The following is a 57,671-nucleotide window of genomic DNA, read 5'->3' as shown; positions in this document are numbered from 1 at the left end:
CGACGCTCTCGAAAGTACTGAACCGCCGCTCGAAGTCGAGCAGCGCGAAACTCGCACCGACGGCAATCACAAATAGCACCAGCGCGCTCTTTACCGGCATCGCGATGAAGAACACATTGAGCTGCTGCGCCGACCGGCTGATGAGCCCAAGCGCGATGTCCGCAAGAACCATCAGCGCCATGGATGGCATGGCAAAAGTGATGCAGAGTTCGAACATCAAATACCATTCGTCGCTAATGAAACGGAGGAAGCCCGGATCAAACGTAAGCGACGGCTGCGGCGGCAACGTCAAGTAGGACTCGTAGAGCGCCTTGAGCAGGATGTTGAAGCCGCCGGAAATGAGGAAGAGCACGGTCAGCATATGTGAGAACAGCATGCCGAAGACCGAAGACTGTTCGCCAAGAGCCGGATTGAGCGCGGACGCGATCGACGAGCCGCGCATCGTATCGATGACGTAACCCGCCATGTCCATGGCCCAGAACGGAAGCGCCGCGCAAAAGCCGATCATTAACCCGACGGTAAACTCGCGGCCATACAGCAGCGCAATCGTGAGCCCGTTGCCGTCGCCCTGAAGCGCGGGCATACCCAGATACGCTGGTATGACCGGAAGCGCAATCAGCACCATGAGAGCGTTTCGAACGAGGCTCCCTCCCAGCGTTCGACTCGTGAACACCGGGAGCAGAAGCAGCACGCCGAATGGCCTCATCATGCAAAGCGCCAGCGCGGCGAGGAAGTCGGTCCATGGCGCCACTCACTTGCCCATCATGCTGATCTGATTAAAGCTCAGGGTTGCATAGTTGAGCAGAGTCGTACCCATCCAGTGATACGTCAATACCAGTGCGATACATACGGCGATCAGCTTCACGAGAAACTGGATCGTCTGGTCCTGCACCTGTGTCAGCGCCTGGATGAGACTCACACCGACCCCCACAATCGATGCCACCGCCACGACGGGAAGCGACAAAACGAGGACGAGCCAAAGGAGATTCGAAGTCAGCTGGATGAGAACCTGGGTGCTCACGAGTAAGACGCCACAAGTTGGCTGAGCAATTTCTCCCATCCCCCCATCAACACGAAGACGAGAAGTTTCAGCGGAAGAGAGATGGTCATTGGCGACATCATCATCATGCCCATCGCAAGCAACACGTTGGAGACGATAAGGTCGATGGCAATGAATGGCAGGTACAGCAGCAGCGCGATCTTGAATGACTCGATCAGTTCGCTAACTGTGAACGCCGGCATCATGACCACGAGCGAATCGCTCGCGATCCGGTCCTGGTACTGCGCCGGCCACATCTTCTTGCCGATTTCCGAAAAGAAGCGAACCTGATCCGGCTTCGCGTGCTTGATCAGAAAGGCACGATAAGGTCCGAGTATGTTGTCGTTGACTTCCTGATAAAGATTGGGCGAATCGCTCTTGATGGGATGTTCTTTCAGGTTGTCGCCTATTGCTATGCCGACAGGCGCCATGATGAACAAGGTCAGAATCAGGGAGAGCCCGTAGATCGCTATGTTCGGCGGGATCTGCTGGATGCCGAGAGCATTGCGCAACATTGAGAACACCACTGCGAGCTTTAAAAACGATGTCCCCATCACCGCGAAAAGCGGCAACAGCGATAACGCAAATAGCAGCGCTACCAGTTGAAGGGGATGATCGGCGAAGGACATGGCTGGGTCTCGCTATGGGTGACGCATTGTGAGTTGACCCGAGCTACGACTCCATACGGCGAAAACCTGAAAGTCACGATCTTCGCCGCCAGTTCACCTTAACCCGTTTCCCGGACCAGCTCCGCCGACTCCCCGCCATCAGGATCGGAACAACTGGCAGGCTCGACCTGGATCGTCACGTGCGCGATATCAAAGCGTTCGAGTAAGCGCTTCTGCACCGCGGCGATCACGTCCGGGGCGGCCGCGTTGCCTGTCGGGCGGACATGCAATGTGAGCAGGATGCGCTCGGACGTCACCGACCAGGCATGGATATGGTGAGCCTCTTCGACCACGTCCACGTTCTCTTCGAGGTCGGTCTTGATTGCCTCGATGCTCAGGCCTTCCGGTGTGCCCTCAAGCAGAATATGTGCTGACGATCTGACGATGCTCCATGCGCTCTTGAGAATCAGCAAGGCGACCACAATGGAAAGAATAGGGTCGATCGGCGTCCAGCCCGTCAACATGATCACGCCGGCGCCCACGATGGCGACGACAAATCCCAGGATGTCGCCCAGCACGTGCAGCCACGCGCTCTTCATATTCAGATTTTCGCGATTGCCGCCATTGAGAACGAGAAAGGCCACGACGCCCGCCGCCAACCCCGAGACGGCGACAGCCAGCATTGTGCCGCCCATCACTGGCACCGGCGCGGAAAATCTCTTGATCGCCTCGACCACGATCCATGCCGCGATCAGGAACAAGGTGCATCCGTTGACGAACGCGGCAAGAATCTCAAAGCGCTTATAACCATAGGAAAGCGTGGCTGTTGCCTGTCGGCGGCCGAGTCTCAAGGCAGCCCAACTGAGCCCAAGAGCCGCAGCATCTGAAACCATGTGCCCGGCGTCCGCGAGTAACGCCAGCGAGCCGGAAGCGATACCGCCGATCCCTTCGACGAACATGAAGACAAAGATAATGATGAAAGCCCAGCCTATCCTGCGTTCATCGGATACACCATGCGTGTGACTATGCCCGCGACGGGAATCTCCGCCTGCTCGTGAACCATGCTCGTGCGCCATTGAATACCTCGTGACAGGTCTGACCGGAGCGGCGAAAGTAGCAGCACAACCGATTTCGCTCTACCAGATATCTGCCTCGATATTTCGAATTTCGCCGAGAACAAGCACGTTGCGCTCGGATCGGACAGTGGCGGATATCTGCCCGCACGTTCTCCAGCCTATAAAAAACATACTCGGCGGGAACAAGCCCATATCACACTTTTTATGCCGCTTCATTATCGATATATGACACCTACGCACCGTCACCACCAGGTTTTTTATTTGTATTAGCATACGAGCCTGCATGCAGGCATCCTTTATCTGCTAAGGGAGACCGCCGGATGAAGCGTTGCTCCGGTTGCGTGCAGACCCGTCAGCACCCCGCTCATTGTCCGGCCGCCATGTCCGTCAGTCACGGCGAGAGGTAGCCGGCTTGTCCCAGAGAGAACTATGCGACAAAGCTGGAGCGTTTCCCGGTTAGATTTCCGGCAGAGCCCTCGTGCTATCAACATGGCGCGGGACTTTTTCTCGGATTTGTGCGACATGCTTCCACGCGCAGCCCCTGACCGTTTCAACGCGACGGGCGCCACGTTGCAAATCGGATCGGGCCTTCTGATTGAAGGTCAGTCGTCCCCTCTTGTTTATGAACGTGCTCCCGTCCACGTGGCACGCACGTCGATTGACCACTATCAGGTGTATTTGCCGCTTCACGGCGGGTATCAGATCGAAACACGACGTCGAACGGTGACACTCAAACCTGGCGATATCGGAATTATCGACATGATTCAGCCGTCCAGGACCCACGCCGGCATACCGGACAGCAACGGAACACATTTCCTTAGCCTCGTCGTGCCGAGGGCAACGCTCGCGCCGTTACTCGCTTCGCCCGATTCCATTCACGGCATGATGATCCGGGGAGATACGCGGCATGGTGCGATGCTGCGGGAAACGCTGCTCGCGGCCAGACACGAATCGCACACATCCGGACCGTTCGATGGCGCCACGGCAATGCAGTCCGCAGCGGCCCTGGTTGCGGCCGGAGCGGGATGGAGCGCAGATGCGGCACAGTCGGCCGCACAATCGTTGCGACAGGCCACGCTGGGCACCATCATGCGCTACATCGAGCAGCATCTTGACGAACCCGACCTGGACGCTGACAAGATCTGCCGTCACTTCCCGGTCTCGCGAGCCACCTTGTACCGGTTTTTTGAGCCGCACGGCGGCTTGATCCGCCATATCCAGCACCGGCGCCTCCATCGCGCCTTTTCAATGCTGATCTCGCCGGAATACCGGCATTTGAAACTGATCGACATTGCGGTGGACTGCAACTTTGCCAGCGATGCCACCTTCGTGCGAGCGTTCCGCAGCAACTACGGCGTCACGCCTGGTGAAGTGCGGGCTGCCTCGGTACCCATGCAGCGGCAGGAACCCGACCACGACATCCTGCAGCAAATCCAGTCGCTTTAGGAACTCCCCTCCCCACCGGATTCTAACGCGAGACGTGTGCGAGCTCCCCGCACACGTCATCTTAGCGCCGCATCTTCCCGCCGATACCACACCCGTCCGGACGTCCATGCTCGCCCGCGTGCCGCATCGACCCGCACTGCCCCTTGTCATTCCCCATCGCGGATTCCCGTTGCTGCAAGACGACGGGACTTCCGACGCGAGGAATAACCAAAAATAAGTAGATGCGTCAGCTTTCTTAAAGCCGGTGAATAGCGCCAGCCCTATGATCGTTTTGCATTCAACGAATTAGCGTACGCGAAAGTCGCCCCAGACGGTAAGGAGCTCAAAATGACGTATGCCGCTGAAATCTCCGAATTGAAATCCCACGTTGTCGTCACGTCAAGCGATAACGCGTCCAAGGTCGGTACGTTCCAAGAGTGCGGAATCCCACATTTGGTCCAGCACTCCAACGGGGGCATTTTCGATCTCCGTACCCTGTTCAATGCCGAATTCTCAGGCGCGTGCGCAGAATTCCGGAAGACGCAGACCTCTTCATCTGCTGACGTCGACTGTCGAAAGAACGCAGACGGGCTGCATCCAGATGCTGCAAATAAGCTGCACCTGGATACCGTTGCCAAACAAACTCCGAATCCTTTCAACATCACCCTGGCGGTCAAAAGTAGCTCGCGCATGAGCGCCGTGCTGCTATCCATCTTCGCGCCATGGACGGGCGTTGCCGGCTCAAATGCCGTTGTTCAGTGTGCCACGTTGGGCGCCGAAGCCGCAGGCAGTGCGCTCCCCTTCGTTGCGGATATCGGCCTTGCGATTGGATATTCATCATCGATATGTGCTGTCGCCGAGACTGCAACGGTGATCCACGACGTCCGCAAGATAGTCTTGGATCAGGTCAAAGCCAACCGCGACAAACAGCAGAACCAAGCCGGATACGAAAATTTCAAGCACGGGAATAAGAGCGTTCCTCCCTCTAAAGCCGACTCGCCGCCTGCTTCAGATCCAACGCGTGAGGCTTCATCACTTCCTATCGAACCGCAGCCGCTCTCGCCGCCGATGACCGCGGAACAGAAACAACAGCTCATCGAGGATGCCTCTGCTCACCTGCGTTATGAGAACGCCAATGGCCGCTCTAACGCGTTGCGTTGGGAATGGTTGAAGATCGGCATCGCCTTTATACGAGACTGTGCGCTTCAACTTGCAGCGGTGGCCAACCGCGCTGCCATTACGGCAAAGATACTGGACAGCGCGGTAAGTGTCTCGGCTAACGTCGCGGGCGTGTTCGCTTCGGCATTCAGCATTGCAACCAGTTTGTTTCATGCAGCAGCGGGCATAGTCGATCTCATTCACGCCCACCTCACAAGAGAACGTGCGGTGCATGCCGGCGATGAAATGAAAGCATGCATGGATGACGACAAGCAAGTGCTCGACCTCGAAAAACTGGGCGATCGCGCCGATCTTGACGGGGAGGGAATGATTAACGAAGCCAAAGCCAAGAAACAAAAGGACGCGATCCACGAGGTGCAAAATCCTAAAGAGCTCAAAGACGTCAACGGCGTGCATAGCCTCATTTCCAACCACTTCCTGAAAAATCAGTCGCAGGCAGTGAGCGAGACAAAAACAGTTCGCTGGCGCGCCGGAGTACGCGTGCTCTACGGTGTTCTTGGGGCATCTGTCGCGATAGCGGGATTGGCACTCAGCGCCACCGGCGTAGGGGGCGTAATAGTCGTGGGTGCGATATCGGCCGCCGGCGCGGTGCTCGGCATGCTGTGGCTCGGATTTGCTGTCTACAAGACATACGCTAACTGGAAAGCCGGACGTGAAAAGCACGAGCGTGAAGAAAACGAGAAACCTGCGGCCATTGCCAGCTCGGACCAACCTCTTGCGTTTGCAGAAAGCGAATTTCTCAATAACAGCTCTCTACAGGCGAATGGACACATCGCTGCAACCCTGCTCGCGAGACATCTCGCTGGAGGAAAAGAAGCCGCTGCGCAAGATGCACTGGAACGGCAGGAGCAGATTCGACATGCATTGGCGAACGCAAACGCGAAGCCGGCTCAATCATCGACCGAAACAACGGCCGTGTTCGAGGCGACCAATCAAATTGGCCACAGCGGCGTACCCATTTCGGCAGAGGGATTGAAGCTTCGCAGGAAGACCGCGACCCGCGTCCTTTTAAAAACGGGAATGAGTCGAGAACAGGTAAGTCGACTGAAAACTCTGACGAGAGATGAGTCAAAAGCGCCCGAGGTCCTTGAAGAAATTAAAGGTTACCTGTTGGGGAACGCAGCCAGGGAGAGGTCGGCCCGCCCGCCGAAAGAGCGCAAGGGTCTTCGCCAACGGCTCACTGACGCAACCCGTCAGGTGCCAATCCTGCGTGCCCGTCCGGCGTAACCCACGATCCGCCGGGCAACCAGCGAGAGCAGCTCGCGAGGCGACTGCCGGTCGCGAGCCGGTGGCCGGATAGACATGGGCAGCGTGGCCCGGCCGCGGCAACAAAACCCGAAAATTGAGACAGCGGGCAAATTCTGGCCCCGGAAGCCACGCTAGAGTCCTTCCATGTCCTTTCGGCCTGACGTCACGCGACTGGCGCCGCAGCCGTCAGCCGCATCGGGTCGCTTGAAGTCGGAGACCTCATGCCGAGGCGACATCTTTTTGAGCACGCAGCCCTGATCCGGCAACGGAAGCTGCGTCGTGACCATAGAGACAAATGTCTCCGTGAAATGCAAGGGTTGGAGAAGAGTGCCGATGGACTCGCAAGCTGTCGACGCGTTTGGAAGCGATGTCTCGCCGACATACTGGCATAAGCGCGAAATGCTGCTATTACAGCAGGTCATGTGCCTTATTGGACGGAGTCCGTCGCACGAGGCGGTGCTGCATGAAATGCTGCGCCTGATGTCGGAACTGCTTGGCCTCGCCCGCGGACGGATCGTCCTGCGCGACGATCACGGAAACACCTGTTGCATTCGCTACGCACACGGATTGACGCCGGCAGAGGTTGAACGCGGCCGTTACGCGCTTGGTGAGGGAATCACCGGCAAGGTCATTGCAACCGGGCAACTGCTGGTCGAGCAGGATATCGATAATCAATCCAGCTTCCTCGCACGCGCAGTCGAGCGCTCAAGGTTGCCGGAGGGTCCCGTCACGTTCATCGCGCTCCCGATCAAGAGCGGTCAACATACTATCGGCGCACTTGCCTGCCATCGTATCCGGGGACACAATCGCGCGTTGGCCGACGACCTGATGCTGCTGCGCATTCTCGCGACGTTGACCGGCCAGTTGCTGGATTTACATGCAGGACTTCGGCAGAAAACGTGGGCACTCGAGCGGGAAAATGCGATGCTCGAGCGGGCCATAGAAACCGACATCGCCCGCTATGGCATCGTCGGTACATCACCCGCCGTGCTACATGCGATGTCGCAGCTCGAGCGTGTCTCCGACACGTCCGCGAGCGTGCTGCTGCTCGGCGAATCCGGAACCGGCAAGGAGCTGTTCGCCCGCGCGCTGCACCTCGCCAGCCCACGGCGCGACAAGCCGTTTATCAAGCTCAACTGCGCGGCGATTCCCGAATCTCTTTTTGAGGCCGAGTTGTTCGGCCACGAGCGCGGCGCGTTCACTAGCGCGACAGGCAGGCGCGCCGGGTGGTTTGAGCAGGCCGACACCGGCACTCTCTTTCTCGACGAGATCGGTGAACTGCCGCGCAACATGCAGACCAAGCTGTTGCGCGCGCTGCAGGAAGGAACGATCTCGCGACTGGGCGGAAAACAGGAAATCCAGGTCGACGTTCGGCTTGTTGCCGCGACGAACCGAGACCTGAAACTCGATGTGAAAAACGGCCTGTTTCGTCAGGATCTGTACTACCGGATCAACGTCATTCCGATTCGTCTTCCCTCTCTGGCGGAACGCCGTGAAGACATTCCCGTGCTCGCTCTCCACTTTCTGAACCAGACGAATCAGGCTCACCAGCGCAATGTGAATCTCGGCGCGGATGCAATCCGTCGTCTGCAGCAACAGCCGTGGCCAGGCAATATCCGCGAACTTGAGAATGTGATCAAGCGGATCGTGCTACTGGCCGACGAACCCATTGTGGATTCGGATGATATCGGCCGCTTTCTGCCCGCTGAGGAAAGCCCGACCGCCAGCGAAGCGGAGGGGCACTCCGACCCCTCCGCTCTCGCGGCCCTCGCTGCTGCTTGCGCGACCGGCGCCGTCCGTCCTTACAGTGACGCCCGCTCTCACTCTCCAGGCGAGTTGCGGCAGGCCGTCGCGCAGAGCGGCGGCAACAAATCACGGGCGGCCCAATTGCTCGGGCTTACGACTCGCCAGTTTGCTTACCGCTGGGAAAAGTACGAACTCGACTCGACCGATGAAGCGCCCGCCGCAGCGCTCCCTCCTTCGTCATGAGCTTGCAACAGCAACACAATGTAGACAATGTCGACAAACCGGACTATCTGAAATGACAAAACGCTGCCAGTCGCCGCCGTTCGCGACCATCGCAAGTTTGTCCGTGCGTTGCACCTCATGGCCGGGCGAACATTGAACAATATTCGCGCAGGGTCCTGGTATAGCTCTTGCGTTATTTCAACACTGGCAACAGAAGTGGCATGGCGCTCTTCAACACACGACGGATCTCAAGAGCTGGGCGTGTGACCCAGTCCCCCTCCGATGTGGGCCACCTGAATTGAACACCCACGCGGCACGGTGGCTCGCAGTATTTATCGTGGAACAGGATTGCGGATTTAACCCGGCATAGACCACCGGGTTGGCCAGCGTTTCCCACAACAATGGGGCATAAATGCAAGGATATCTAACTATAGGGCGGCACACGCCCATACGGATCTTCGTATCCACTCTCCCGGGGAAGTCCAACTCGCGATCGCATCAACGTCTTCCCAAGCGTCCGCTCAGGATCGGGACGCACACGGCCATGCCGCACGTGCTGATCCACCCTGCTTCCTGACGATTTTTCAAGATCCAGGGCTCTGCAGTTTCTGAGCACATTGTTGCCTTCCGGAATCGCCCGCAAACACGCGCGATAGCCGAAGCATGCCATTCGCTTTCCAGACGGCGGCAGCATCAAGAATTCGCTTATCGCGACTTTCGCACGCACGTGCGTCAGTCAACACCGAGTTGGTACTGTATTGCACAGGAGAGTTAATCATGTCCGCCCCCCAGTCCGCGTATAGCTTTGAGATCGCCACAGGGACTGAAACGAAGAAAGCTGCTCTAAGCACCGACTGGGCGTTGCAGGCACTACATCCGGTGGACCGCGCGTCCAACGACGCTGCCCGGAAACGCGTCAGCCGACTTTTGATTGTCGATAACCATGCCGTTTTCCGCGAGGGGCTGCGCCTTCTTCTCAAGGAAGACCCAAGCATCGATATCGTTGGGGAGGCGGATTGCGGCCACTCAGCACTCGCGATGTGCCGCAGCACACAGCCTGACATCGTGCTGACCGATCTCGACCTGCCCTCTCTCGACGGGATCGAGGCGGTCAGGATGATACGGCGCCGTTGGCCCGAGATACATATTCTCGTCCTGACGGGCACGCTGTCCGAAAGCCGGGCCGCCGAAGCATTCAATGCCGGAGCACACGGCTATGTCCTGAAGCGCAGCCGGCTGATAAGCGTGCTCGACGCACTCCATGCCGTGCGCGCCGGCCTTCCTTATATCGACTCGACGTTAAATACTTCCCAGATCAACGCATTGCGTCACGACTCACCGAAAGATGAGTCATCCAGACTACCTGCGGCGCTGACGTCCCGCGAACGGCAGATCCTGAAACTGATTGCGGAAGGCGGCCGCAACCGCGACATCGCCGAGCGTTTGACAATCAGCCAGAAAACAGTGGAAACGCACCGGCTGAACATGATGCAAAAACTCGATGCACACAACGTTGCCGAGCTGGTGCAATGGGCGTGCCGCCTTGGGTTGACGGCTTTCTGACGCCTTGAACAGGCAAATGCCGGCGGATCGGGGGCCGTGGCCCGCGCACACCGCAAACGGATAGGCGACCCGTAAAAACTGAGTTCGCATTAGTCCCGTCTCGCCGTCGACTTTCAGCGTGCCTGAGTCATCATGAAAGATGAGTTGCTTCGGCTCGCGTGCGAATCTGACGGGGTGTCGACTGCTGCAGCGCGAAGTGGGGACCGGCTTCATATAGAGCGGTCCTCACACGTCGTTTAGCGTGGTGCATTGCTCAATGGGTGCCTGCGGCCCTGCTCATTCGCCACCGTTCGAACTTGACCGTGTAGCCGTCCGGCCGCACTTGTTGTCCACGCTGTCACGGTGCACAGATGCGACTCCCATAGGAATCGCAGAACGTTCCTGCAAGTCTGCAGCTTTGACAGACCACGCAATGTTGAAAACCAGCGGAAACGGTACAGTCCGGATGTTTTGGGAAAGGTAAGTAATATTTTCGAAAGACATTGAAACAACATTGAAAGGATACTTGATTGAGGCAATCGTGCCGCATGCCATTTCAACTCCAGCCAATACCATGACCACCCTTGTTACCAATTTTCCATCGATAGATGCATACCGGGAAGCGCTTTCAAGGGGAGAGGCGCGAGATCTTGCGAACTGCGGGACCTTCAAAGTCAATCATTGGCCAATGAAAATTGAGTGGTTGAAAACAGTCGACAATCTCCAGCCTCACGACACTCAGCTGTCGCCACATGAAGTGCTTAAAGTTAGCCGCGCTGACGGGTTCATATCAGCCGTCATGTGGATTTTCGCCGATGGACTTAACTGTGCCGCTGATGTACTCAATTTTCGCAGCGCCGGCTTTCGCAGTGCCGAGATAACTATGGATAGCGTCCAAGCCGCGTCCAACAATTGGATGGAGCGAAGGCAGGCATTAGATCTTCCGCCGCTTACGGCGCTGAAAGAGCTGCGCACTGCGCTTGCGGATCCACCGTCATCCGCGCAACCCTCAAATGAGCGCCCCCCTATCGGGCGACGTTTCGGGGGCCGCCCTAACGTGCAAGCCGATGCCAAACGTCTTATCTACGAGTCGAAATTCGAAGCGCTAAAACGCTCCTGTGAACTGCACCAGACGGACACACATCTGCGAAAGAAAGCATCCACGGCAGTAAAGCTGCGAATGGAAGCACTGCTCGCCATTGTCAACGACCTGGCTTTGACGCCATTTGACCCTTCAGCTTCGGTACTGACAGCGGTGGATCTCGCCAAAGTTCTGAGTAGCGAGACACAGGAGGCGCATACGCGGCAAAATCGGCTCCTCGAGTATCTGGACAATGCGCGCCCGTCGCACAAACAGACCTTTGACGTGCTTCGTGGTGTGATTGAGACTCAAATTTCCATAGTTAAAAGGAGCCTTCTTCAGTTTGACAACGCTGGACGTTCTAGCGATGAATTGCAGCATGCGCGCGAGCATATCGAGAAGGCCTTTGAACGCCTCAAAGCATGCATGAATATGCAACAACAAGACACAGATGTGCGCCACGGTAAGTCGGACGACTTTAGCTCGACTGTCGCAAATCTCGCTGAGGCTTATCGCAAAGCGTCTCAGCAACCTATGGTACACAAGCAACTAAAATGGGCTGTCGATGAGACGCGATGGGTAATACCCAAGCTGCAACCCGACACTGTTTCGCATAGCAATTCGTTCGCAAACAGAATCTGGTCAGCCCAGTCTGGAATTCGCGCTTACGAAAAATTGACGATGCCGTCATATCAAAAGACGGTCATCGCAGCACACCATGCCATAGAGATTTGCATTGCTGTGATCGAACATCCAGGCGAGTTTTTCGATGTCAATGAGGTAACGAACGCGCGGACATTGCTCGGCACAATTCTAGCCTTCCTGCGTAACTCCGCTTTAATGAGCAGTTCAGACATGAAGCAGTTAGACGACCGAAAAGAGGCCGCAATTAACGGTGTCAGTGCGCGTGTAGTCGCAGCACGGGACTGAGCACAGGGCGAATAGCCCGCAATCGTGGAGAGCGATCTCCCGCGACCGCCTGACGCGTTCACCGACCTCCTGCGCTCGCTGAACGCGTCGATTATTCCGTCACTCAAACCCACGCTCCCAATCGCGCCCTGCGCTTTCCGTTCGCCACCTGATGACCGTGACCATTTCAGGCGCCGCAGACAAGACGTTGCGCGTCCTGGTGCGTTTGCCGCTATTCGCACTCACGTTGTCATACCGCTTGCACAACGTCGCCAATTCCACCTCGCTCGCCGGCAGGATGTTACTCGCGGCTAGCACATTCCCCGCTAGCCGCCGCATCTCATGTCTCAGCAGTATGTTTTTTAGCGACCTGGTTTTCCTGAACAAAGTCTCGCTTTTCCGAAAGACAGTCAATTCATATTGGGGAACACTGAAACCCTCGGCACAACATCCTTGCAGGGGCATCCACTCATGATCAAGATTAATTCGGTAGCAGAACTCAAGACGTCTCTTGAAAATGACGGGATGGCGCGACTAGCGAACGGCAAGCCGTTCAGCTTCAGGGGAGTGTCAATCACGATAGCCGCGATGCCGGATAGTCGAACCGGTAAGCCAGGGCCCGACTCCGGCATAGGTATCTACACAGAATCGTCCGCGTGGCAACGGTTTCTCCAACGCTTTTTCCCCCGTTATACCAACGAGGCAAAACTGACTGACTTTAAATCGACGGTTCATGAATGGGCGAAAGGATTGCTCGAGAACACCGGTGATCTGGCCGCGGTTCCAGATGAAACTCGAAACGAAAAAATCAGCGAGTTAAAAAATTCGGTCGCACTTTATTTCGCTACCGCCTCTCTCGGGCAGAGCACTGCGCTGCTACATACAGGGGCGCGGCAGGAAGCGTTCCGCGCGCTATCCACGCTGGCTGGCGACTATCTTACAGCCAGCGCGGACGATCAAGACAAATCGATGGCCGTTTTCCAGGACTTGTTGAGCTATTGCAAGAAAACACAGCCTACGCAGATGGAGAGTATCGAAGCGCTGCGTGTTGCGGGTCACGCCTATCTATCGGCTAGTCTCGACGCGAAAGAAGAGCTGTCCGCGATGGCCGATATCCAAGGGTGGGATGAAGCCAGGTTGGGGGAAATCGAAAGCATATTCAATCGGATAGCGCAGTCGGCTACGCGAATTCGAGCCTGCGTATCCCTGCTCAACGAGGACATCGAGGATACCGTATTCAACTCGCCGCAGACTGAGCATAGCCTGGCTGAGTTTTGGATCGGAGAACTGAAAAGTGAATTCGCTAAAGTAAATACAATTGCTCAGCCCCTTCTGATGGATATGTGCGTCGCTGCGATAATGTCTGCAACCAAGTTCAACCCCGGTGAGGAATCCTCCTCCCTCCGCGTGACAATCGCCTCCCAGCTCTTCGAGCGATGTGCCGCGACACAGGATAATTCCAGGGCGCTAGCGGCGATCAAGCTGGAAAAACACAGGGCCGTCACCGCATATCGCACGGCCGCCATCCCATTCAATAACAGGACAGCCACTCACGCCTGGACCGGACGGCTCGACGTAGACACAACCCCTGAATCTTATAACGGCCTTTGAGCAAACGGAAGCGATCAGGTACGTCCTCATGCCGGCGTCATTCCGGATACACGCTAGCCAGCGAACGACAGACCTCACCTCGACTCCTGATTTCCAACGTTAATCCAGACCTGCTTTCGAGGGACAACATGGCAATTAAACTTCAACTGTTCTCGGCAAAGGATCACCAACGTCTCATCACCTGGATGGCGGATGCGGACACCCTCACGCTGTGGAGCGGGTCTCTGTTCACACACCCGCTCGACGAAAAGCAGCTCGCGCAACATCACCGCGACGACGGTCACAATCTGCCGCCTTTCCGGCGCATATACAAAGCCGTAGACAACGCCAGCGGTGAGGTGGTTGGCCACGTGGAAATCTCGGACATCTGGCCAAGCTTGTCTGGCAGGATCTCGGGTGTCCTTGTCGGAGAAAAAAGCCGGAGAGGACAGGGCGCGGGCGAAGAAATCGTGACAAAGGCCGTCGAACTGGCCGCTCGTCAGTTCCACGTTGACCGGGTCGACCTTGCCGTGTTGCGCCAGAATGCGCCGGCTATCCGCTGCTACCGGAAATGCGGCTTCGTCCGAGTGGGAAGCTGGCCGAACGCTGTGAATCTGCCGGACGGTCACGCGGACATCGAGTGGATGACGCTATTCGATGTACAAAGCAAAGTCTCAAATTTCCGCTCCACCGCTCCATCACTTCGCCGCGAGCCCACGCTCCACCTATGAGTCAGTTCAGTGTTGCACATGGCTAGCATGGATGTTCCGTTTCCGCGAAGATGCAGTCCGTCCTTACTGTCAATGCACGGAGAGGCGGGCTCGGCAAAACGGAACGAACGGCAGGTTCGCAAAGGACAGCTCCTTTTGGAGGTCTGCCCGTTGTGGTCCCGCCCCGGTTCGACGGTGGTCCGGTCGTCCATGGACGACCGGCCGCTTTATTCCTGCCCCCCCTCCTTCTGTACAATTCGCAGATCAAGCGGCGAACTGCGTATCCCCTCGCGCAGACGCAACGCTTGCCTGTGCATATCGAACAGCACACCGCGTGTGGCCGTCAGTTCCAGAGACATGCCGACGGTCAAATATTCAGCCAGTTGCCGGTTCAATCCCACGAAATCATCGTCTGCGGGTTGCGTCGCCTGATTGTCCATGCGCAGCTGCAAGAACCTTTGTTTCAAGTCGAGCAACTTCTGCGGTGCGAAGTCTTCGCCTTCAGTCGGTTGAGCGTCCAATAGCAGCTTCTTAAGAAAAACTCGCCGTTCCTTGTCAGTCTGTATTTCCGAGCGTAAGTTTTCAAACACCTTATTGGGCTGCGCATCGAGTCCCTCCGCTTCTGAATCACCAAAATCGCTACCAACGAGTTCGTCGCATATTCGTTTTTTTATCTTCAGAAACTGGTGCTCCGCTTGAAGAATTTCTGTTAATCGCAGACGTTGCATTTCATGTATTTCCGGAGCGTCAATGGATAACCATGCTTCCACGGCTGCGCTCGTCAGGCAATTCGCAGAGCGCCCATAGCGATCACGCGCACTCGCCCCAGCGTCCTCCCTCTTGAACCACGCCTGAATGTAAGCCGCGGCCGCTGACAGCCTTGCAAACCAGTCCTTGATTCGTTGCTTCGAGTTGATAACCCGCCCCTTGTACATGACATCGTCCGTTGCGCGCGCTTCCCACGCATAGAACTTTCCTGTGCCCCGGGCTATCTCTTCCAGAAGGGTCTGCCTCGTTACATCCTGTTGACCGGCGAACCGGTAGTACGCGGATCCAAGTGTCAACTCGTCACCGCCCGCTGCAGATCCGGATTCCGTCGCGACAGAACTGCGTTCACGCATGGCATGCTGTAGTGCATCCAGTTCACGGCTGACCAAAGGGACTTCCTGTCGTGTGTAGCTTTGATGCCGCTTGCTCCTGCCGTGTGCCACCAGAAACTGCGTGGAGGAAGCGACCATCACAACTGAACCGACAATGAGGATGCCCAGCACGATGGGAAGAACATACGGATTGCTAGCCAATATGCCCAGCCCAACGGCTGCGGTCACAAACAGCGTCGCTTTGACGGTGACACTGATTGCGTAGATAGAGCTACCGGTCAAAAAACCGAGATTCCATCGTTCGAATTTTTTGGCAAATTTTTCGCGCCGAACGAGTTTGTGAGTGACGAAGTCAAGGTGGGCCTTGCTCACGTCATTGCCACTCACCTCATCCCGGATCAAGCGGCCGCGGTCGGCTTGAATGTCTTTTCTGACTGCCCTCGCCTGACCATAAAAAAAAGCGCCCAGGCAAACTGCGGAAATGGCTGCCGCCGGCCCCAGAACCACGGTCCCGGTTATGCCGGCCACCGCCGTCACGCCCTGCAACGCCGTACTGCCAATCACCACTGCGGCGAGATTCACACCCTTCGCCATTCCGACCAAGGTCGATTGCAACGCGATGTCTTCCAGGGCTTTAAGGAAAATGACGCCGCCCGATATCAGTGAACTGGCACCGATGCCGAGGTCATACCTATTGTGCCGTATCGCTGCCTTGACCGAAGTCAGACGCTGCTTCTCCGCGCAGCGCCTGGCGGTAATCAGCGCAAGCGCCGATGCCGGCGTTCCCGCCTCTGAAATGTTTGTTTCGTAGATTATTTTAAGGTCTTCGAGAGTCTGTTGTATTGCTGTGCGCTTTTGCTTCAGGACGCGGCGCAGACTGTTGCTCTCTACAATTTCGTCGAAACCAGCTTTGATAGCCAGTGCCGCCAACGGCAGCACTAACGTCGAGACACCCATCGAAACTGCAACATCCGCAGCGCCAGAGGGAGTCACCTGCGTGCGCGACCAGGCAACCGGGCTGGCGCTCAATTCCTTGCCCTCACGTGCAAGCGTATCCCACATGTCCGCGGGACCGTCATGGATCGCGGAGTACAGGGCCTTCACCGCCGCATTGGCGCCGTGCACACCCTCATCCAGATCAATGAAACCTGCACTTCCTCCGTGGACGTCTGATTCCTCCTTAGTCAATGGCGTGCTGAACGACTTCGCTTCTGCGTTCTTCGTACCCGAGCGGAGGGAAGATATGGCTAGCATTGGCACCTGTTTATCAAATAAGAATCGTTAACTATTTGCGAGAAACAACTTCGTTGACTCGCTGCTTGCTAAGCTTTTTTTGAAAGCTGGATAGAGATTTCCAGACCCAAGGTAGATGGTCGTCGAGTTTTACACCCCGGCGGCGGATCTACGGGATCGGGGTCCTGGAAAGGTTGTCGATCGGAAAGGAATGTTGACGTTAGCGGCCGGGCTCGAGGTCATATCTACGAATGCATTTGAGCCAATCCTGACCGGGAAGCCCGCATCGAAATTGATGCGGCATTGAACGCATGCCGGGGAGTGAATCCATCCAGATGAGTCCAGCGAACTTGATACATTGCCGCTGCACGGCAGGTACGGCACTTGTCACGTACGGTCTCGCTTCGAACACGCAGCCTCGACAAGCGACGCGAGAATCATTGCGCTCGCGTTGATCGGTAAAGGTTTGCTGGCACGCGGACGATAAACGGCATCACCCGGGCTGATCGTGTTGCCGCTCAGCGCACATACCGCGGACTCCCGGGCAACGCTCACTCGCCAGACCTGGTCACCGTAGCGGCATGATGTTGGATCGCACCATGCGACCGTCGCCGTGCCCGGTGCGGGACGATCGATGACGGTGACGACGACGCCGTTGCGAGCGCCCGTCACCGGTTCGCTGGCCATCGGCTGACGGGATTTGTCAGCCGTATATGTCGCATCCTGTGAGTTCTCCGACGCTACTCCTGAGAGCTCGGTCAGCGGGTCCAGGGCCTGCGACCAGGGATCGTTAGCGATGGGCTTCGCCAGCATGTTTTCGGCTCCGTTCGTTGGAAAGCGTCATTAAGAAAACGATCAACCGCAGGGCAACTCGCATAATTTTCCCGGGTGCAGCCCTCTCTCGATGCGGTCGAATCAGGGGCACACATCGGACACCACACCTATAGGAACAGGAACACGCCTTGATCCATGAAGAGTACTTCAGAGATCCGGCCTCGACCTTAGAAAATCGCCACCAGTTTTCGATTCGTGCAAAGCCTGCTTTGTGAGCATCTACGTCGCGTGCGCAGCTTATATGCGACTGAACCGGTTTTCAGAACAGGAGGCCCATTTTTGAAAGACGGTGGTCCGCTTCCTGAAGACACTGCATTCACACGATGGCCTGTGCCCCATCCTGCAATCCAGTCCATGCGACGAACGAAGGCGCCGTGATTTACGTCCGGTCTGCGGACGGCGCGCCGGTTCAAGGTTGTCCGTGAGCGGGATGTGCCAGCGGCGCCGGGCCGATGGAACTCATGGAAAAACGGAGGTAGATGAGATATGTACGCATCGCAACCAGCGGGTTCGAGCCGGAGCGCCTTCGTACAAGCGTCTGACCCGTGTACGAACGTTTCGCGCAAGCGTCCGCTAGCGGATGAAGAAGACTCACTGACTATCGCATTGCGCGAGATTCACGGCCTTGTCAAAGGCGATGTGTCGGATGCGGATGTCGCCCACTGTTTCAAGGCATCTTTTGGTCTGGAAAACGAATGCACCAACGAACGTCTCAAGACTGCCGGTCTGGTTCTGAGTGAATACGACCACCCCATTTCCTCCATTAACAGCTACGTCACGGACAATTCGACGGCACTGGCGGTGGAGATCTATGCCTTGAAAGTCGGAAAAGTCAACGCATTCAGGGCAGACGGCCGCCTCGATCAGGATGGCTTTATCCAGTTCACGGCCGATCATCTGGGTATGAAAGTTGATGACGCACGCAACATTGTCTGGGCACGGAGCTGGACACGATCCGGGACACCGATCTGGACGCGATTGTGCTGGAAGAAGGCTTACGTCCCACTCACGAAGCATCGGGATCAGATGCGGATGAAGAAGACTCACTGACCATCGCATTGCGCGAGATCCACGGCCTTGTCAAAGGCGATGTGTCGGATGCGGATGTCGCCCACTGTTTCAAGGCATCTTTCGGTCTGGAAAACGAATGCACCAACGAACGTCTCAAGACTGCCGGTCTGGTTCTGAGTGAATACGACCACCCCATTTCCTCCATTAACAGCTACGTCACGGACAATTCGACAGCACTGGCGGTGGAGATCTATGCCTTGAAAGTCGGAAAAGTCAACGCATTCAGGGCAGACGGCCGCCTCGATCAGGATGGCTTTATCCAGTTCACGGCCGACCATCTGGGCATGAAAGTTGATGACGCACGCGACATTGTCTGGGGTACGGAGCTGGACACGATCCGGGACACCGATCTGGACACGATTGTGGTGGAAGAAGGAGGTGCGCAGAATCCCGCGCCCAAACGACCGCGTTTGGGCTAATCGGCTTGCCGCCCAGCGCGCATATGTTGCGATGCCTGCGCGGCGCTCATTCCGCCAGACCTTGCTCTCGTAACGACGTCGCGCTCGCATTGGCTAAATACCGCTGTCGAAAAGAAATCTGGAGAGTCGATGTTTGGAACAGAAAACCTTCTGCGAAGCAATACTTCCCCGCGCCCGGATACGACGCAGGCGAACCATGACCGGTCCGCTTTCGAACCTTTCGCGCAACAGGGCGAAACCGTTCGCAATTCTGAAGTCGCCGCACACGAAGGTAGTAAGGGTTACTGCTGGAATGTCTTCCTTCACGGACCGAAGCAAGAACGGCCCGGCATTGCGTTACCTGGTATTGCGTTGTTAGCCTGCGCGCTGTCGGCCTGCGGCGGCAGCGTCGCCCCGACGACGGAGTCCGCCGATTCTAAGGCCAGCACGAAGAAAGTCCTGTCGGCCAGCGCCTACAGCCAGCTCGGTGTTCAGAATGCAAACCGCCTCACGCTATTGCTGACCGGGCACCAAGGCGCCGCCGACGCCTATTGCGGCACCGGCACGTCGGACCAAAGCTGTTATCCCGCGCTGAATCCCGACAACGGAGCACAGTGGGTGACGCTCGGCAGTGACCGGTCGTGGATGCAGCTGGACTACGACGTGTGCGATGGCGTCAACTATGGCGGTCCAACACCAAAGTGTGTGGCTTACATCGGCCACGTTGGCGTCAAATTCACGCCGGCCAGCACCACGTTAAATGGCGTCGAAGGAGGGAGCGCGACGTTGAGCCCATACCAGGCAGGCAAGCCTCTCAGCCTGACTTTTTCCGCCAGTACGCCGGCATCCAGCTATCCCGCTTCTCCGATCCAATACAGCACGCTTCCCTATCGCGGCGTCAACCTGGCCGGCGCCGAATATGACTACGCGTTTCAATTGCCGTCGATCGCCGACGGCGCTTATTATGCCGAGCGCGGGATGAACACGATACGCCTGCCGTTCAAATGGGAATATCTGCAGTCGTCCTCCAGCAATCCCGGCGACCGGGCGAACGACCCGAGCATTCCCGTCGATTTCCGGAGTCCGAAAGGCAAGGCTTATGCAGATCTGGTCAATCGCTATCTGGGCAAGGGCATGACGGTGATTGTCGATATGCATAACTATATGCGCTACGGCGCCGACAACACGATCATCGGCAGCAATGTACCGGGCGCCCCGACAGCCACCCAGTACGCCGCCGCATGGAGCGCGATCGCCGCGCAGTTCAGGAACCAGCCTCAGGTTGTTTTCGACCTGATGAACGAACCGCACGAGATGTCGACGCGGACCATTGTGGACAACTACAACGCGGCGATCCAGACGATTCGCGACGCGGGTGCGAAAAACCTGATACTGCTTGAAGGAAACGGCTGGTCGGGGGCGTATAGCTGGACGAACCCTTCCACGGACACCGATGTTCCGCCGATGGCCAACGCGCAGGCCTTTACGCCCGATGCGATTCATGATCCCGGGAACAATTTCGCCATCAATGTTCATCAGTATTTCGACGCGGACAACTCCGGTACGCAGCCGGATTGCGTCGCGAACTATCGCCCCGATATTTCCGGCCTGAACGGCTACCTGAACCAGTTTCGGCTGAAGGCTATCGTCACCGAGTTGGGAGGCCCCAATACGGGGACTTGCGCCGCCGACATCAACGCGTTCTTGAGCGCGTTGCCGCAGGAGCAATACCTCGGCTGGACAGGTTGGGCGGGTGGAGCCAACAGCAAGGGGCTGAGCACCTATTTCGGTCCGCTGGGACAAGGGGAAACGGTCACCATATCGCTCGGCTTTCAACCGAACCTGAACCTGCCGGCGAGTAGATAGCTGATCGGCTCACATGGCATTGTCAGATTGAATGATCCGTGGCGTTAGAGAACGCGACGAAGAAATCGAGATCGCTGTATCACGGCGTTGTTGAAAAAAGAAAAACTGGCAACGGGCCCCGGTTTGCGCGACGTTCCAGACTTTCACGGACACCGGCATACCGAGATGTGTCATTCTGCTCAGTGCAGACACACTGAACCATGCCCCGGTCTTTTGCTGTGGCAGCGCTCGGGCCTTCATCGTATTGCCAAAAATGCGCTTGTAGCGTTGTACGGTCAGCTCTGCATAGTTGTGCAGGTTGTAGCCTGTGATCTTCTGCCAGGCGCGGCGCCCCTGTTGCACAATGACCTGGATATGGTGGTCTCGCTGCGTATCGCAAGCGGCGGAACAAACGGCCGTCTTGTGGGGTGGAACGACCACCTGAGCGTTGGATTGATGGTTCAGAACAGCTTGGAAACCGGTTCGCCACTGTATGCGCCGTCGCCCATGAATGTCTCGAAGGGCACGGCCATTTGGGTGAGCAGACCGGCACCGCGGTCGGATCACCGACGTCTGGCGTGATGCGTTCGCAAGCCACAATTTGATGATGTTCGTCGACCGCAAGATGGCGCTCGCGCCAGGTCCGGCGAGCCGCAACGCCGTGTTTCTCCTGATGCCATTCGTCTTTGCCGTAGACCTACAGTCCGGTGGCGTCAACGATCACGAGACTAACCGGTTCCATCGCCTGGCTCAGGACATGCTTAATGCGATTGCCCCTGGAGGAATGGACCCGGCCCTTTGCGTTCGCTCAATGCCCTTCTTAGTTTGGGGCTGTGTCTTTTTCGCTCGGGATGATATGTGGAGTGACCGCGATGATCTTCTTGATATATGAGGTGTACATCCGGGTTTTTTCCTGCTGGCTCGCTTCTAGCTCCTCGGAATTATCCAAGGTCGCGGCACATAGATCGAAAAACTGGGAGGCTCTCTCCACGCGCGCCGAGCAAGATTCCTTGAACCTATCGAGGTACGTGGACGTCTTGTGAAGTTTAGCAAAGACGACGATTGCTTCATCGACCTCCTTGGCTGCATTCTGCATTTCGAGGAGGCACACTCCCATCATGTCGAACTTAGCTTTCTCATTTTGGCCGGCGAATTGGCGTTGCAATTCATCGGCGCGCTCTCGAGCCGAAGGATTCTCTGTTTCCAGCTCGTTTGATCCTGTATCCTCGCCGTCCTCCTTGAGCATGGTTGCGCAGGCATCGATTCGCGCAGCTACCTGCTCCAACCGATTGAATATGCTCTCCATCTCGCCCATACAGCCTTCGAACGACCTATTTTTATCGTGCTTATTTTCTTCGAGCATCTTTGACGGCCTATCTACTGCGTTGGAAATTGCCAGAAGATGGGCCGTAGCCGCAACACTCAACGCATCGATACTTTCCATCGGTGAAGGGTCTTTATTATCGCAATAACTGATCAACATCTGCGCAGCGAAGCTCAATTTGCCTAGTTGGTCACGGGTGCTGGTGGGAACGCCGCCAGCCAGCGTGGATAACGCACGGAACACCTCCGTCCGCGTGCTTGCATGTCGTGACTCTGTGGGCTGGTCGAGAGAGTAGGTGGCGAGATAAAGCGCGAGCGAACCTTTTAACTGACTGACTTTTTGTTCGCATGTCGTTCGAGTTTTATCAGGCATTGGATTCTCATCGGAAACGTGTTGAAGCGCCTCGCATAGATTGTCGACGTTTTCGAGCACTCCTCCTTTCGACCATTCGTGAATCGTCGATCGAAATTCAGTCAGCTTTTCCTCGCTACGAGGCGTCCGCTTGAGAAAGGTTTGTAGTAGAAGCTCCAAGAACTTTGTCAGTGTCCCCATCTCTGCATGGATACCGATATTGGAGTACCGCGATGGCTCTTCAGTTCGACTGTTCCGAATCGCGCTTATGCGGACCGACAGCCCTTTGTAGTTGAACGACCCTCCCTGCGCGAGTTTAGACGCCTGTTCGTTCTGAAGAGCCGTCGTGAGTTGCGCTGCTGTTGCAAATAAAATACCGGCCATTGCCCTAGTCTCCCTATTTGGAGGTTGTGTCGATGGTTGCAATATTTCCCTGAGATGGATCGGCTGTCTTTCGGAAAGCGGGACTTTGATCAGGAAAAGCACTCCGCTAGAAAGAACTTCCTGTGCAAACACGACGTGTGGCAGCTCACTGCGGAGTTGACCCGGTCTCGTGGGCATCTATTCTTTGGAAGAGAAGGAGGTGTCCATCATGCAGAGACACCGCACCCCGTACCCGGAGCAATTCCGGGCACAGATGGTCGATCTGGTGCGAGCCGGGCGCAAGCCCGAGGAACTCGCGAAGGAGTTCGGGCCCACTGTGCATTCGCACAAGTGCCCTTCTATGAGCAGAAAGTTGTCAAGGCCTTTCACGAACAGACTCACGAGTCATCGACCAAGTCCAGAACGAACGTCGCTCGACTCCAAACACTGCAGGAACGCCGCGATCACTCTGGCAGGCATTGAGTTGAGACATCACATTCGCAAGATCAATTCAACCTTGTGAAGTTAAGCCCCAAAGATACCGCTGCCTGCTGTGTGGAATGCCGTGCTGTCGGCTCGTTAAGACATTTTTAGCTATACGAAACAACTCCACCAGACCGCCTATTTTCACCTGGGCTAGTTGGAACTTCTCGCGTGCACTGGATTTCAGCGGCCGCCGTTGCCCACTTCGGCCGCTGAAGTCACGAGAGCGACGTGCGGGATCGTTAAAACAGAGTGCACTTCCCCCATTTCTTGGTGTTGTGATCGCCCCCCGGAGGGGCTTCAATACCAAACCAGTAACGGACGGCTTTGTCGGCTTCCGCCATACTTCCATAGCTCATTAGTGGTTCCACGGGCCTATTCCTGAGACGGGCCAAAACAATGGCGAAGAGATAGTGAATACTGTCCGAATAGTCGGTCCACATTATTTTGTGTAGAGAATTCACGGAATTACTCAATTTTGGACTGGCGCGACCAACGCGGGCCCAATCCTCGGGGAGAATACCAGATTCCTGTTTCGGGTGAATTTCTCTAACAAGTTCGGGAATTATGCTTCGGGTATCACGCCCAGCAATATCGCCCGGAAGGATCAGACCATTCATTAGACCAATAACTATAAAATCTCCAAGATTATCAATTGGTTTCACCAACTTTAAACCCAGTGAATTCAAATCCTCTATCTTCCTTTCTTTAACCGGCTTTTCTAGTAGTTTCAATGCCCCAAAAAATCTGGACGACGGACATTTTCCGTTTACATAGCCGCAAGCAAGCTCCAATATCTTTACAGGAGAGATTCTTTTCTCAATACCGTCGGGAAGTTTAAGGTCAAAATTTATGGCTCGGTTGACATACGCTATGTTCCCTAAAGACTTTAGAAAATAGTTATTGTAGAAAAAGACATAGAATCCACGATGAGATTTCATCAGATTTCGCATATCCGGGATGCTGCGGACGAAGTGCTCTCGAACCACGGGGCCCGGCAACCCGTATAGGAGACGCAGTAACGCGGGATGCTGCTGCGCTGCCGTCGCAGCCCTAATGCGTCCATCGAAACCAGAACCCTTCTGGTTCGTGTCTAACGAACTGGGTTGCTGGCTGAAAATCTCTACAGGAGATATGGCGAGGCTAGTTGATGTCGATCGAATATAAATTTCGCACTCCTTGTAGTGTAGGCTACCAGAATGAAAACGCATTAATACCGGAACTTCACCAAAAAAATTCCTATCATTAAATTTTATTAAAATACAGACGGAACAAGATGCACAGAATATGACGATTGTCGTACGCGCACTCCGTCCGGAGTCGCATCGAAGATAGCCTCAAAAGACATATCGGACGGCTCTTCCAGATCTATTACGCGCTGAACGCTCTCGTCTTTTTCGATCGGATCTTTTTCATCGACCACCAAAGCCTTCACTCCGTTATAAGCGTATCGCATCTTAATAATTGCGGAGGGCTCCTCCGATTCTGACTGTTCAGTCTCGACGACATAATTTACCGCCGCAGAATCTCTATCCTTCGGCACCGGTATGCCGCCAGTGTATTCTGTCAGCTGACCTGCAATACCCGAAATAGAAATCTGCATCAAAACTGTCATCATTGAGCGAAGAAGCTGCTCGTCCTCGAATGTTGCTTCGAGCACACCTCTTACCTTTTCAGCCTGCTTGGAAATACAAGTTTCTAAATATGAATTCAATTCCTCAGAATTCGCGTCGTCAGGGATTCCCTCGTCGTTCTTCTCAGCATAGGCACGCATATCTACTCGAAATGCCGCAAGTGCCACCTCTTTTTCCTTGTTGGATGCCTTCCGATAACGACCGTAGCTTTCAATAATATCCTGCAACTCGGCATTGTCTGAAAAAAGATTATTGCCGTCGATTAAAAGATAATTGGGATCACGCAACATGTGTCTCTTCAGGTCCTTATATAACTCATGCCAGAGATCATCAGTCGAGTTCGTTGCTGCGAGCTGTTGGTCCATCTGCGTATCAGGTATCTCGCGCGAGCGTTCATTCATTGAAACGCCCGTCACGTCAATCAATTCTCCGTTCGTCAACATTATGGGGTATGGAACGAAATTTTTTACATTTTTATAGAAATCACCGATTTGTTCCCTTATTTTTCCTGGAACATATAGTTCTTGATCTTTGCGGGAAAAAAGCACCTGCCCGTTGACTATTTTATTGTCGAATTTACGTGCCGAAACAGGGATAATTTTTTGATTATCACCTTTATCGTCGCTAAAATCGTCCGGCAATTCTGGGCGACTTCGTTCCAGTGCTACATCTGCAGATGGCGCACCTTCAACAAAAACAGTACCTTCCTTGTCACTGAAATATCGACGGAGGAAGTTTTCCAACCTGTTCCACCATGTCAACTCATTTTTGGACAGAGCTATTTTAATATTCTCATTGGAAGAACTATAATTAACATGACCCACGTTAACTGTAGTCATATAACTTCTACCAAAACGCCAACTGCAGGCTTGCATTGCTTTGGTGAAAACGCTGCCGGCCTTTTTTAAAGCGAACAATATTACAAGCTCAGCTTCAATACCGCCATCAAGACGGGTCCTTTCATGTATACGTGCACCTCCGTGTTCGAGCGATATATTGATGGCGGATACGGGCGAGCTAGTTCCCTCCGGTTCGTCTTCATCAACTTCAAAGGTCGCATCTGCCGCGTTTCCGGGCATCCCAGGAGATTTGCTTACATTTTCTTTTTCGGCACCGAATTTTTCAGCTTTCAAGGCAGTATCAACTACTTTTTTTGATATCTCTTGAAAATTGCTATCAACTAGATAGCTTACGAACGTAAGTGCTGAAGCGCGTGCCGCGAACGGATCATTTCCTTTTGAAAAGGAAACTGTAAGTGCTTTTACGATTTCATCTAACATTGCGAAACCTTCAGTCTCACCACCTCCGAATAAACCAACTGTTGATTTAAGCGGCTCGCCATCGATGGTGAGTTTTACCGTCCCCGTGCTGCCGAAACGGCTAGCCAATTTTGCCGCAACTTCGGCCACGGAAGCGTCGCAGTTGAGCGTGATCGGCGTATGAATAACCTCTTGAACATCCGAAAGTGGCGTCCCAGCCTCGGGCTGTTTCCCCGTGACATAAAATGAACTAGTCATACGTTATACTCCAATAAAAAAGGTAATGCGGGTCAGGATGTCACATGCTTCCAAGTGCCGCCTGCTTGCACAATGCATCGGTATGGCTGTGAATGAGCCTCCAGCACGTAAATGTCATGCCGTCATGATTCATAAATCCTTGACGCACCAATACTCGTGTGCTTTCGCATAGAACACCTGCAGCGGGCGTAACCATCGCGGCAATGATTACCCATCGGCGCATCACAAACTTTGGAATAGCTGAAGGATTGTCAGGAATCTGACCAGAAGCGACATAATTTGGTTTTATCGGGCATTGTCAAGTTGAGGGGGCTGTGGCGTGAGATGTCGTGCTGATAAATCGAAATCGCTCTATCACGATTACCGCTTCCCGGCCACCGTCATTAGTTGCGCAGTGCGCTGCTGGTATTCCGCTTCAAGTCGAGCGTGCGCGGCATGTCGAGTCCGGATACAGATGTCCGCCTCTGGGCTAAGTTGAAATCTATGGTCAGCCCGAATTTTGCAAGCGTTGGTTCTGAAGTCTTTTGGCTTGCGCAAATCTATTCGGAATCGTCTTGGAGGTTGCTCTCCGTTCCGCGATGAAAACCGCACCGGTCGATCCTCAAAATGTCGGCAGTTGCTGTACAGCTTGTCAGGTTCTTCGTCCGGTCGCTGTGCCGTTGGACCATCAAATTTCCAGCAGTCGCAGAACCTCGTTGGATGAACACAGGTGAATCAGACTTCCAAATTCAAATGTGAGGCATCGTACACGGTGTGTTTAGTCAAAACCGCCCACGCGATCCGCGCCAACTTGTTGGCGACGGCACGGGCCACCACGTTGGAGTGACGTCGGCTCAGCATTGATCGGATCCACTCACCAAGCCTGTCGGTTCGCTGGTCTGCACGCTGTATAACCGCTCTTGCTCCTTGCACGAGCAAATGACGTAATGCTTGTCACCGCGCTTGCTGATCCCACACAGAGTGCTCCGACCGCCCGTACTGTGCTGCCACGGAACAAGCCCTATTGATGCTGCGAAATTCCGACCGCCCGCGAACTGTGCGACGTTTCCGATCTCGGAAGCCAGCAAGCTCGCCGTAATGGTGCCAATGCCAGGAATTGACAGTAAACGAGCCGCGTTCTCGTCCTCGCGCAGTTGTACCGTCAGGTCTCGTTCGATATCTGCGACCTCCTGGTCGAGATATCGATAGTGCTCATGGAGCCGGTGAATCATCTGGGCCGGTCGTAGCGGCAAATCATGCACGGCGAGCGCATCAGACAGCCGGCGAAGCGTGGCTCTGGACAGAGGGACGATGATTCCAAACTCCAGCAGTAGTGCGTGAATCCGGTTGATCGTGGCCGTGCGTTCGGTCACCAGACCCTCGCACGCCCGGTGCAACGCGGCAAGCAGCTGTTGCGCTTCCGTTCGCGGTTCGACGAAGCGCATTGAAGGGCGCGACGCTGCCTCGCAGATCGCTTCGGCATCAATGTAGTCGTTCTTGTTGCTCTTTACGAAGGGACGCACATATTGTGGCGAAATTAGCCGCGCGACGTGCCCCATTGCAATGAGCTTGCGTGCCAGCCAGTGAGAGCCAGTGCACGCCTCCATGACCACGGTGACCGCCTTGAGGTTGCTAAAGAATGGAAGCAACTGCAGGCGCGAGAGCTTCTTGCGGAATATCGCGTGTCCCTTTGCATCTTGCCCATGGACGTGAAAGACATGCTTGCCCAGATCGATACCGATTAGCGTGACCTCGTTCATGACGCTCTCCTCTTCGGTTGCCCGAAATCTCATGGTAAATCGGTCGCTGGGATCGGGCTGGCCATTTCATTATGTCTGGTTTTGCCGTTGGATTTGACGGCTTGTGTTCCATGGTTTCAATGCAATGCAGCGTTAAAGGGCTTTGTTAGGAGGGTACGAGTTCCGGTGCAACGGACACGACTATCCATTGCCGGCGCAAACCGGTTTGCCGAAGGCCTTCCACATGTTAATGAGGTTGGAGATGATGACGCCTTCGCTCTTTTGTGAGGCGATCTTCTGCGTCGGGACAGACGTCACGTCCGCGCGTGAGAAGGTCTCAGTGCGCTCGATACCGCAATACGTGCCATCGGCGATCACCTTATCCACCGGCGGATTTGCAGGCGACACGGCGTCCATGCCTTCACTGTCGGAGACTTCCGCCGTCGTGATGCGGTGCGCATGAACGTTCATGCCCGCATCAATTCCCAGGTGCATTTTGCGCCATGGAGTACGGATGACCTTGTGGCCGTACTTCTGTTCGTATCACTGACTGGCTGGTCCGAAGCTTAAACCTGTGGCGTCAACAATCATGCTCACCGCCTCGCCACGAGCGAGCCGCCTGGCCAGCATGATGTCTACTTCAAGCGAGGCGAACCGCTCGCATAGCTGACCGCTGCTAGGCACGGGAATGTCCAGTCCTCGCGTCGCCCAGTAGTCTTCCATGCAACCCGTGATTTGGCGCATGCCCCAATCGAATCGCCGATAGAACGTGTAGATCAACTCGACGTAACGGGCCGTGTACGTCGGCTCGCATCCCGAGACTCCGCGTGTAAAGCTTCGCGTTGATGAACTGCGCCTTCATGTCTCCGCAGGGAAAATACAAGCAGATCATGCCGTGCTTTTTCAGACTCAGGTCGTACGCACGGGCACTGGTTACCCAGTATCCAGTCTTCTCACGCCTGCGTGCCTCGCCCTGTTTCAGTTTGGCTTAGCTATTTAAAGTGTATGGACGCTACGAGCTCCGATACTCCTAACCAGAATAACTGCACACCGATACACAAAATCACGAAGGCGAACAAGCGCATGGCGACTTGCGTGCCGACAGTTCCAAGCAACTTTTCAAGGTGACCAGAAAATCGCACGCAGACGTAAATACTTGCGCATAGGACGACGAGCGCCACACCGACCCCGGCGAGATGAATCGGCGACAGCCCTTGGTGTGGCGATCCGGTGCCCAGTGCGATTGCGACAGCAATACTGCCAGGTCCTACTGTCACAGGCAACGTCAGCGGATAGAACGCCTTCGCCCGTAACGATGCCGGCCTTGCGTGCGCGGGCGCAGCCTGTGCCTCTCCTTCCCGCTCGTCTTCCTCCGGCCGCTCAGTCTGCAACAGGTTCCATCCCGCCATACCGATGATCAAGCCACCGGCCACTCGCAGCACGGGAATCGATATGCCAAAGAACGACAATACGTAGGCACCGACCAATAGCGAGATTAGCAGTACGACAAAGCTATTGATCGCAATGCGCCGTGCCATCGTGGTTCGTTCCGCCGGACTTGCATGAGGAACGAGGCTGAGAACGATTAACGCCGCTGCGGGCGGGTTGATAATAGGGAGGAGGCCTGCCACGATCAATAGAACGGTTTCCGCAAAATCTTGCAACATGCTGGGCGTGTTCACATCCGTTCTTCTTTTAAGAATGTGGCATGAAAGGGAATTGCACTGGTATCCGACGTTTTATGCAGAGTGACGTGCTAGATTTGCCCTACAACTTGTCCGCTTGACATTACGAAAATTGCTGCAATACCTGAATCGGACGCTGCACCCCGGTGAAACTCAAGGATAAGTTGGACGCCAGACCACAACCTTCGAAAATGACCAAAAGCTTTCGATTTGCGGCTATATCCCTCTTGGCAACATTGCTGGCGCAATCTGTCTGCGCCCCCGGGGACAGCACCTCGCAGAGGCTATGAGACCACGCACTCGCCTGCACATGCACGGGGCCGCAATCCAAAACCAGGTGGCCCGCTATCGGGCCACCTGAATCCAGCATCGCTCGCATAGTGACGGATAACAGCCGTCGTCAGGAGGCTGCCTTGCCGCACTGATGGCAGAACCGGGCCCCCGCCTGCAGGGTGGCATCGCATTGACCGCACGCCGTCTGAGCCATTGGCGCGCCACACTGCTGGCAAAACCTCGCTTGCTGCAGATTGGGCGTCCGGCACCCGGAGCACGGCACACTGTCGTCAACAATGCTCTGCGGAGCGTCGTCATAGGTACGCTGACTATCGCCATGGCGCCTGTTGTTACCCCAACCGTCGTGTCCACCGTGCCTCTCGCGCTTGCCGTGTCCACCCTCATCATTTCCACCATGCTTGTCGTGCCCTCCGCCTTGCAGGCCTTTCCACGGAAATCTCATCGTGCCTCCCTTGTTTAAACGGTCATGCATTCCGGCGTGAACCGCACGCGATTCACTCCACGCGAACGACGAGTTGTTCGCCAATCCGTATCAGTCGTCCGCATCCGATCTTGCGGCCATTCACCTTCAAGGCCACCCGGCCGTCATAAGCCACGCCGGTATTCAAGATCTGTCCTGCAGACAGCCCCTGTAGTTCATCGAGTGAAAGTGTCATGGTTGCGACCTCCGCCACGACAGTGAAAGCAACGTCGTCCTGCAGCAAGGTCGCCTCGTCTTTCAGCGGCATTCCCTCCATGTCCCGTCTCATTTCCTGTCCGTCCATTACCCAGTTGACCTGCCATTTATCGTCGAACAGCATTACGCGTGCTAGCGGGCGATGCTGAAAAAGCCATAGCTCCCCGCGCTCGACCGATGCACTGGTGCCAAGCACCACACCATCGCCAACGGATAGCGAGTTGATATGCGCGCGGGTAAGCAAGCCCCATCCGGCCACAAGCGGTATCGGCAAAGGCGGCAACCTGTGCGGCGCGACCCTGCTTATCATGGTTTGCGCCAGATCTTTGAGCACCCTCGTTGGCCAGCCGATTGGACGCAATGACAGAGACGCGTCGTCACGAGTCAGCGTGACGACGCATCCGAAGCCGGTTGTGCATGTCCCGCGCACCATATCGTTGACGATGATGTCCGCAACATCGGCAGCGTCCGCATGCCGGACGAGCGGCGCAAGCGCCCATGCCGCGAGAGGCCGCACGAGATCCGGCGGCAAGTCCGCGAACGTGGGCGCCGCCAGCTTCGGAGCGAGCCATCGGGAAAGTCCGGCTTCAGCGACCCACGCGAGCGCACTCTGGCCCGCAACCGACAACGACACGAGCAACCCCTCCCCGCCCAGTTCGCGGTAGTCGAGCGTCAGTTCCACATCGCCGGCCTGCGTGCGGCGTCCGCTGGAGATTTCACGCGCCAGATCCAGTTCGTCCTCATCCCATTCGAGTGTCGACATTGACTTAATCAGTTTCCAGTTCGAAGCTCACTGGCCGGCCGAACGCGTCCGACAAATGAGCTTCAATTTTTCCCTTGACCTGCTTCAACCTGTCGTACTGAGTCCGGTTGGCGGGCTTCAATTGCAAGGCAAGTGCGCCACGGGACAACGACGCCTGCAATTCCAGGCCGGCCCATGGACCGCCCGCCACGCGAAACTGCATCGCCGCGCCTGAGGTCTGCTGGACATCGACCCATGTTGACGCATTGATCGACGACGGATTGCCGCCGCTATCCACGTTCACCCGAAACCTGGAGGAAGTCCGACTCACCCCGTCGTCCGCCTCGGCGGAAAAACTGAGCGCACGCAACATCGCGCCGTTCATCTGCCATGCCTGCGCAACAGGCTGCGGATCCTGCTGTCGTTTCTCAAGCAATTCGCCGAATGAATCCTCGAAGCGTTTCCGCTCTTCATCGGTCGGCTCGCGGCGATGATCCGGCGCCTGCGGCACGGCAGTATCGCGAGCGCCTGTGTTAACGCGCGTCATCCCCCACCTCCAGCAAGATCGTCAGTTTTTCCTGGCTGCGCAGGTTTTGCCGCAATTCCACGAATCTGTTTTCACGCTCGGCCTTGCAGGTGATGAGATCCTCGCGAATCGCATTGACCTCAGCAATGACCGTACATTCCTCTTCGTACAGGGCGGCCAAGCTGCGTTTGAGCCGCTGGAACGCATCCGGTCCAACCACTGGCGCCCCCTTGAACAACGCGGCACGCTCCGCGCGGAGTTCCTGCTGCCGGTCGAACAGGCGCACCCGCCGTTCGATGCACTCCTTCTCTTGCCGGTCGATCGACGCGATTCGGGAACGAATGCCGACTTCACGGCAAGCCTTGACAGCAAGCAGTTGGTCCAGCATGCCTGTCAACCCGACACGGCGTCTTTCAGGCCCATCAGCGTCTCATCGAAGCCGCTTCGTTCCGCATAGCCTTGCTGCAGGAAAGCGTCGATCGCCTGTCGCCGGTCGAGTGCCTCGTCAGCTTCCTCGTCGTTGCCGCGCCGATATTCGCCGACCCGCACCAGCAATTCGATCTCACGGTAGCGGCTTGTGAGCCGCCTCAGTCGGCCGGCCCACTGCTGATGCTCCTCCGTGGTGACCTGATTCATCACGCGGCTGACACTCGCGGCAACGTCGATCGCCGGATAGTGGTTGGCTTCAGCCAGCTTGCGCGAAAGCACGATATGACCGTCGAGAATCGAGCGGACTTCGTCCGCGACTGGCTCGTTCATGTCGTCGCCCTCAACCAGCACGGTATAGATTCCCGTGATACTGCCCTGCGCCGCACAACCCGCGCGCTCCAGCAAGCGAGGCATCCGCGCGAACACGCTCGGTGGAAAACTGCCGGCCGCCGGAGGTTCGCCGGCGGCCAAACCAATTTCGCGGCCGGCCCGCGCAAAGCGTGTCAGCGAATCCACCATCAACAACACGTTCTTCCCCTGATCGCGGAAGTATTCGGCTATGGTCGTCGCCGTATAGGCCGCCTTGAGACGCTCAAGTGCGGGGCGATCAGACGTGGCCACCACCACGACCGAACGGGCACGCGCCTCGGGTGTCAACGCATGTTCGAGGAATTCACGCACCTCGCGCCCGCGCTCGCCAACGAGTGCAAGGACGATCACATCGGCGAGACTGCCGTCGCAGATCATCGACAGCAGCGTGCTCTTGCCACCGCCCGCAGCCGCAAAAATCCCAATGCGCTGGCCGCGTCCAACAGTCAGGAGGCCGTCAATCGCGCGCACGCCGAGCGGCAATCGTTCGGCAATCAGGCTGCGCGTAAGCGGATCAGGCGCCGTCGACTCCATCGGGCGGTATTCGCACGCACCCGCATGCTGACCGCCCCCCAGCATGCGTCCAAGGCCGTCCACGATCGCACCGACCAGATGTTCGCCGACAGCCACGCGGTGCCCTGTACCCAGCGGCAGAACAGTTTGCCCGCAGCGCATGCCAACCGGATCCGCGAACGGCGAGAGAAGTGCGCTCTCCCTGTCGAGTGCCACGACTTCGGCCATGAGGCCATCGGGCTCGATCATGCAGAGTTCGCCGAGCGCGGCACCTGGCAACGTGGCCTTGACAAGCGTGGCGCCCACCTCGATGACGCGGCCGAAGCGGCGCACCGCGCGGCCGCCGGCAGCAGGCACGAGGCGCGCATCCAGCTGATCGAAGATCGCTTGCTGGTCAGGCATACGCATCGTCGATTTCCTCCGCGAGTTCGACGCTGCCGAGTATCTTCAGGTCCGCATCGTCTCCCAGTTCCTGATACGACAGCACCTGCAGCCCGAACATCTCCCGCTCGACAAACTTGCGGAGGAAACGACGCACGTCGATCGCCGTCAGCAATACCGCGTTGGGCGCTTCGTGTGCGGCGACTACCTCCCGGATGCGGGCGAGCACAGCCTCGACCTTCGGCTGAGGCAACGTCGAGTACGCCCCCGCCGCGGTCTGTCTGATCGACTCGCGAACCAGATTCTCTATGCCCTCGCCAACCAGCCATGCTTCGATAGGCGACTGACCGTTCCGGTGACGACCCACAATCTGACGTCGCAGTGAGATCCGTGCATATTCGGTCAGCATCACGGTATCTTTTTCCTTGGGTGCCCATTCGATCAGCGCCTCGAACACCGTGCGCAGATCGCGAATCGAAATCCCTTCCGCGACAAGCCGCTCGAGCACCTCCGCCACCTTGCTGATCTGCAGTTGGCGTTGCAATTCCTTGACGAGTTCCGGATAGCGCGCCTCCATGGCGTCCATCAGGTGGCGCGTTTCCTGTACACCGATGAATTCGCCAGCGAAACGGTCTATGGTCAATGCGGCGCAGTATGCGATCCGCTCTTCGTCCCGCAACACCGGCGTGCCCACCGCCTCCAGCGAGCCAGCCGCCGCGGCGTCTACCCAGTTCAACATGAAGCCGCCAAACGGCAACCGGTCCACCTGTGCCGCAGACGGCACCGGCCGGCCTTGAATGCCGACAAGCGCGAGCTGACCCGGTAGCCGCTGCGTCAGTACCGGCTCCCCATATAGCAGGATCTGAAACGTGTCGGGCGGCAAAATGGACGAGGCCTGGACCTGGATCTGCGGAACCGCGATTCCAAGCTGCTCGAATTTGGCCCAGCGCAGCCGCTCCAGTGCGTTTGTGAGCGCATCCTTGTCTGCGACGTTCTTTGCCAGGTTGATCGACATCGGCTCTGCACCCGGTGTCATCTGCGTCACACCGTCCGCGTCCTGCGTTCCACCGGCTTCACCCGCGGCGCCGGCGTGCTTGCGCCGCCGCATGACAAGCCACCCAAGACCGCCAACAAGCATGGCCAGCGGAAAGAATACGAAAAACGGGAAGCCCGGCACGACCGCGAAAACCGACAGGACAATAGCTACGATCATCAGCGCTTGCGGCTGCCGGCCAATCTGCAAGGTCAGCTCTTTCGCGAGGTTATGCCGCTCTTCGCCGGGAACGCGGGTCACGATAATGCCCGCGGCAACGGCAATGATCAGTGCCGGAATCTGTGATACCAGACCATCGCCGATAGACAGCACGGCGTATATGGTGACTGCTTCGCCGACATCCATGCCGTTCTGAAGCACGCCAATGGCAACGCCGCCGATAATATTCACCAGGATCACGATAATGCTGGCGATGGCGTCGCCCTTCACGAACTTCATGCCGCCATCCATCGCGCCGTACAGCTGGCTTTCCTTCTGCACGATCGAACGCTGCCGTTTCGCCTCGGCAGCATCGATAACGCCCGCGCGCATGTCGCCGTCGATGCTCATCTGCTTGCCTGGCATCGCATCAAGGGAAAAGCGCGCGCCGACTTCCGCGATCCGCTCCGCACCTTTCGTAATGACAATGAACTGAACGACCGTAATGATCGCAAACACGATGATGCCGACCGCGAGATTGCCGCCGACCACAAAATTGCCGAACGCGTAGACGATATCGCCGGCATCGTGTTGCAGCAGGATCAGGCGGCTCGTACTGACCGTCAATGCAAGCCGGTACATGGTCGTGATCAACAGCAGAGATGGAAACACGGAAAACTCGAGCGGCTCCCGCAGATAGATCGACGTCATCAGCAAAACAAGCGACAGCGTCAGATTCACCGCGATCAACCCATCCACGACTATGGTCGGCATGGGCAGGATCATCATGAACACCGCGACGATCAACATCACCGCCAGGATGAAATCGTGCCGGCCGGCGGCCTTGGCCAGCCAGATCTGAATGCGGGTCATTCATCGCCTCTTTCGTAGGAGTCGACCAGGCGGCGCAGCACCCTGAAAGTGCGCAGCCAGATACTGGCGTCACAATCTTCCGGAAGGGCTGACGACACGAAGAGGTAGCTGGATGCGGCGAAGACCCGCAACGGCACGCCGTATGTGCGGTCAATCGACCAGCGCCCGGTCAGGGCCGCCAGAACGGTGGCGCGGCTTGCTTCATCCGCACTGATTGCAACCGTTAGCACAACACGGTCATTACGCACCTCGACGAAGATCCGGACCGCATTTTCCACCAGTTCGATACACGGCTGAATCTGCACGTTCCTTACCCCGATCATGCCGAAAAATGCTTCGAGATTGCGCTCCGTCTTAAGGTTCATCAACTCGTCTCCTGAACCGCCATCATGACGGCCAGCTCACGCCGCACCAATCAAGTAAAGACCTGATGTCGCCCGGCCGGCGCAGCGCAGGATGAGATGCGGGGCATCACGCAATCCGCGCTATTGCTCGTCGTATTGTTCGTGAAACGTGCGTAGCGTTTCGACAATATGTTCGCGTTGCTGCTCGTCACGAAAGCATGGCTCCGGCAACAGCTTGACGAGTTGCGTAACGTGACGCGCATACGAGAGCCCGGCAACCACATCGAGGCCAAGCTCGACTGTGTGGGCCTTGACCCAGTCCGGGTAGAGCCACGCCTGGTCAACGACCTTGAGAATGCCTTCCAGAACGCGCTCGCCGTCGAAGTCCGGCACCGCCAGCGCTCTTGCAATGAGCCCGCATTGCTCCTCCAGCCCGAGAAAGATCAGCAGGCGCTTGAGGTCCGAAACGACGGCTGCCAGTCGTATGTCCTGAGCCGTCTCGCCATCCGCCGACAGGTCGAAACCCAGTGCGCGGAGCAATACCTTGATCTTGCGGCGACGATCGCGTGACCCCTTCAGCTCCATCATCCAGTGGCTCAGGCCTTGCTCGTCCTTCGTGGTTCGCTGATAGAGCTGCTTCAGGTGCCGCATCATACTGCTGGTGCGCGGTCCGAATTCAAGCCAGCCAAACAGGTTCATCGACCACCCCTCGCCATCGATCAGCGCATTCAGCGCATCTTCAAGGCGTTTGCGGCGGGTACCGCCGCTCCGGCTACCCAGCATCGCCGCCAGCAGCAAGCCGATCGCTCCGTCATCGAGTCCTGCGTTACGCAGCGCCGCCAAGGGGTCGTCTGCGCCGGTGAGTTCACCGAAACGCTCGAGAAGCGCGGCAAGTCGCGGGTCATTCGCTGCCGCCATGTCTTCGGCCAGTTTGCCCAGCTGGCGTCGCGCCGGTACGCCGTCCGCGCTTTTCCCATCGCGCTGCGTGTTACGCAAACGCCCGCCCAGCGCAAGCGCCGCATCATCCAGACCCTCGGTCACCCTTTGCTGCTCGATGATCGCGAGCGCGCGTCCGGCCAGTTCGGTCGGCGAGCGGGCCGGAAACACCTGCGTCGGCGCTCCGGTTTGTGACGGGGCCTGGGCCGATCTCGTGTCGATCGGCCGGGACTGCACGGCGTTATGATCAATCTTGAACATGATGGTGTCCGTTTGACACAGTGCTTCCAGCCAGTTGGTTCAGTAGTTCGTCAAGATGTCGGTCGAGATCGATGCGCAACTGGACAAATGGAGTGTCGAGCACGGCCTCGCGTTGCCCGAGGGTGTCATCCACGATGATCTCGAGTGCCTCGCTCACACGGGCCGGTGAACTGAACCGCGAAGTAATCGCCCCGACCAGATCGGCGTGCACTCTCAGCGAGAGTTTTCCATGGGCCAGGAATTCGTCGAGGTGGGGAGCCAGATGTCGGGAAATCACTTCGTCGGGCACTGCGGCAGCAGCGTATTGACGCAGTGCGTCCGCGAGGACTACACGAAAGCGCTGCTCGAACCGCGCGGCGATCGCCGCCTCGAGGTCGCGCTCGGCGAGAAGCCACTCAACCGTCTCGCCAATCGCCGCGACACGGGCTTCCCCGGCCTGCTGCCGGGCATCGAACACGGCTTGCTCACGCGCCTTTTGCAATTCGATGCTCACCAGTTCCGCAGCATCGCGACGCGTCTTCGCCAGGACCGCGCGCGCGCGCCATAGCGCACGTGCCGCCCGGCTACGCGCCGCGCGAATCCGGTCGGTGGCCCAGAGGTACTGGTCGAGTACGCCCGCCGGCACAATTGCGCCGGCGGTCACGTCGCCATCGACCTGCACGACATGGATACCAAATGGCTTCATAAGAAACGACTCAGTTTGACGAGGGTCGAAAGCGCGTCGCCGGCCGGCACCTCGACGCGCTTCTCCGGCCCAGGCGGCAAGCGAATTTCGAGCGCCCGCCACACCGGACAGTCGGCAAGCTCATTGTCCAGCCACGCCTGCCCCGTCGATCTCGCCCGGGTGATGAAATCCGATGCAACAATTTCTTCTTCGCACGCCACACGCCGGCGCACGTGCAGCACCAGCAACTGGTTCATAGCAGCATCGTCGAGCCATGGCTTGAGCGCGCGGCGATATTCCCCAAGCACGAGATAAGCGGGAGCGTCCAGTGCAACGAGTCCTAGCGCGATGATCATCCGGTGAAGGCGGCGTTCAAGTGCCATCAGCCGGCGCTGCACGTCAGTGAGTTCCGCCGGCAACGGTTTGACCGGAAAGCCTCGCCTTCTGACGATCGCAGCGTCAAGCGCCGAGCGGCAAGACGGTTCCCGGATGTACTCGTCCTGCCATTCCCCCAGGTCGAGATGGGACCACCAGGCCGCTTCCATAGACTCGCCGGGACACCACGCTAGTCGGTGGACGCGCGCGATGTCGGCGGAAACATCCAGGCCGGCCGCTTCTGGTTCCAGTATGTCCACGATCCGTCAACGCCTCCGGCTTGACCACGCCACGACGCCGATGCCGGACAGCAGCGCAAGAACGACGGATGCCAGACCCGCCACGGCGACGTTCTGGTTCGCATCGAACCAACGGCGCCACCGCGGAGGCGCGCTTGCAGTTTCAGGACGCACTTCGACGTAGCGATAGGCCGCCGGCTGCATGACGACGCTGATTGCCTCAGGCTTGATATCCGGCACGCTGTCGCTCACGAGGCTTTTGATCTGCACCTCGTTGTTTGCAAGATTGAACTCGGGGGAGTACTTGATAAGTACCGCGGCCGACGGTTCAGCAACCGGCTTGCCATTCTCGTCCATCCTCTGTCCGATCGATACGTTGGCGAGGATCACACCGTCTATCGACGCCAGCATGGTCTCGAGTTGCTGTTCCTTCAAATAGACCATCTTCGCCCGCTCCTGGGTCGGCGACGTCACGAGCTGGTTTGACGGAAACAGATCGCCTATCCCCAGGCGCCGGCTCCTTGGAAAGCCGTTCTGCCGCAACACTTCGACCGCATTGATGAACTGGTCCTTCTCGACTCTCAGGGTAACGCTGCCGCCCTTCTCAGTCTGCTTGTCGGCGGATATCTGTTTCAACATCAACAGCGCGAGCATCTGGTTCGCTTCGCCTTCCGGAAGGTCGCGGTATAGCTCGATCTTGCAGCCGCCCAGCAGGAACGCGACAACAACTATCCCCCACTTAAACCTGCCACGGTTCATTGCATCGTGACCAGTTTGTTAATCGCCTGCGACACGGAACCTGCAACCTTTGCGGACAACTCCACGGCAACGCTCACGCCGGCAATGCTTTTTTGCACCATCAGCATCGATGCCGGATCCATCAGCTTTCCGGCCAGCGCGGCAGCATCGCCAAGATTCTTCTGCACTTCGCCAACAGCCTGCTCAGATGCCTTTCCCAAAGCGCGCTCCGGCCCGTCGGCGCCCTTGTTGTTCATGGCCGCAGTGAATGCGTCGATATCAGCTTGCTGGGGCATCACGGCGTCAGTAGCCTGCTGCGTCGCCTGCTTCGCAATTGCCTGGATTGCATCAATGTCCATAGCGCTTCTCCCTCACCTATCAAGCATTCATGGGTTTGCAACATGCGCAACATCACCGGCGTGGCCACCCGTGATCAGCACGCGCACCGCGCGCGCCTCCGGATCCTGCCGCTCACCAATATGCGAAAGCGCCTCGATGTTCCGCTCCAGTCCGTACAGCAACACGGCACGGCATAACTCCCGATCCCGCTCGTCATCGATCAGGCTCGGCAGAATGACGATCATTGCTTCAATCTGCGGCTTCAGACGGTGATTCACCGCCGCAAAAGCTGCCTGGATCAGCAGACAACGAGACGCGCGATCGATCTGTGTCATATCTTCTGCATGATGGAGGACAACATATCCTTGACCATCTTGATCATCGCGCTTTCCGTACCAATGGCTGTCTGGTAACCCATTGTCATCCTCTGGAACTCGAGCATCGCGGCAGGATCTGTCATGTCCGCCCCCTGCAACGACTGCGACATCTGCTCGCCATTAACCGTCACCTGCTGGGCAAGGTTGGAATATATCTGCTCGAGATTCGTGCTCATGTGCCATCCTCCATTGAGTCGGCTAGTTGACTGCCCTTTTGCCGCAACCCTCTCGGACAGTCGTTATAGCGCCGCCTGAAACTGTCGCTGAAATGGGCGTGGCTGTTGAACCCGCACTCCTGCGCGATGTCCGTCACCTTCATCACTGACCCCAACAGTAACTCGCGCGCTTTTCGCAAACGACGCTCAAGAAGCCAGTGCTTGGCGGAGACCCCGCATTTTTCGTAAAAAAGCAGGTTCAACTTGCGCAGCGAAATGCCCAGCTCATCTGCATACTGGGACACTGGCCACGAGTTCATGCTGTTGCTCTCCACAAACTCGAAGAAGTCCCTGCTACTGTCGACGAAGTAGTACAGCAGTCGCGAAAAGTAGTCCTGCTCGACACCAAGACAGTACATATAAGCAAAGCGAAGCATCTCGATGCGACTCATGCCACCGAGGCGCGCGATCACCTCAATCGTCTCTGTCGAAACGCCAAGCTGCTTCACCGGTTCGCGAAAGAACGGAGCCACACGGCGCTGTGCGAGGAGGTCGATCAAATCCCTATAGAGCACCTGCAACTCACCGGTATTGAATGCGTATGCCGCAGTTTCGCCGCCCGTCGACAGGCGCGGGATCGCATCCACGTCGGCGATGACCAAACTGCTTTCCGGCACCGCATACGACAGGTCGACACAGTCGACCCGACCCGCCCGGTGAAATAAAATGAGTTGCACACCACCCATCACTGACCCCTCAACCGTTAGTTGAAGACTACGGTATGAATGATGTCAGCGACGGCGGGCGCCACCCATCAGGTAATGACCTGAAAAAAACCGGCGAACAACCTGCCGTACGCGTTTCCACGCGAAGGATCACTCAGGGAAACTGAGCGAAAATGGTGCAATCCTTCATACCGCACGAAACGGCTGCTCCAGGAACCGGTCCACCCATGATTTTTGCAATTCAATGAAATTTCCAAGCATTTGCTGAAAGCTATGCATGTCGAGGTTGCTCAGCGGGACGTTCCGATAGAGGACCACGGTGCCCGATGTCGGCTCCACGCCGATCGCCGGACCGTCCTCGCGTAGCGGGGCAATGTTCGCGACGAGAATGTCGTGAACAAAATCGCTATCGAGGGAGGCCGGCAGCGAGTCCGAGATCAGGCCGATTGTCGATAAGCGATACCGCTCGTCATCGCGCCGAAAGGTGATCGGATAGCTATCGTCGATCCGGATGTGGCAAAGCCCGTCTTCGTCAAACTCAAGGTCTGGAATGCCGATCGATGCCCCAAATTCGCCAATCAGGCGATCGAATGCATCTTTGAATCCCTTGCTCACATTCATGCCAACATTCTCCCTGGATAGTTGAGGAGCACGCACGGCGATGCGCCGTTGCAGACCCCTTCTTTCATATAGTTCAGTGGTTGTTGCGTGATTGTTGGCACATTCCCCGCCGGATACTTTCAAAAAAGTGCGGCAGTTAGCGTAAACCGCTTCATGTACGGCCATTCGATGCGCCACAGGCAAGCACCCCTTCGCCGGAAGCCTCTTCGATGGCAATGACAGTGGACGATGCAGATAAACAGAAAGAGCTGTAGATTTTCAATAGGCCCAAAACCTCATCCTGCTACAGTACGCCGATATATTGCGCCGCGCCTTCGCACGGCTTTAACGTAACGGGCAGGGTTGAATATGTCGCCGACAGGCAGCATCCCCCATATCAGATCTGGTGCCGCGACCGGACAGTCGAACCAGTCGTTCGACGACACGCTTATCCGATGGGCGCTTAAAGCGCCCAAACGTGCCGAGAAAGGCTGGCAGCTCGCCGCCTTGCGCCTGACGGAAGCGCGCTATCGAAGCCTGGATACGCTAGACCTGACCGACCACGCACTTTCGTCGCTTCCCGACGTATTCGGGCAACTTCCCCATCTTAGGGAGCTTGTGCTTCGCGACAACGATCTGGACAAGCTACCGGGATCGATGGCAGAACTTGGGGACCTGCACATCTTGAATCTGTGTGCTTGCAACTTTCCGAAAATCCCCGAGATTGTCAACGCGCTCCGATCTCTACGCGTACTCGATCTGCAAGGTAACCAGATCGAAGATACGTCTGACTTCGTGCCTGCGTTGCCGCAACTGGAGCACCTCAATCTTCGGCTCAATCGTCTGAAAGAAATTCCCGGATTCATTGACAGGCTCGGCCACCAATGCCTGGTCGACGTGAGTTCGAACGAGATACCGGCGGCATTTCTGAAGGAAGCCGTCGTCTGCAACCATGGCGGGGCGCGCATCCTGTGCTCCGAAGACCACATCGCGTCGGACGTCGATAACCAGCACCTCGTCGACTGGCTGACGTTCCACCAGAACCGCTAGGGCGGTTTTCTGAATGCGCTTGCTCACGACGACGGTTCTGCGCACATGACGGAGCCGCGCTCGTCGAGATCAGCACCGTTTCGTAGCTGATGGTCACCTCGCGTTCGAACAGCCATTCCTCAATGTCACGCGGACTCAACTGAAACCGGAAAACGATGACCGTAATAGAGCAATTTACGTCCCTTTATCGCGTTATCTTGGCGGCCATCGACACACTTTCGCCTCTCCATCGAGTTTGATTCCGTAGGCAGCAATTTCAATGAGCTCGAGTTCACCGCCCGTCGGGAATACCGTCAGGACAAGAGCTTCCGCCAACGAGGCTTGGCGACAACCGCGACACGCGTGACACTAGCTGGCGTCAATGGGACTGCTGTGAGCCAAAGCGTTCATAGCTAGCGAGCGAAGGGACACCTCCCGCGAGTGATCGCTCCAACCTTTCCCAATTGAACCCGGAATTGCAATGCGCAGTAAAATCATAAAAGCGCAACGCTATCCTCCTTTGCAAGGTTTTGCTTTCTTCCGAATCTCTCGGCAGAAGGGGAAGCGTCAAGCGCAAGTTACGCAGCGACCGGGACATCTTCCAGCGGAGTGATGGGTCGACTGTTAACAGAATGTGTTTGGCAGCCTCCCAGAGATTTACAAATTGTCGGTACCTGTCTGCTGATGATGGCAGCCGCCGGATCTGAGTCGCGCTCACAGCAAGCAGAGTGTCGATCATGCGGATATCTATCCGCCCGCTCCCCTTGCACTCCTCGACTTCGTTGTTCACGTGCACAATGACTTTGTTGATTGCCGGCTCGATCTCCCTGAAAGGTAGAATATCAAATCCACTGCTCAAAGCGAGCCAGAGAATAGGCCGATCCTCGCTGGCTGGGTCATGTGCTGCCTTTATCAGCGTGTCCAATGTCGGGCGTGTTGTTTCGCCTGCACCGGACTCGAATAGAGAAGCGAAACGCAAGGCTGGGGGCCTGCCGTCACCAGGCAACCTGATCATCGCGATAAGAAGCCCTCCTACCAAATCTCCCAGGTGGGGTTGGCCTCCTGCGAAGCCAGGCAGGGTGGGCAAACGGCTCAGCGCTAAAGCGAAAATTGGACCGCGCTCACCCGGACACTTGCGCTCAAGGGCAGCGAGAAGCCTGTCAAACGTTCGGTATCTCCCTTTGGTTGTAAGCCGGCACAGACTACTGGTTAGCGCGGCAAAGACGGCAACACGCGCCCCTTCGGACAGCCCGTTGGCAGTCTCAGTCATGTCCAGCATTTTGTTGAACGAGGGCCTGAAAAGATTCTCGGTCTCGAACACACCGATCGCATCGGCAAGGCTGACCAGCGGACGCACCCACTGGGCCTGGCCAAGAGAAAACAACGTGAAATTCAGGATCAGGACGAAGACATTCGTCCTTTCCTCCACCTTCTTGATCTGACCGAGACTGCCCGCCATTACAGAAAGTAGTCTGGCCCTGTCAGAGCCGTGCAAACCTTCAAACTCGCCTTTACGTTCTCCAAGGAGCCATGTCTCAACATCACGCTGGGATTTGATTCCTGCCGCCTCACGAATCAGCCGTTGAGCGTTGAGCGCTTCGGATACGCTTACATTCAGCGCCCTGTTCGTCATAGCCAGCCGGGCACGATCGTTTACCGAGGGTAGAAATTCAACGATAGACGCCACCAGTTCCGTGGGCAAATGGTCGAGCCGGGATTCTGCCTTGATTTCCATCCAGAATTCAGCGTCGTTCACCTGAACCTTCACTTCAGTGATCTCTGATCCAGATTTGTGTGAGCGACGCTCGTCTTTTGTCATCAAGATTGCACGGAGATACCTGTCCCGTATCGCGGCTCGCACCACGTCAGGACTCGTATCCAGACGCCGCGCCACGAAGTGGATGAAGTCATCCTGGTCCAGGTGGCGACCTCCAGGAAAGGCCCTTTCCGCGCCAACCGTCCGACTATAGATTTTTGCAGCAAGATCCACCGAGCTGCACGTGACATTCTTGAGGAAAAAATGCTTGCGGCGGTTCATGCTCAACTCCAGCCCGAGCCGTTTGAAATCCGCGTTGTCGCATTCGCTTTCGATGCCAAAAGAGGCCTTCATGTACTCGCGAACACTATCCACCGAAGCATTTTGTTCGTTATGCTGGTCAATCTGATCGAAGGCCCATTCCAGTGCGGTGTTCTTGTCAGGAAACGATAGCTCAGGGCTGATATCGATCAGTGAGCGTCGCCCTGAGAAAGCCTCTCTCAACGTGGTCCGATACATCGATGCACTGTGATCCCGATCATATGATTGTGGTGCTAGCATTCGCTCCTCCGCAAGTTTGTTGATGTCAGGTCTCCGCTCCTCCCTGCGCGTTTGACGAGACTTCGGGGACACGCACGGTTTTGGCCTCTCCTGATGCTCACGCGGAAGAGCGTCGCCATTGCCACGCTGGACTTCTTCGGGTTCATCTGGAGGGCGGCTGCACTCGGGAGGTCCATCTGGAATCGGACCCTCCTGATCCCCGTGACCGTTGCGGTTCGGCGCCCTGAAATGGAATCGAACCGCTGATCGTCATATGTGTCCCGATTGCGGCGACATCGTGGAGGTGGGATGCAGACCGGCGTACCAAGGACAGTATCCGTTGGGTTCAATGTGCCAGTCTTTCATAAAGTAATTTTAATGTTAGATAAATGTATGCTTTGTCGGTCCTGAGTTCGTGCAATCCAGGGGCAGCCTGTATGGCGAAGGAAGTGACAGCGTAGTTCGGGTGACCGATCCTTATCGAGCGACACGGTGCTTACTGGCGAGATCATCGCGTTGGCGATCGTCGCGGACGCGACGCATGACTGGCATGGGCGATCGATCGAACGGTTCGACGCATGGTGGCAGATCGTCCGTTGGCCCATATTGGCGCTGATAAAAGGCAAAGGGCCTACATCTGCAGGCCCTTTGTTTTGGGGCTACGTTCGGAGAGTCGGCCGGCTATCCGGCCCGAACAGGAGCGTCCGCCGCTTCGGCGATACCATGTGCGCGGCGCGATGTTCGGTGCACGAAGACGCCATCCGTTTTGATGCCCGCATGCGATGTACCTGGCACATAGTCCTGCGCCGCCCTCTGAATATTCATGGTGTCATCAAGCTGTTGCGAAATTTTGCGCATTGCGGATATTTCATACGCGCAACACGCTAGCAGGGAAAAAATTGCCATTCCGAGCGAGAGCAGGTACAGCCAGAAAATGGTGGGAAATAATTCGACTGCTTCCATTGGGGTCCCCCAGCTATAGCGATCCTCATCCCTTCAGGGGAGCACAAAATCGCGAGTCAAGAATATCGGACAAGGACATACGCCTATCCTTCTCATGTCGGCGTTTCAGCACATGGCCCGCTTGTCGCAACGCTGCGTCATGTGCATGACATCCGGCAAGTTATCCCAGTTCTTTGAGACACCATTTCGAATATCGCCACGGATTGTCCTGTTTCGACACACGCCCTGGCGCCTGATGACGCGAAGGTGGTTGTATCCACGGGAACCGAACCGCACCCCGCTACCCGGATCGTTCTGTCGCATGGACAGATCTTCATATTCAGGAGAGGACTGAGCAGCCGGTGTCTGGAAATGCTGTGCATACCAGTGCATGACTCTGATGAATCAATTCAATAGTCGCGTATAAATTTCGATAGAAACGCGTTGGCAGGAGGACGAAACTTAACGCGATGCTCATATGCATCGCTGCGGAGGCATGTCATTCATCGTATCGGCGTGGGCGTTGTGCGCATGCGAACTGGCGCCAGTCTGTCGACGAGGTAAGCGGCCGTGCCGCAGCTTTACCAGATATTGGAGCGACCATTGTGTTTCTGGCAAAAGAAGATTTCGCATCGTTGATCGACGAACAGTGCATAGCGCTATTCGACGATCTTTGCGAGCAGCGATCCAACGTCGCGCTCGCCTACCTCTTATCATCGTGGCCGCTTTACGATTACTCGATCCGGACTCGGAGCAAGCTGCACGCGACATTAACTCAAATGGAGAGAGCGACGGATACGGAGCTGACAAATCAGAACCGCACGACTCTGTCGCGTCTGACATTCCTTCTGTCTATGGCACCGCATTGTTGATTTAATAATATGGACCCGGCGCCCCTTCGGGGACGCGCGATACTGCAGCCCCGGTTTCTGATTGCCGCTTCGCCAGAGAGCAATGCGTCCACCCATCGAGGCTTGCGAACATAACCATACCATTTACCAAAAGTTATTTCACTTTTCAGGAAGACTAACGAGCTACACCCATAGACACTGTGCCAATACTAGTGCCTCCGCCCCTTCTCCCCGGTTGTCTCCACAATCGGGAGCATGTGACGAACCGTGGCGCTGCGATCGCTATGCTCTCGCGTCATGAATATCCGGAGAGGTGGAAACCGTGCGCGCAAAAAGCGCAGGCGGGCATGGTGACCCGATATCAACAAACACTCAGAGGTGAAAATGAAAGCACTAGCATATACCCGGAATCAGGGTGCATCCATGTACCGATGCGTCCAGCGTGAGCCCGACACAGGAGAGCGTTCGCTGGAGGTCAATGCCTTGCAAGGAATGAAGTTTAACGACACGGAGGCCATGTTGAAATGTGCGTTCGCCAAGATCGAGCTTGGTAACGCACCTGATCGACGTACCGAGGATCGCGTTAGCGAGTCCATGAAGGCCGCTTTTGGTATCCGCAACAGATGCGATGACGACGTTTTCACACTGATCGCGCAGCATCTGAGCGAGAACAAAAGCGTGCTTTTTCCCCCGGTAGCCACGAGCGCCTCGGTGGACGTGGCGGCGGTGATCTATCTTTTGACGGCTGGTATGGAAGGAACATTTGCTAACGACGGCAGCCTGGACCACGAGGCTTTCGTTCAGTTTGTGGCGGCTCGTGTCGGCACAAATCCTGACATCGTGCGCACCCAGATCCCGGCTGAGTATCTTCGCGCAATTTCAAGGATAACGGGCGAGCGTCGCTCGATGACGCCATTCGAATCAGAGATTACGAAAGCAGGGGTGCAACTGAACCATACTGAATTCTGGGTGGCAATTCCCGCAGGATTCGAACTCAGCAGGCCAGCCGACGAACAAACGGAGATCAAGGCACTGGATGAAGTCAAGGGGTTGCTTGAAATTAGTAATGCTCGCAATAACGTTTTCCAAGGTGCGGGTTGATGCCAAGGTCAACCTGCTCTCGGCGCTAGCAAGTGGTCTCCATCGGATTGGTGACGAGAAGGAACGCTGGGCGTTTGAGCGCTGCGCTTGACATGGCGGGGGAAACGCGCGATCAATTAGATTTGACTCGCTGATGGAAACGATGCGTGGCACGGCCGGGCAAGATCGTGCGCTTTTGTGGCTCGCGTTGAGCCGAGGATTTTACCGCCTGCTCCCCGGGGAGATTCCAGCGGTAATTGACACGATCGCTGCGTACGCGAGCAACGAAGTCGTCGAGCACAGGAAGGATGAGGCGGTAGATGTCCAGATGATTGAAACGCTGGTCGCAGTGAGCGCAGCTCAAATTAAAAGGCTACCAACAGGAGAAGAAAAATCTGAGCTATTTGAAAAGCTCCTGGGTGTCACCAAGGACACTCTGAACACCGCTCCGAAAAAACTTCGTCCCGAGATGGTAAGCGCGCTGCATAACCTGAGTATGATTCCTCCCCTGCTTCCGGTAGAAGAGCAGGAGAATGCATCGAAGCGCTTTTATGATACCGCCGAGCGTTCTGGCCTGGCCGCATACAAGCGGAACTGGTGATTGATGCGGGAACTCTTCGGCGAGACGGCACGTTCGCGTCCCCGCGCATATCACAGCTTCTACGTACCGAGGGCCGATGAGTGACGATGAGTCGCCGGCGTAAGTGGTATTGCGTTTCGAACAAGGCGGAGCGGATTGGTAACGAACGCCTGCCGTGACCGACCATAGGATCCAATCGGAGCAGTGACTATGCCCTGTTCAGTGACGGTGCATCCGCACTTTTTCACGCTATATGCAACCTATCCCTTTCTTCCTGCATGGAAACTGCTTCTCGCCGGCGCAAGTCCGCTTACCCATGCCTCGGAGAAATACAAGCCGGTGACATTACTCGAAGACGTCATTAGAGAATGTGAAGAAAATAAAGAATCCATTCGTTTAAATCGCGGCCGGTCCGATAATATTTATGTTTTAATTGATCCGTACAAATTCCCGCACCTGGTTGAAAAAATCCGGATAGCTAAAACTCATTTTGTGGAAGTTGCACGCGGAATCAACTCCCTGAACACCGGGATTCGCGACACGGGAAAATTATATGCACAGCTTGAAATCTTTAAAGTCGGAAACTTTATTACCCCGCAGCATGGTTATGTTCCCATGCCATTATAATGGGTTAATAGTAACCCTAAACAATCGTCAACACCTTTATTGACAGGTTTTTAAGGGCAAAACCGCATTAAGTGTTCAAGCGAAATTGATTTGAAATTTGGTGCCGTATGCGCCGAGCAGGTTGCGAACTTCGTCATCGATGGTTTCCTTCGTCCAGGTGACGAAGTTACGCCAATGGTATTTGGCCTGCTTCCAGACGATTTCGATCAGATTGAGTTCGGGACTGTATGGCGGCAGATAGAACAGTTGCATGCGATGCTCGCGTAGCCAGCGCTCATGCACTTCAGGATCAATGGCATGATGGATCGAAGCGTTGTCGAGTACCACCACGCTCGGACGTTCATCGCCCTGCAGGGCGATCTGCTCAAGGAACTCAATGACGGTGCCGCCTTTGATAGACGAGCTCGTGACATGGTGAGTCAATGCGTTGGCTCCGAAGTCGAGGGCGCCGAGCACCGAGCGCCTGCAATGCAAGCGTGGTTCGACACGATGAGGCAGGCCGCGCGGTGACCACGCTCTTTGAACCGGAGGCGACGCGGCAAAGCCCGCTTCGTCGAAATAGACTAGGCGTACTGCGTCGGCGCGAGCGGCACATTGCAGTTTTTCCAGGGTGGCTGATTTCATCTCAAAGTCTTCCTGGTTGCGCTTTTTTTGAGCGAGAAACGGTTGCGCTTAAAGGAGAAGCCTTCCCGCCGAAGGGCGACCGACAAGGTTTCCAGCGTGCATGGCATCGGTTCGCCATGCACGGCTTCGATGCGTTTCGCGATTTGTCCGAGCGTCATGGACTCCGTACGCGCAACCTCCATCGCCGTGGCGAGCATGGCTTCGGACAACGCACGAGGACGACCGCCGCCATGGCCCGACAGCAGACCACACAAGCCCTGCTCCTCCCACAGGCGGGACCAGTTGTAGATCGACTGCGCGCTGACATCCAGCCCGGCGGCGGCCTTGGGAGCACTCAATCCGTTACCCAGCAGCAGGAGTCCTGCGGCACGTGTGCGCATGTCTCGATGTCGATGATTCACCGACAGTTTTTGCAAGGTATGCCTCTCTGCTTTGCTCAACTTGATGATGCATTTCATCGGGCGTCGTTTGTGTTGGACTTTTTAGTCAAACGCACCAACTTCAAAACCGTTTACACGGAACACTTACCGGAATTGCAGGGTGCATTCAAACTAACGTTTGAAACCAGCTAATTCCGACGAGGCCCGGACGGGTCCGAAACCACGTGTGACAGGGCAAGATTTCTTCCGTCAGCCGCTACTTGAACAGATTGATTGGGAGCGGCTGGACACTTTGTGTCCTGTGCCGGGCGACCAGCGACATCTCCGCGTTTGATCGTGGACCTGCTTTATCTGCAACATGCGTTCGACCCGTCCGACGAGGAAATGGCGCTCGGATCCGTCGGATTTTGCGTGAACAGTACGATTACCCATATTTGAGTCTTTTTTCGAAAGTCACGCCGGCCAACCCGTATAAAGTTCTTCGTGCGCACAAGATCGAAGATTGGTTATCGTAATATTTTGTGCCTTAGCATTGACCCATCAAGGAATATTAATGAGAGATATGACTGCCTCCCTATCAGTAAATTCCACCCGTCCGAATACTGGCGTCTCACCTCCAACAAATCAAAACAACCAGTCAACAGGAACGTTTACCCATCGCGGGAACACTTATTCGATTTCAAGAGAAAACAGGGCCAAGGCCGCTTTGGGTCTACTAGGGATGTTAGGGGGTGGGATCGCGTTTGCAGTGGGTGTCAACATAGAGAGCCGCATCATAGCCCTGAAAGGGTTCGTGATGTGGGTAGCTGGTTCTTATTATTTTCGCGAAGCAATGAGGGGATAACAACATCGGAACATTCTAAGTCAGTATGACTTAGTCGGGTAGCCGCCGTGCATTACTGCACAGCGGCTCCCTCAGAACCGTGCATGCACCTTTTAATGCGCAGTATATGCTTATCCACATATGCAGAATGTGGCGCTCATCCATATGGAGATAAGCTCGATTCTGGTGTACGGGGGAAGTTGGGCGCGGGAGATTGAAGGCGGTGGAGGTTTTAGCTGAGAATCTGATTGTCGAAGTCGGAAACTAGCAAACAACAAACCATCCACCATGAGTAAGTTTACAGAAAAAGAAGTCGTTGGACTATCGGGAGTCGGTCTGGGGTTGGACGAATTGGTTCGGCACGGAGCTCGGCAGGTGATTGAGCAGGCAATCGAAGCGGAGTTGTTGTCGCTGCTGGAGCGGTTCGAGAACGTCAAGACACTGCACGGGCAGCGCGCCGTGGTGCGCAACGGTTATTTGCCGGAACGCGAAGTGTTGACAGCGGCCGGACCGGTCGCGGTGAAGGTCCCCAAGGTTCGAGATCGTTCAGGATCAGGCGTGAAGTTCAATTCATCGATTGTGCCGCCCTATGTGAGGAAGTCGCCCCGCGTGAGTGCGGCGTTGCCTTGGTTGTATTTGAAGGGCATCTCGACAGGCGACATGAGCGAAGCGCTGAGCGTGCTGCTGGGTGAGGACGCCAAAGGCTTGTCGGCGAACGTGGTGAGCCGCCTGAAGGCGCAATGGGCCGAAGAACATGCCAATTGGAGCCGGCGCGAGCTATCGAAGTCACGATATGTTTATTGGTGGGTCGACGGCATTCATACCGGTCTGCGCAGCGAGAATTCAGACGGGCAGTGCCTCTTGGTAATCATTGGCGTGACGCCTGAAGGCAAGAAGGAACGTGTGGCGATCGGCGACGGATATCGGGAGTCGAAAGCCTCGTGGCAAGAGCTTCTGCTTGATCTGAAGGCGCGTGGCTTGCAGGCGGGGCCATTGCTGGCAGTCGGTGACGGCGCCATGGGCTTCTGGGCCGCATTGGAGGAAGTGTTTCCAACGACGCGCGCTCAACGCTGCTGGTTTCATTATGCCGACCTCCTGATTATGCCGGAGTGCAGCCGCAATGCGGCGGTGCTGGCGGTGAACGCGCTGTAGGCATTGGCATAATCAGAGCGATTCCAGGAAGGTGAGAAGTGGATCGGAGGGACGATACCGGCCCGGGTTCGCGTTCGGCATTCGGGCCCGGGCGAGAGCTTGCTCCTTGATGCCTAGATGTGCATGAAGGTAGATGGTGGTGGTGTCGACATGTTCATGGCCTAGCCATAGCGCGATTATCGTGGGATCGACTCCTGCTTCCAGAAGCCGCATCGCAGCCGTATGGCGAAGCACATGGAAAGTGACGTTCTTGTTTGCCAAGGTCGCACACGCAGTGGATGCTTTAGCTGCATGGAGAGTGATACGGCGCTCAATCGCGTCTCGGCTGAGAGGTGTACCGGTGCGCGTTGGGAACAACCGCGCAGCTGGATTGGCTTCACGCTCGGCAAGCCATACGCGCAGCACGTTGACCACAGGGACGGTCAAGGGTGTGATGCGATCCTTTCGGCCCTTACCCTGACAGGCGACATGTGCGCCAGCGCCGAGGTGAACGTCAGTGCGTAGTAGGCCGATCATCTCTGAGATTCGCAAACCGGTTTGCACCGCGACCAGTAGCATCGCGTAGTCACGTCGTCCTGACCATAAGGTGCGATCAGGTGCCGCAAGCAACGCTTGCACCTCAACTTCGGTAAGGAAGGTAACGATCGCGCGCTCAAAGCGCTTGGGGAGTATCGCCAGCACCCGAGCGATGGTGGCTGCGTGTTCGGGGTGACGTAACGCCGCGTAGCGAAACAGTGAGTGGATGGCGGCGAGCCGAGCGTTCCGAGTACGCACACTGTTTTTACGCTCCCGTTCGAGGTGGTCCAGGAAGGCGCAGACAAGCGAAATGTCGAAATCAGTAAAATCAAGCGCCGAAGGTGATTTGCCTGTTCGCTTTGCGCAGAAACCAAGCAACAATCGCCACGTATCGCGATACGCCGCAACCGTGCATGGGCTCGCGTGACGCTCCCGGATGAGCCGATCAGTGAAGAATGCTTGCAGAGTAATGGCAAGTTCAGTCATGTTTGCTCTCCATGCAGATGCTCCAGACGCTCGGCTGCCTTAGCGAGTAGCTCCGGAGCTGCTGACAGATACCAATAGGTCGATGCCGGACTTACGTGCCCAAGATAAGTTGAAAGCAGAGTAAGGCGTTGCTGCGTGTTCGAACCATCCCGGTAGGCCTCGAGCATCGTATTAACGGCGAACGCATGACGCATGTCATGGATACGCGGGCGACAATGAGTGGTGCGCGACACGAGACCTGCTTGGCGGACCGCTCGCTGGAAGGTCCACTGAACGTTGCAGTACAGGAGCCGGCTGCCCGACGGAGATATGAACAGTGCCGAGGTTTCCTCGGCGTTGGCCATTCGGTTGCGGCGGGCGAGATAACGCTTCAACGATGCGACCGTTGTTGGGTGCAAGGGAATTTCTCGCATCTTATTGAACTTCGCATTTCTGATGATCAGTGTGCCGTTGCGCGCATCGAAATCATGCAGATCGAGGTTGATCGCTTCACCCACTCGCATCCCGGTCACGGCAAGCAATCCGATCAAGCTCTGGTAGGTTGCTACTCGTAGCGGGGAACTGAGCGCGCCGGCCGCTTTGATCAGCGCGATGATCTCTTCGTCACGATACAGATACGGGATGGCTCGGTGCGGCCGCCAAGGCAATAAGTCAGGTGGTGGCACTTCGACCGTGGGATCGGTGGCGTGCAAATAGTTAGTGAACCCACGAACTGCCGACAGACGATAGGCCCACCAGTTGTTGCAGCCGTCTTCCGGTTGACACGCCCACGTTAAAGCGTGTTGCGTGGTGATTGCCGGTGCTCCTGTGGCCAGGAAGAAATCGATGAATTGCTGCAGCAACTTCTCTGACCGCCGAAGCTTGTATCCCAGCGAGCGGCGCAAATTCAAATACTCAGCCAGAGCACAATGTAATTCGCTCATGACGCACCTCCCGGCCACGGACGTGCGAGCAGGCGCAACCCCTCCCGGTCGACCTTCGCGTAGATTGACGTGGTCATCAGGCGCCGATGGCGCAACACCTGGGCGACCTCGGGAAGTGCAACACCCGAGCGAACCATCTGGGTTGCAAGTGTGTGACGCAGTTGATGTGCGCTCATGCGAGGGAGGTCCGCGCGTGAAGCCGCGGCGGCCACCGCTTCTGCGACACCCGCGGATGAGAGCGCACGGTGAGGAGCGCGTGTACGCACGAACACAGTACGGCCTTGTGCGGTTTCGGGGCGGCCACGTCGCAGATACGACGCCAATGCCTGGCCTACATCCGCAGGCAAAGGAAGGCGTTCGATGCACTGACCTTTACCTCTCACCACGAGTTCACCCGCGCGCCAATCGATGTCGTCAAGTTTGAGCATACGCACCTCTCCGGCACGCAAGCCCAGACGCGCGAGCAGCATCAGCATAGCGAAATCGCGTTGTCCGTGATGGGTGCGCCGATCGCAAGCCGCCAGCAAGCGTTGCACGTCGCGTCTCTCCAGTGCGCATGGCAGCCCCGCTAGGCGCCAGCCGGCGACCGACGGAACTGCTGTGTCAAGCGGCTGCGCGATAAACCCTTCGATATGCAAGTAGATGAGCAAAGAGCGCAGTGCCGTGACTGTTACCTTCGCTGTGCCGGTTGAGCGACCGCGGCTAGCAGAGAGCACGAATTGGATCAGGTGCTCCGGTCGCAAGCACTTCCAATCGAGTTCACCATCGACGACTCTGGTCGCGGCAAAAGCACGAGCCACGTCGACATATCCGCGAGCGCTGGTCTCGACAAGCCCGCGCACATCGAGGAGGTATTTGCGATAGCGCTCCAGCATTGATTCGCTGGGACTTAACACCACCTGCGCGCGGGCAACCGCGATCCCAACATTACTGAGGTAGCTGACCAGCGGCGCCAGTGCTTTGGGTGACAGCCACAACGTGTAGCCCTGCGCGCGCCGTGCATTCAGGAATTCGTCCAGGAGCGAAACGGTGAGCGTCGTTGCGTCTTGTCGCCTGGAAGCGAGCCACCGGCTCAAATGCGCAAGAAGCTGAAGTTGATTCGCAGCGGCGTTGGGCCGGTAACCTTGTTTGCTCAACTCCGCGGCGAAGCCATCTGCAAACGCGGCGAGCGGTCCGGTGATACGGACGCGAGATGGATCTGACATGAGTTCTCTCCTTCTCCCAGTTGTGGAAAAGGAAGCATCGCTCATATGACCGGGATTATGCCGATGCCTACGCCGCGTTCACCGCCAGCACCGCAGCATTGCGGCTGCACACCGGCGTAATCCGGAGGTCGGCATAATGAAACTTAGGCCGATATCGGCCTAAGTTTCACAAGATGGGCAACGTGCTCAATGCACTTCCGAAGGCTCAACAGGGCCGCGCCAAGGCAGATCTGCAGTCAATCTGGATGGCAGCAACACGCGCCGACGCGTACGCCGCGTTCGACCGGTTCGTGACGATCCACGCTGCCAAGTATCCGAAGGCGGCGGACACGCTGAAGAAGGATCGTGAAAGCTTGCTCGCGTTCTACGACTATGTGTTGGCTGAATTTATGTTGCCGCGACCATGCAGAAGCCCGGAAGAAGGCCGTTACTGCCCGAAGGGCGGCAACATAGTTCTTGCCGGGTAACCGTCAGAGCGCTTTCAGGAACGCAATGAGTCCCTGATCGGTATGCCAGGGTTTGGTTGACACTACGTCAGGGAAATCGCAGTGTGCAAGGGCGTGTGCTTTCATTTCTAGATCAACCTCAGCGTAAATGTGTGTGGTGTCAAGGGAGACATGTCCGAGCCAGGCGCGAATGGTATTGATGTCCACGCCGGAACGGAGCAGATGGACGGCGCACGAATGTCGAATGCAATGCGGACCGACCAGCTTCTGCGTGAGCGATGGCAAGGTCTGACTCGCTTGTGCAACGGCGCGGCGGACGAGACTATAGATGCCGAAACGCGTTAGCGGGTGGCCGAGTCGGTTAAGGAAGACGAAGTCTTGAGCAACACGTCCGGTGACGAGCGGTTTTAGAACTTCAGCAGTACGTGTCCAAATAGGACACCAGCGCGTCTTGTTGCCCTTGCCCATCAGGCGGACTGCGGGAGTGCCGCCCCAGGTTATATCGCTCACGGTCAAGTGGACAGCCTCGTCGACTCGCGCTCCTGTGTTGTAGAGGAATATCAACAAAGCGTAGTCGCGCGTCCCCAGTGGCGTACGCAGGTCAGGTGTCTTGAGTAGAGCATCGATTTCAGGCTTGTCCAGGTACGCCGTCTTCTTGAACGGTACTGCGCGTATCGTGGAGCACCAGGCCACATGCTCCGGGCTATGCATACCGATGAATCTGGCGAGCGAGTGAATCGCCGCGAGACGCAGGTTGCGAGTGACGCCGCTGCAGCCCCGTTCCTTCTCCAGATACTCGAGGAAGGAACGCACCAGCGATGGCGAGAGGTCGTCAATCGTCAGGCGATCCACCGGCGTCTTGCTGACTTTGTTCAAGTATGGAAGCAAGAGGACGAGCGTATCGCGATAACTGATCTGCGTATTACGAGCCAGATTGCGGTCAGTGATAAGGTACTCCAGCAGAAAACGACGGACCCAAGGGCCGATCATGGTTTGGTCACGCATGGCGCACCTCCGGTTGAGCATAGCGCTCGAAGCGCAGACTGGCCTCATGCAGCAATTCCGCTGTGATGCTGAGGTACTGCTGCGTGGACCCAATGTCAACGTGCCCGAGGTAGGTCGCCAATTGCGGCAGTAACCGTTGCACGTCAGCGCCGGCTCGATACCACGCAATAATCCGATGAACCGCTGCCGTATGTCGAATGTCGTGGATGCGTGGCTGGTAACGTGCGGAGCTTTCGCGGCTAATGTTCGCGGCCTTCCGTACGCGGCGAAATTGCTGGCCGATCCACGTATATTGCAGACGATGACCCCTGTGCGTAGCAAAGAAAGTTGAGGCTTCGCCCGCTGGCAAAGGGAGTCGACGGCGGCGCAAAACGTAGTCATCCAAAGCGAGTCCTAGTCTGGGGCCAACCGGAACCAGTCGCATCTTAAAGAATTTTGCATTCCTGACTGTCAACACGCGACTCTGCAAATCAGCATCCTGTATCGTGAGCGAAAGCGCCTCCCCGATCCGCATCCCCGTACCGTAGAGAAGCAGGAGCAAGGTATACATGGTCGCCGGTTGCAGCGGCGACTGGGGCGTCTGCAAGCTGTTGGTGGCTGTGAGCAAGCGCTGTAGCTCGTCGACGGAATAGATGTACGGGATCAACGGGGGCGGAAGCTTCGGAATCTGGTTCGGCAGCGGGGACGTCGAAACGAAACCGCGCCCGATTGCATACCGATAGAAGCGCCCGAGGATTCGATATTTTTGCACCCACCGGGCGGTTACCGGTCCACGCCCGGCGATAAATGCGAGAACAGCCTCAGGCTTTACCTCTTCGGTAGCGATGTCCCCCATCGCGCGACAATAGGATCGGAGCTCCTTGGCGTCCGAGCGAAAGCGCAAACCCAACGCGTGCTCATAGTCGATATAGGCCTCGGCCAGATCGTGGAGTCTCATGACAGTTCTCCCAGATCAAAGGCTGCTACCTCGCGCAAGCCTGGCAGATCGACCTTCGCATAAATACGGGTGACGGCAGTGCTGCGGTGT

At 56.6% G+C, this 57,671-nt stretch carries 51 protein-coding genes and 7 pseudogenes (1 of these 58 running past the window's edge); 18 read left to right on the top strand and 40 right to left on the bottom strand.

Translation table 11 applies throughout. The features are described from left to right. The 4 genes from sctT to EOS_RS35735 all read right to left on the bottom strand — a co-directional run. Window positions 1-751, bottom strand: partial view of a type III secretion system export apparatus subunit SctT gene (gene sctT / locus EOS_RS35750; protein WP_087882038.1) — the 5' portion only. 29 nt of this gene lie to the left of the window's left edge; the window shows 751 of its 780 coding nt (coding positions 1-751); the start codon lies at window positions 749-751; the stop codon falls past the left edge of the window. Then, window positions 752-1,021 (bottom strand): type III secretion system export apparatus subunit SctS, encoded by a 270-nt coding sequence (sctS, locus tag EOS_RS35745; RefSeq protein WP_047896932.1) that lies wholly within the window; start codon window positions 1,019-1,021, stop codon window positions 752-754. It lies immediately after the preceding gene. Further along, window positions 1,018-1,668: a type III secretion system export apparatus subunit SctR gene (sctR, locus tag EOS_RS35740; protein ID WP_047896931.1), complete on the bottom strand. Its 651-nt coding sequence runs from the start codon at window positions 1,666-1,668 to the stop codon at window positions 1,018-1,020. The genes sctS and sctR overlap by 4 nt, the downstream gene beginning before the upstream one ends. 98 nt (window positions 1,669-1,766) lie before the next feature. Further along, window positions 1,767-2,723 (bottom strand): cation diffusion facilitator family transporter, encoded by a 957-nt coding sequence (locus tag EOS_RS35735; protein ID WP_082163640.1) that lies wholly within the window; start codon window positions 2,721-2,723, stop codon window positions 1,767-1,769. A 522-nt stretch (window positions 2,724-3,245) separates the two neighbouring features. On the opposite strand from EOS_RS35735, the gene EOS_RS35725 reads away from it, so the two are divergent. The 8 genes and pseudogenes from EOS_RS35725 to EOS_RS35685 all read left to right on the top strand — a co-directional run bounded on the left by EOS_RS35725 (window position 3,246) and on the right by EOS_RS35685 (window position 14,396). Further along, a complete protein-coding gene (locus EOS_RS35725) occupies window positions 3,246-4,169 on the top strand; it encodes a helix-turn-helix domain-containing protein (protein ID WP_160312564.1) in 924 nt (307 codons plus the stop codon). A 327-nt stretch (window positions 4,170-4,496) separates the two neighbouring features. After that, window positions 4,497-6,554, top strand: a complete 2,058-nt coding sequence (locus tag EOS_RS35720; protein WP_047896929.1) for a hypothetical protein — start codon at window positions 4,497-4,499, stop codon at window positions 6,552-6,554. A 354-nt stretch (window positions 6,555-6,908) separates the two neighbouring features. Continuing rightward, window positions 6,909-7,388, top strand: a pseudogene (locus EOS_RS49050) (GAF domain-containing protein); the annotation flags it as partial. Beyond that, window positions 7,389-8,564, top strand: coding sequence for a sigma-54 interaction domain-containing protein (locus EOS_RS35715; protein ID WP_326972968.1), 1,176 nt, complete (start codon window positions 7,389-7,391; stop codon window positions 8,562-8,564). It begins immediately after the preceding pseudogene. A 756-nt stretch (window positions 8,565-9,320) separates the two neighbouring features. Beyond that, a complete protein-coding gene (locus EOS_RS35710) occupies window positions 9,321-10,106 on the top strand; it encodes a response regulator (RefSeq protein ID WP_082163638.1) in 786 nt (261 codons plus the stop codon). 505 nt (window positions 10,107-10,611) lie between these two features. Beyond that, window positions 10,612-12,096 (top strand): hypothetical protein, encoded by a 1,485-nt coding sequence (locus tag EOS_RS35700; RefSeq protein ID WP_152693238.1) that lies wholly within the window; start codon window positions 10,612-10,614, stop codon window positions 12,094-12,096. A 450-nt stretch (window positions 12,097-12,546) separates the two neighbouring features. Further along, a complete protein-coding gene (locus EOS_RS35690) occupies window positions 12,547-13,686 on the top strand; it encodes a hypothetical protein (RefSeq protein WP_047896924.1) in 1,140 nt (379 codons plus the stop codon). Window positions 13,687-13,814: 128 nt separating this feature from the next. Continuing rightward, window positions 13,815-14,396, top strand: a complete 582-nt coding sequence (locus EOS_RS35685; protein WP_047896923.1) for a GNAT family N-acetyltransferase — start codon at window positions 13,815-13,817, stop codon at window positions 14,394-14,396. A gap of 206 nt (window positions 14,397-14,602) precedes the next feature. Here the strand turns inward: EOS_RS35685 and EOS_RS35680 are convergent, their stop codons facing one another. Further along, window positions 14,603-16,729 carry a hypothetical protein gene (locus EOS_RS35680; RefSeq protein WP_047896922.1) on the bottom strand — a complete coding sequence of 709 codons (2,127 nt, stop codon included), beginning with the start codon at window positions 16,727-16,729 and terminating at the stop codon, window positions 14,603-14,605. Window positions 16,730-17,095: 366 nt separating this feature from the next. Then, window positions 17,096-17,521 (bottom strand): DUF3331 domain-containing protein, encoded by a 426-nt coding sequence (locus tag EOS_RS35675; RefSeq protein ID WP_047896921.1) that lies wholly within the window; start codon window positions 17,519-17,521, stop codon window positions 17,096-17,098. 627 nt (window positions 17,522-18,148) lie between these two features. Between EOS_RS35675 and EOS_RS35670 the strand changes: the two genes are divergently transcribed. The 3 genes from EOS_RS35670 (at window position 18,149) to EOS_RS43805 (ending at window position 20,877) form a co-directional block, all read left to right on the top strand. Continuing rightward, window positions 18,149-18,592, top strand: coding sequence for a hypothetical protein (locus EOS_RS35670; RefSeq protein WP_160312563.1), 444 nt, complete (start codon window positions 18,149-18,151; stop codon window positions 18,590-18,592). Beyond that, window positions 18,523-19,032: a hypothetical protein gene (locus EOS_RS35665; protein ID WP_152693237.1), complete on the top strand. Its 510-nt coding sequence runs from the start codon at window positions 18,523-18,525 to the stop codon at window positions 19,030-19,032. The genes EOS_RS35670 and EOS_RS35665 overlap by 70 nt, the downstream gene beginning before the upstream one ends. Window positions 19,033-19,161: 129 nt before the next feature. Continuing rightward, the gene (locus tag EOS_RS43805) at window positions 19,162-20,877 is read left to right on the top strand and encodes a glycoside hydrolase family 5 protein (protein ID WP_053064151.1); all 1,716 of its coding nucleotides are present in this window, start codon (window positions 19,162-19,164) and stop codon (window positions 20,875-20,877) included. Window positions 20,878-20,886: 9 nt separating this feature from the next. Here EOS_RS43805 and EOS_RS43800 read toward each other — a convergent pair whose 3' ends face one another. The 4 genes from EOS_RS43800 to EOS_RS35640 form a co-directional block, all read right to left on the bottom strand. Next, complete coding sequence (locus EOS_RS43800) at window positions 20,887-21,297, bottom strand: hypothetical protein (protein ID WP_152693236.1); 411 nt, start codon at window positions 21,295-21,297, stop codon at window positions 20,887-20,889. A 379-nt stretch (window positions 21,298-21,676) separates the two neighbouring features. Beyond that, on the bottom strand, window positions 21,677-22,915 hold the full coding sequence (locus tag EOS_RS35650; RefSeq protein WP_047896918.1) for a hypothetical protein: 1,239 nt from the start codon (window positions 22,913-22,915) through the stop codon (window positions 21,677-21,679). A 704-nt stretch (window positions 22,916-23,619) separates the two neighbouring features. Continuing rightward, on the bottom strand, window positions 23,620-24,318 hold the full coding sequence (locus tag EOS_RS35645; protein ID WP_152693235.1) for a hypothetical protein: 699 nt from the start codon (window positions 24,316-24,318) through the stop codon (window positions 23,620-23,622). 314 nt (window positions 24,319-24,632) lie between these two features. After that, window positions 24,633-26,528 carry a hypothetical protein gene (locus tag EOS_RS35640; RefSeq protein WP_047896916.1) on the bottom strand — a complete coding sequence of 632 codons (1,896 nt, stop codon included), beginning with the start codon at window positions 26,526-26,528 and terminating at the stop codon, window positions 24,633-24,635. A gap of 319 nt (window positions 26,529-26,847) precedes the next feature. Here EOS_RS35640 and EOS_RS49575 point away from each other — a divergent pair. Next, a pseudogene (locus tag EOS_RS49575) lies at window positions 26,848-26,937 on the top strand (transposase); the annotation flags it as partial. Between the two features lie 305 nt (window positions 26,938-27,242). Here the strand turns inward: EOS_RS49575 and EOS_RS35635 are convergent. The 20 genes and pseudogenes from EOS_RS35635 to EOS_RS35535 all read right to left on the bottom strand — a co-directional run bounded on the left by EOS_RS35635 (window position 27,243) and on the right by EOS_RS35535 (window position 41,865). Beyond that, window positions 27,243-28,267 (bottom strand): annotated as a pseudogene (locus EOS_RS35635) (IS110 family RNA-guided transposase). A gap of 180 nt (window positions 28,268-28,447) precedes the next feature. Further along, on the bottom strand, window positions 28,448-28,762 hold the full coding sequence (locus tag EOS_RS35630) for a transposase (protein ID WP_268760385.1): 315 nt from the start codon (window positions 28,760-28,762) through the stop codon (window positions 28,448-28,450). 27 nt (window positions 28,763-28,789) lie between these two features. Further along, window positions 28,790-29,062: pseudogene (locus EOS_RS35625) on the bottom strand (transposase); the annotation flags it as partial. Between the two features lie 176 nt (window positions 29,063-29,238). Beyond that, the gene (locus EOS_RS35620; RefSeq protein ID WP_235443064.1) at window positions 29,239-29,928 is read right to left on the bottom strand and encodes a MarC family protein; all 690 of its coding nucleotides are present in this window, start codon (window positions 29,926-29,928) and stop codon (window positions 29,239-29,241) included. Window positions 29,929-30,331: 403 nt separating this feature from the next. Beyond that, a complete protein-coding gene (locus EOS_RS45120; protein ID WP_075645452.1) occupies window positions 30,332-30,667 on the bottom strand; it encodes a zinc ribbon domain-containing protein in 336 nt (111 codons plus the stop codon). A 52-nt stretch (window positions 30,668-30,719) separates the two neighbouring features. Continuing rightward, on the bottom strand, window positions 30,720-31,664 hold the full coding sequence (gene sctQ / locus EOS_RS35605) for a type III secretion system cytoplasmic ring protein SctQ (protein ID WP_047896911.1): 945 nt from the start codon (window positions 31,662-31,664) through the stop codon (window positions 30,720-30,722). Between the two features lie 4 nt (window positions 31,665-31,668). Beyond that, window positions 31,669-32,190 (bottom strand): hypothetical protein, encoded by a 522-nt coding sequence (locus tag EOS_RS35600; RefSeq protein ID WP_047896910.1) that lies wholly within the window; start codon window positions 32,188-32,190, stop codon window positions 31,669-31,671. After that, window positions 32,177-32,557: a hypothetical protein gene (locus EOS_RS35595; RefSeq protein WP_047896909.1), complete on the bottom strand. Its 381-nt coding sequence runs from the start codon at window positions 32,555-32,557 to the stop codon at window positions 32,177-32,179. Before EOS_RS35595 ends, EOS_RS35600 begins: the two co-directional genes overlap by 14 nt. A gap of 5 nt (window positions 32,558-32,562) precedes the next feature. Then, on the bottom strand, window positions 32,563-33,888 hold the full coding sequence (locus tag EOS_RS35590) for an EscN/YscN/HrcN family type III secretion system ATPase (RefSeq protein ID WP_047896908.1): 1,326 nt from the start codon (window positions 33,886-33,888) through the stop codon (window positions 32,563-32,565). Then, complete coding sequence (locus EOS_RS35585; RefSeq protein ID WP_047896907.1) at window positions 33,875-35,926, bottom strand: EscV/YscV/HrcV family type III secretion system export apparatus protein; 2,052 nt, start codon at window positions 35,924-35,926, stop codon at window positions 33,875-33,877. The genes EOS_RS35590 and EOS_RS35585 overlap by 14 nt, the downstream gene beginning before the upstream one ends. After that, window positions 35,923-36,291: a hypothetical protein gene (locus EOS_RS35580; protein ID WP_053064148.1), complete on the bottom strand. Its 369-nt coding sequence runs from the start codon at window positions 36,289-36,291 to the stop codon at window positions 35,923-35,925. Before EOS_RS35580 ends, EOS_RS35585 begins: the two co-directional genes overlap by 4 nt. Before the next feature lie 120 nt (window positions 36,292-36,411). Next, a complete protein-coding gene (locus tag EOS_RS35575) occupies window positions 36,412-37,467 on the bottom strand; it encodes a TyeA family type III secretion system gatekeeper subunit (RefSeq protein ID WP_053064147.1) in 1,056 nt (351 codons plus the stop codon). After that, on the bottom strand, window positions 37,454-38,152 hold the full coding sequence (locus tag EOS_RS35570; RefSeq protein WP_047896906.1) for a hypothetical protein: 699 nt from the start codon (window positions 38,150-38,152) through the stop codon (window positions 37,454-37,456). The genes EOS_RS35575 and EOS_RS35570 overlap by 14 nt, the downstream gene beginning before the upstream one ends. Further along, window positions 38,149-38,766 (bottom strand): type III secretion system domain-containing protein, encoded by a 618-nt coding sequence (locus EOS_RS35565; protein WP_152693233.1) that lies wholly within the window; start codon window positions 38,764-38,766, stop codon window positions 38,149-38,151. The genes EOS_RS35570 and EOS_RS35565 overlap by 4 nt, the downstream gene beginning before the upstream one ends. Window positions 38,767-38,772: 6 nt before the next feature. Next, on the bottom strand, window positions 38,773-39,504 hold the full coding sequence (gene sctJ / locus EOS_RS35560) for a type III secretion system inner membrane ring lipoprotein SctJ (RefSeq protein ID WP_047896905.1): 732 nt from the start codon (window positions 39,502-39,504) through the stop codon (window positions 38,773-38,775). Continuing rightward, window positions 39,501-39,842 carry a type III secretion system inner rod subunit SctI gene (sctI, locus tag EOS_RS35555; RefSeq protein ID WP_047896904.1) on the bottom strand — a complete coding sequence of 114 codons (342 nt, stop codon included), beginning with the start codon at window positions 39,840-39,842 and terminating at the stop codon, window positions 39,501-39,503. Before sctI ends, sctJ begins: the two co-directional genes overlap by 4 nt. A gap of 27 nt (window positions 39,843-39,869) precedes the next feature. Beyond that, complete coding sequence (locus EOS_RS35550; protein WP_047896903.1) at window positions 39,870-40,157, bottom strand: EscG/YscG/SsaH family type III secretion system needle protein co-chaperone; 288 nt, start codon at window positions 40,155-40,157, stop codon at window positions 39,870-39,872. Continuing rightward, window positions 40,154-40,375: a type III secretion system needle filament subunit SctF gene (gene sctF, locus EOS_RS35545; RefSeq protein ID WP_047896902.1), complete on the bottom strand. Its 222-nt coding sequence runs from the start codon at window positions 40,373-40,375 to the stop codon at window positions 40,154-40,156. Before sctF ends, EOS_RS35550 begins: the two co-directional genes overlap by 4 nt. Continuing rightward, window positions 40,372-41,100, bottom strand: a complete 729-nt coding sequence (locus tag EOS_RS46655) for a helix-turn-helix transcriptional regulator (protein ID WP_047896901.1) — start codon at window positions 41,098-41,100, stop codon at window positions 40,372-40,374. Before EOS_RS46655 ends, sctF begins: the two co-directional genes overlap by 4 nt. 165 nt (window positions 41,101-41,265) lie before the next feature. Continuing rightward, on the bottom strand, window positions 41,266-41,865 hold the full coding sequence (locus EOS_RS35535; protein WP_082163636.1) for a type III secretion system chaperone: 600 nt from the start codon (window positions 41,863-41,865) through the stop codon (window positions 41,266-41,268). A gap of 183 nt (window positions 41,866-42,048) precedes the next feature. On the opposite strand from EOS_RS35535, the gene EOS_RS43790 reads away from it, so the two are divergent. Continuing rightward, a complete protein-coding gene (locus tag EOS_RS43790) occupies window positions 42,049-42,729 on the top strand; it encodes a leucine-rich repeat domain-containing protein (protein ID WP_053064145.1) in 681 nt (226 codons plus the stop codon). A gap of 73 nt (window positions 42,730-42,802) precedes the next feature. On the opposite strand, the pseudogene EOS_RS49420 reads toward EOS_RS43790, so the two are convergent. From EOS_RS49420 to EOS_RS35520, 3 genes and pseudogenes are all read right to left on the bottom strand, one after another. After that, window positions 42,803-42,880 (bottom strand): annotated as a pseudogene (locus EOS_RS49420) (IS6 family transposase); the annotation flags it as partial. Window positions 42,881-43,087: 207 nt separating this feature from the next. Then, complete coding sequence (locus tag EOS_RS35525; protein WP_047896899.1) at window positions 43,088-45,025, bottom strand: hypothetical protein; 1,938 nt, start codon at window positions 45,023-45,025, stop codon at window positions 43,088-43,090. A gap of 660 nt (window positions 45,026-45,685) precedes the next feature. Further along, window positions 45,686-45,967, bottom strand: a complete 282-nt coding sequence (locus EOS_RS35520; protein WP_047896898.1) for a hypothetical protein — start codon at window positions 45,965-45,967, stop codon at window positions 45,686-45,688. Between the two features lie 1,214 nt (window positions 45,968-47,181). Here EOS_RS35520 and EOS_RS35510 point away from each other — a divergent pair. The 3 genes from EOS_RS35510 (at window position 47,182) to EOS_RS46645 (ending at window position 49,084) form a co-directional block, all read left to right on the top strand. Next, complete coding sequence (locus EOS_RS35510) at window positions 47,182-47,898, top strand: hypothetical protein (protein WP_152693232.1); 717 nt, start codon at window positions 47,182-47,184, stop codon at window positions 47,896-47,898. A gap of 133 nt (window positions 47,899-48,031) precedes the next feature. Then, entirely contained in the window at window positions 48,032-48,478 is a 447-nt protein-coding gene (locus EOS_RS35505) for a hypothetical protein (RefSeq protein ID WP_152693231.1), read from the top strand. A gap of 189 nt (window positions 48,479-48,667) precedes the next feature. After that, window positions 48,668-49,084, top strand: a complete 417-nt coding sequence (locus tag EOS_RS46645; protein WP_152693230.1) for a hypothetical protein — start codon at window positions 48,668-48,670, stop codon at window positions 49,082-49,084. Between the two features lie 75 nt (window positions 49,085-49,159). On the opposite strand, the gene EOS_RS35500 is transcribed toward EOS_RS46645, so the two are convergent. Both EOS_RS35500 and EOS_RS35495 read right to left on the bottom strand, forming a co-directional pair. Beyond that, window positions 49,160-49,708 (bottom strand): IS630 family transposase, encoded by a 549-nt coding sequence (locus tag EOS_RS35500; protein WP_075645449.1) that lies wholly within the window; start codon window positions 49,706-49,708, stop codon window positions 49,160-49,162. Further along, window positions 49,705-50,166, bottom strand: a complete 462-nt coding sequence (locus EOS_RS35495; RefSeq protein WP_047896894.1) for a helix-turn-helix domain-containing protein — start codon at window positions 50,164-50,166, stop codon at window positions 49,705-49,707. Before EOS_RS35495 ends, EOS_RS35500 begins: the two co-directional genes overlap by 4 nt. Before the next feature lie 1,033 nt (window positions 50,167-51,199). Here EOS_RS35495 and EOS_RS35490 point away from each other — a divergent pair. After that, window positions 51,200-51,994, top strand: a pseudogene (locus tag EOS_RS35490) (IS256 family transposase); the annotation flags it as partial. An 81-nt stretch (window positions 51,995-52,075) separates the two neighbouring features. Here EOS_RS35490 and EOS_RS35485 read toward each other — a convergent pair. Genes EOS_RS35485 through EOS_RS35475 form a run of 3 tightly spaced genes read right to left on the bottom strand, consistent with a single transcriptional unit; the run spans window position 52,076 to window position 55,193 of the window. Next, window positions 52,076-53,065 (bottom strand): tyrosine-type recombinase/integrase, encoded by a 990-nt coding sequence (locus EOS_RS35485; RefSeq protein WP_047896893.1) that lies wholly within the window; start codon window positions 53,063-53,065, stop codon window positions 52,076-52,078. Continuing rightward, window positions 53,062-53,988 carry a tyrosine-type recombinase/integrase gene (locus EOS_RS35480; protein WP_047896892.1) on the bottom strand — a complete coding sequence of 309 codons (927 nt, stop codon included), beginning with the start codon at window positions 53,986-53,988 and terminating at the stop codon, window positions 53,062-53,064. The genes EOS_RS35485 and EOS_RS35480 overlap by 4 nt, the downstream gene beginning before the upstream one ends. Continuing rightward, window positions 53,985-55,193: a tyrosine-type recombinase/integrase gene (locus EOS_RS35475; RefSeq protein WP_047896891.1), complete on the bottom strand. Its 1,209-nt coding sequence runs from the start codon at window positions 55,191-55,193 to the stop codon at window positions 53,985-53,987. Before EOS_RS35475 ends, EOS_RS35480 begins: the two co-directional genes overlap by 4 nt. Window positions 55,194-55,357: 164 nt before the next feature. Here EOS_RS35475 and EOS_RS35470 point away from each other — a divergent pair. Then, a pseudogene (locus tag EOS_RS35470) lies at window positions 55,358-55,567 on the top strand (transposase); the annotation flags it as partial. 96 nt (window positions 55,568-55,663) lie between these two features. Here EOS_RS35470 and EOS_RS35465 read toward each other — a convergent pair. Further along, entirely contained in the window at window positions 55,664-56,644 is a 981-nt protein-coding gene (locus EOS_RS35465; protein ID WP_047896889.1) for a tyrosine-type recombinase/integrase, read from the bottom strand. Continuing rightward, window positions 56,637-57,581 (bottom strand): tyrosine-type recombinase/integrase, encoded by a 945-nt coding sequence (locus EOS_RS35460; protein WP_047896888.1) that lies wholly within the window; start codon window positions 57,579-57,581, stop codon window positions 56,637-56,639. The genes EOS_RS35465 and EOS_RS35460 overlap by 8 nt, the downstream gene beginning before the upstream one ends. Between the last annotated feature and the right edge of the window lie 90 nt (window positions 57,582-57,671).

Origin of the sequence: Caballeronia mineralivorans PML1(12), assembly GCF_001028175.1 — a bacterium.
GTDB classification, from domain to species: Bacteria; Pseudomonadota; Gammaproteobacteria; order Burkholderiales; family Burkholderiaceae; genus Caballeronia; species Caballeronia mineralivorans.
This window is presented reverse-complemented; position numbering and strand designations above follow the sequence as displayed.

What these genes read in the sequence shown, in the direction of transcription:
- sctR (WP_047896931.1), bottom strand. Translation starts at nt 1,668, where the DNA reads ATGTCCTTCGCCGATCATCCCCTTCAACTGGTAGCGCTGCTATTTGCG.
- EOS_RS35735 (WP_082163640.1), bottom strand. Translation starts at nt 2,723, where the DNA reads ATGGCGCACGAGCATGGTTCACGAGCAGGCGGAGATTCCCGTCGCGGG.
- EOS_RS35725 (WP_160312564.1), top strand. Translation starts at nt 3,246, where the DNA reads ATGCTTCCACGCGCAGCCCCTGACCGTTTCAACGCGACGGGCGCCACG.
- EOS_RS35720 (WP_047896929.1), top strand. Translation starts at nt 4,497, where the DNA reads ATGACGTATGCCGCTGAAATCTCCGAATTGAAATCCCACGTTGTCGTC.
- EOS_RS35710 (WP_082163638.1), top strand. Translation starts at nt 9,321, where the DNA reads ATGTCCGCCCCCCAGTCCGCGTATAGCTTTGAGATCGCCACAGGGACT.
- EOS_RS35690 (WP_047896924.1), top strand. Translation starts at nt 12,547, where the DNA reads ATGATCAAGATTAATTCGGTAGCAGAACTCAAGACGTCTCTTGAAAAT.
- EOS_RS35685 (WP_047896923.1), top strand. Translation starts at nt 13,815, where the DNA reads ATGGCAATTAAACTTCAACTGTTCTCGGCAAAGGATCACCAACGTCTC.
- EOS_RS35680 (WP_047896922.1), bottom strand. Translation starts at nt 16,729, where the DNA reads ATGCTAGCCATATCTTCCCTCCGCTCGGGTACGAAGAACGCAGAAGCG.
- EOS_RS35675 (WP_047896921.1), bottom strand. Translation starts at nt 17,521, where the DNA reads ATGCTGGCGAAGCCCATCGCTAACGATCCCTGGTCGCAGGCCCTGGAC.
- EOS_RS43805 (WP_053064151.1), top strand. Translation starts at nt 19,162, where the DNA reads ATGTTTGGAACAGAAAACCTTCTGCGAAGCAATACTTCCCCGCGCCCG.
- EOS_RS35650 (WP_047896918.1), bottom strand. Translation starts at nt 22,915, where the DNA reads ATGGCCGGTATTTTATTTGCAACAGCAGCGCAACTCACGACGGCTCTT.
- EOS_RS35645 (WP_152693235.1), bottom strand. Translation starts at nt 24,318, where the DNA reads ATGAAATCTCATCGTGGATTCTATGTCTTTTTCTACAATAACTATTTT.
- EOS_RS35640 (WP_047896916.1), bottom strand. Translation starts at nt 26,528, where the DNA reads ATGACTAGTTCATTTTATGTCACGGGGAAACAGCCCGAGGCTGGGACG.
- EOS_RS45120 (WP_075645452.1), bottom strand. Translation starts at nt 30,667, where the DNA reads ATGAGATTTCCGTGGAAAGGCCTGCAAGGCGGAGGGCACGACAAGCAT.
- sctQ (WP_047896911.1), bottom strand. Translation starts at nt 31,664, where the DNA reads ATGTCGACACTCGAATGGGATGAGGACGAACTGGATCTGGCGCGTGAA.
- EOS_RS35600 (WP_047896910.1), bottom strand. Translation starts at nt 32,190, where the DNA reads ATGACGCGCGTTAACACAGGCGCTCGCGATACTGCCGTGCCGCAGGCG.
- EOS_RS35595 (WP_047896909.1), bottom strand. Translation starts at nt 32,557, where the DNA reads ATGCTGGACCAACTGCTTGCTGTCAAGGCTTGCCGTGAAGTCGGCATT.
- EOS_RS35590 (WP_047896908.1), bottom strand. Translation starts at nt 33,888, where the DNA reads ATGCGTATGCCTGACCAGCAAGCGATCTTCGATCAGCTGGATGCGCGC.
- EOS_RS35585 (WP_047896907.1), bottom strand. Translation starts at nt 35,926, where the DNA reads ATGACCCGCATTCAGATCTGGCTGGCCAAGGCCGCCGGCCGGCACGAT.
- EOS_RS35580 (WP_053064148.1), bottom strand. Translation starts at nt 36,291, where the DNA reads ATGAACCTTAAGACGGAGCGCAATCTCGAAGCATTTTTCGGCATGATC.
- EOS_RS35575 (WP_053064147.1), bottom strand. Translation starts at nt 37,467, where the DNA reads ATGTTCAAGATTGATCATAACGCCGTGCAGTCCCGGCCGATCGACACG.
- EOS_RS35570 (WP_047896906.1), bottom strand. Translation starts at nt 38,152, where the DNA reads ATGAAGCCATTTGGTATCCATGTCGTGCAGGTCGATGGCGACGTGACC.
- sctJ (WP_047896905.1), bottom strand. Translation starts at nt 39,504, where the DNA reads ATGAACCGTGGCAGGTTTAAGTGGGGGATAGTTGTTGTCGCGTTCCTG.
- sctI (WP_047896904.1), bottom strand. Translation starts at nt 39,842, where the DNA reads ATGGACATTGATGCAATCCAGGCAATTGCGAAGCAGGCGACGCAGCAG.
- EOS_RS35550 (WP_047896903.1), bottom strand. Translation starts at nt 40,157, where the DNA reads ATGACACAGATCGATCGCGCGTCTCGTTGTCTGCTGATCCAGGCAGCT.
- sctF (WP_047896902.1), bottom strand. Translation starts at nt 40,375, where the DNA reads ATGAGCACGAATCTCGAGCAGATATATTCCAACCTTGCCCAGCAGGTG.
- EOS_RS46655 (WP_047896901.1), bottom strand. Translation starts at nt 41,100, where the DNA reads ATGGGTGGTGTGCAACTCATTTTATTTCACCGGGCGGGTCGGGTCGAC.
- EOS_RS35535 (WP_082163636.1), bottom strand. Translation starts at nt 41,865, where the DNA reads ATGGCCGTACATGAAGCGGTTTACGCTAACTGCCGCACTTTTTTGAAA.
- EOS_RS43790 (WP_053064145.1), top strand. Translation starts at nt 42,049, where the DNA reads ATGTCGCCGACAGGCAGCATCCCCCATATCAGATCTGGTGCCGCGACC.
- EOS_RS35525 (WP_047896899.1), bottom strand. Translation starts at nt 45,025, where the DNA reads ATGCTAGCACCACAATCATATGATCGGGATCACAGTGCATCGATGTAT.
- EOS_RS35520 (WP_047896898.1), bottom strand. Translation starts at nt 45,967, where the DNA reads ATGGAAGCAGTCGAATTATTTCCCACCATTTTCTGGCTGTACCTGCTC.
- EOS_RS35510 (WP_152693232.1), top strand. Translation starts at nt 47,182, where the DNA reads ATGAAAGCACTAGCATATACCCGGAATCAGGGTGCATCCATGTACCGA.
- EOS_RS35505 (WP_152693231.1), top strand. Translation starts at nt 48,032, where the DNA reads ATGGAAACGATGCGTGGCACGGCCGGGCAAGATCGTGCGCTTTTGTGG.
- EOS_RS46645 (WP_152693230.1), top strand. Translation starts at nt 48,668, where the DNA reads ATGCCCTGTTCAGTGACGGTGCATCCGCACTTTTTCACGCTATATGCA.
- EOS_RS35500 (WP_075645449.1), bottom strand. Translation starts at nt 49,708, where the DNA reads ATGAAATCAGCCACCCTGGAAAAACTGCAATGTGCCGCTCGCGCCGAC.
- EOS_RS35495 (WP_047896894.1), bottom strand. Translation starts at nt 50,166, where the DNA reads ATGAAATGCATCATCAAGTTGAGCAAAGCAGAGAGGCATACCTTGCAA.
- EOS_RS35485 (WP_047896893.1), bottom strand. Translation starts at nt 53,065, where the DNA reads ATGACTGAACTTGCCATTACTCTGCAAGCATTCTTCACTGATCGGCTC.
- EOS_RS35480 (WP_047896892.1), bottom strand. Translation starts at nt 53,988, where the DNA reads ATGAGCGAATTACATTGTGCTCTGGCTGAGTATTTGAATTTGCGCCGC.
- EOS_RS35475 (WP_047896891.1), bottom strand. Translation starts at nt 55,193, where the DNA reads ATGTCAGATCCATCTCGCGTCCGTATCACCGGACCGCTCGCCGCGTTT.
- EOS_RS35465 (WP_047896889.1), bottom strand. Translation starts at nt 56,644, where the DNA reads ATGCGTGACCAAACCATGATCGGCCCTTGGGTCCGTCGTTTTCTGCTG.
- EOS_RS35460 (WP_047896888.1), bottom strand. Translation starts at nt 57,581, where the DNA reads ATGAGACTCCACGATCTGGCCGAGGCCTATATCGACTATGAGCACGCG.